The 57,671-nt window shown below is 61.9% G+C and carries 45 protein-coding genes (2 of these 45 cut by a window edge); 21 read left to right on the top strand and 24 right to left on the bottom strand.

Annotated elements, in window-relative coordinates; translation table 11 throughout:
• Nucleotides 1-2,457 carry the 3' portion of a dermonecrotic toxin domain-containing protein gene (locus tag J7E36_RS05640; protein ID WP_215000687.1) on the top strand. 2,145 nt of this gene lie to the left of the window's left edge, so 2,457 of the gene's 4,602 nt are visible here — the last part of the coding sequence; its start codon lies beyond the left edge, outside the window; it ends in the stop codon at nucleotides 2,455-2,457.
• A 164-nt stretch (nucleotides 2,458-2,621) separates the two neighbouring features.
• On the opposite strand, the gene J7E36_RS05635 is transcribed toward J7E36_RS05640, so the two are convergent.
• Nucleotides 2,622-4,247 carry a PLP-dependent aminotransferase family protein gene (locus J7E36_RS05635; protein ID WP_215000685.1) on the bottom strand — a complete coding sequence of 542 codons (1,626 nt, stop codon included), beginning with the start codon at nucleotides 4,245-4,247 and terminating at the stop codon, nucleotides 2,622-2,624.
• A 99-nt stretch (nucleotides 4,248-4,346) separates the two neighbouring features.
• Here J7E36_RS05635 and J7E36_RS05630 point away from each other — a divergent pair, with 99 nt between their 5' ends.
• From J7E36_RS05630 to J7E36_RS05620, 3 genes are read left to right on the top strand one after another with little or no spacing between them, the layout of a single operon-like run.
• Nucleotides 4,347-4,988, top strand: coding sequence for an FMN-binding negative transcriptional regulator (locus J7E36_RS05630; protein WP_215000683.1), 642 nt, complete (start codon nucleotides 4,347-4,349; stop codon nucleotides 4,986-4,988).
• Between the two features lie 2 nt (nucleotides 4,989-4,990).
• Nucleotides 4,991-5,437: a GNAT family N-acetyltransferase gene (locus J7E36_RS05625; RefSeq protein ID WP_215000681.1), complete on the top strand. Its 447-nt coding sequence runs from the start codon at nucleotides 4,991-4,993 to the stop codon at nucleotides 5,435-5,437.
• Nucleotides 5,438-5,447: 10 nt separating this feature from the next.
• Nucleotides 5,448-6,122, top strand: a complete 675-nt coding sequence (locus J7E36_RS05620) for a GNAT family N-acetyltransferase (protein ID WP_215000678.1) — start codon at nucleotides 5,448-5,450, stop codon at nucleotides 6,120-6,122.
• Nucleotides 6,123-6,180: 58 nt separating this feature from the next.
• On the opposite strand, the gene J7E36_RS25205 is transcribed toward J7E36_RS05620, so the two are convergent.
• On the bottom strand, nucleotides 6,181-11,133 hold the full coding sequence (locus J7E36_RS25205; protein ID WP_231286354.1) for an OTU domain-containing protein: 4,953 nt from the start codon (nucleotides 11,131-11,133) through the stop codon (nucleotides 6,181-6,183).
• Nucleotides 11,134-11,377: 244 nt separating this feature from the next.
• Complete coding sequence (locus J7E36_RS05610; protein WP_215000677.1) at nucleotides 11,378-12,277, bottom strand: homocysteine S-methyltransferase family protein; 900 nt, start codon at nucleotides 12,275-12,277, stop codon at nucleotides 11,378-11,380.
• A gap of 113 nt (nucleotides 12,278-12,390) precedes the next feature.
• Between J7E36_RS05610 and J7E36_RS05605 the strand changes: the two genes are divergently transcribed.
• The 3 genes from J7E36_RS05605 to J7E36_RS05595 all read left to right on the top strand — a co-directional run bounded on the left by J7E36_RS05605 (nucleotide 12,391) and on the right by J7E36_RS05595 (nucleotide 16,394).
• Nucleotides 12,391-13,212 carry an ABC transporter substrate-binding protein gene (locus tag J7E36_RS05605; RefSeq protein WP_215000675.1) on the top strand — a complete coding sequence of 274 codons (822 nt, stop codon included), beginning with the start codon at nucleotides 12,391-12,393 and terminating at the stop codon, nucleotides 13,210-13,212.
• Complete coding sequence (locus J7E36_RS05600; RefSeq protein ID WP_215000672.1) at nucleotides 13,209-14,045, top strand: amino acid ABC transporter permease; 837 nt, start codon at nucleotides 13,209-13,211, stop codon at nucleotides 14,043-14,045. The genes J7E36_RS05605 and J7E36_RS05600 overlap by 4 nt, the downstream gene beginning before the upstream one ends.
• A gap of 288 nt (nucleotides 14,046-14,333) precedes the next feature.
• Nucleotides 14,334-16,394, top strand: coding sequence for an autotransporter outer membrane beta-barrel domain-containing protein (locus J7E36_RS05595; protein WP_331275352.1), 2,061 nt, complete (start codon nucleotides 14,334-14,336; stop codon nucleotides 16,392-16,394).
• A 185-nt stretch (nucleotides 16,395-16,579) separates the two neighbouring features.
• On the opposite strand, the gene oadA is transcribed toward J7E36_RS05595, so the two are convergent.
• Entirely contained in the window at nucleotides 16,580-18,388 is a 1,809-nt protein-coding gene (oadA, locus tag J7E36_RS05590; RefSeq protein ID WP_215000668.1) for a sodium-extruding oxaloacetate decarboxylase subunit alpha, read from the bottom strand.
• A 102-nt stretch (nucleotides 18,389-18,490) separates the two neighbouring features.
• Complete coding sequence (locus tag J7E36_RS05585; protein WP_215000666.1) at nucleotides 18,491-19,906, bottom strand: acetyl-CoA carboxylase biotin carboxylase subunit; 1,416 nt, start codon at nucleotides 19,904-19,906, stop codon at nucleotides 18,491-18,493.
• Nucleotides 19,907-20,092: 186 nt separating this feature from the next.
• Here J7E36_RS05585 and J7E36_RS05580 point away from each other — a divergent pair, with 186 nt between their 5' ends.
• Nucleotides 20,093-21,055 carry a LysR family transcriptional regulator gene (locus tag J7E36_RS05580; protein ID WP_231286353.1) on the top strand — a complete coding sequence of 321 codons (963 nt, stop codon included), beginning with the start codon at nucleotides 20,093-20,095 and terminating at the stop codon, nucleotides 21,053-21,055.
• On the opposite strand, the gene J7E36_RS05575 is transcribed toward J7E36_RS05580, so the two are convergent.
• Together J7E36_RS05575 and hexR are read right to left on the bottom strand one after the other, a co-directional pair.
• The gene (locus J7E36_RS05575) at nucleotides 20,997-21,206 is read right to left on the bottom strand and encodes a PA3496 family putative envelope integrity protein (RefSeq protein ID WP_215000664.1); all 210 of its coding nucleotides are present in this window, start codon (nucleotides 21,204-21,206) and stop codon (nucleotides 20,997-20,999) included. The two genes, J7E36_RS05580 and J7E36_RS05575, sit on opposite strands and share 59 nt — an antisense overlap.
• A gap of 136 nt (nucleotides 21,207-21,342) precedes the next feature.
• Nucleotides 21,343-22,209, bottom strand: a complete 867-nt coding sequence (gene hexR, locus J7E36_RS05570; protein ID WP_003187110.1) for a transcriptional regulator HexR — start codon at nucleotides 22,207-22,209, stop codon at nucleotides 21,343-21,345.
• Nucleotides 22,210-22,591: 382 nt separating this feature from the next.
• On the opposite strand from hexR, the gene J7E36_RS05565 reads away from it, so the two are divergent.
• Entirely contained in the window at nucleotides 22,592-22,906 is a 315-nt protein-coding gene (locus J7E36_RS05565) for a hypothetical protein (RefSeq protein WP_215000662.1), read from the top strand.
• Between the two features lie 65 nt (nucleotides 22,907-22,971).
• On the opposite strand, the gene J7E36_RS05560 is transcribed toward J7E36_RS05565, so the two are convergent.
• Nucleotides 22,972-25,836: a putative bifunctional diguanylate cyclase/phosphodiesterase gene (locus J7E36_RS05560; protein ID WP_215000661.1), complete on the bottom strand. Its 2,865-nt coding sequence runs from the start codon at nucleotides 25,834-25,836 to the stop codon at nucleotides 22,972-22,974.
• A gap of 260 nt (nucleotides 25,837-26,096) precedes the next feature.
• Here J7E36_RS05560 and uvrD point away from each other — a divergent pair, with 260 nt between their 5' ends.
• The 4 genes from uvrD (at nucleotide 26,097) to J7E36_RS05540 (ending at nucleotide 30,703) form a co-directional block, all read left to right on the top strand.
• A complete protein-coding gene (gene uvrD / locus J7E36_RS05555; RefSeq protein ID WP_215000660.1) occupies nucleotides 26,097-28,280 on the top strand; it encodes a DNA helicase II in 2,184 nt (727 codons plus the stop codon).
• Nucleotides 28,281-28,586: 306 nt separating this feature from the next.
• Nucleotides 28,587-29,459, top strand: a complete 873-nt coding sequence (locus tag J7E36_RS05550) for a Tim44 domain-containing protein (protein WP_215000659.1) — start codon at nucleotides 28,587-28,589, stop codon at nucleotides 29,457-29,459.
• 139 nt (nucleotides 29,460-29,598) lie between these two features.
• A complete protein-coding gene (locus J7E36_RS05545; RefSeq protein ID WP_024616886.1) occupies nucleotides 29,599-30,006 on the top strand; it encodes an SMI1/KNR4 family protein in 408 nt (135 codons plus the stop codon).
• A gap of 211 nt (nucleotides 30,007-30,217) precedes the next feature.
• A complete protein-coding gene (locus tag J7E36_RS05540) occupies nucleotides 30,218-30,703 on the top strand; it encodes an acyl-CoA thioesterase (RefSeq protein ID WP_215000658.1) in 486 nt (161 codons plus the stop codon).
• Between the two features lie 134 nt (nucleotides 30,704-30,837).
• On the opposite strand, the gene pdxY is transcribed toward J7E36_RS05540, so the two are convergent.
• The gene (pdxY, locus tag J7E36_RS05535; protein ID WP_215000657.1) at nucleotides 30,838-31,710 is read right to left on the bottom strand and encodes a pyridoxal kinase PdxY; all 873 of its coding nucleotides are present in this window, start codon (nucleotides 31,708-31,710) and stop codon (nucleotides 30,838-30,840) included.
• 119 nt (nucleotides 31,711-31,829) lie between these two features.
• Here pdxY and J7E36_RS05530 point away from each other — a divergent pair, with 119 nt between their 5' ends.
• Nucleotides 31,830-32,252, top strand: coding sequence for a DUF3301 domain-containing protein (locus J7E36_RS05530; RefSeq protein ID WP_215000656.1), 423 nt, complete (start codon nucleotides 31,830-31,832; stop codon nucleotides 32,250-32,252).
• A gap of 12 nt (nucleotides 32,253-32,264) precedes the next feature.
• Here the strand turns inward: J7E36_RS05530 and J7E36_RS05525 are convergent, their stop codons facing one another.
• Nucleotides 32,265-33,230 carry a CobW family GTP-binding protein gene (locus tag J7E36_RS05525; protein ID WP_215000654.1) on the bottom strand — a complete coding sequence of 322 codons (966 nt, stop codon included), beginning with the start codon at nucleotides 33,228-33,230 and terminating at the stop codon, nucleotides 32,265-32,267.
• A gap of 26 nt (nucleotides 33,231-33,256) precedes the next feature.
• On the opposite strand from J7E36_RS05525, the gene J7E36_RS05520 reads away from it, so the two are divergent.
• Nucleotides 33,257-33,610 (top strand): NADH:ubiquinone oxidoreductase, encoded by a 354-nt coding sequence (locus tag J7E36_RS05520; RefSeq protein ID WP_215000652.1) that lies wholly within the window; start codon nucleotides 33,257-33,259, stop codon nucleotides 33,608-33,610.
• A 7-nt stretch (nucleotides 33,611-33,617) separates the two neighbouring features.
• On the opposite strand, the gene zigA is transcribed toward J7E36_RS05520, so the two are convergent.
• Nucleotides 33,618-34,826, bottom strand: a complete 1,209-nt coding sequence (zigA, locus tag J7E36_RS05515; protein WP_215000650.1) for a zinc metallochaperone GTPase ZigA — start codon at nucleotides 34,824-34,826, stop codon at nucleotides 33,618-33,620.
• 123 nt (nucleotides 34,827-34,949) lie between these two features.
• On the opposite strand from zigA, the gene J7E36_RS25200 reads away from it, so the two are divergent.
• The 5 genes from J7E36_RS25200 to J7E36_RS05495 all read left to right on the top strand — a co-directional run bounded on the left by J7E36_RS25200 (nucleotide 34,950) and on the right by J7E36_RS05495 (nucleotide 38,770).
• Nucleotides 34,950-35,342 carry a glutamine synthetase gene (locus J7E36_RS25200; protein ID WP_231286352.1) on the top strand — a complete coding sequence of 131 codons (393 nt, stop codon included), beginning with the start codon at nucleotides 34,950-34,952 and terminating at the stop codon, nucleotides 35,340-35,342.
• A 113-nt stretch (nucleotides 35,343-35,455) separates the two neighbouring features.
• A complete protein-coding gene (folE2, locus tag J7E36_RS05510; RefSeq protein WP_215000648.1) occupies nucleotides 35,456-36,352 on the top strand; it encodes a GTP cyclohydrolase FolE2 in 897 nt (298 codons plus the stop codon).
• The gene (locus J7E36_RS05505; protein WP_215000646.1) at nucleotides 36,349-37,017 is read left to right on the top strand and encodes a metal ABC transporter ATP-binding protein; all 669 of its coding nucleotides are present in this window, start codon (nucleotides 36,349-36,351) and stop codon (nucleotides 37,015-37,017) included. The genes folE2 and J7E36_RS05505 overlap by 4 nt, the downstream gene beginning before the upstream one ends.
• Nucleotides 37,017-37,883 (top strand): metal ABC transporter permease, encoded by an 867-nt coding sequence (locus J7E36_RS05500; RefSeq protein ID WP_215000644.1) that lies wholly within the window; start codon nucleotides 37,017-37,019, stop codon nucleotides 37,881-37,883. The genes J7E36_RS05505 and J7E36_RS05500 overlap by 1 nt, the downstream gene beginning before the upstream one ends.
• An 11-nt stretch (nucleotides 37,884-37,894) precedes the next feature.
• Complete coding sequence (locus tag J7E36_RS05495; RefSeq protein ID WP_215000642.1) at nucleotides 37,895-38,770, top strand: metal ABC transporter substrate-binding protein; 876 nt, start codon at nucleotides 37,895-37,897, stop codon at nucleotides 38,768-38,770.
• A 70-nt stretch (nucleotides 38,771-38,840) separates the two neighbouring features.
• Here J7E36_RS05495 and J7E36_RS05490 read toward each other — a convergent pair whose 3' ends face one another.
• Nucleotides 38,841-39,362 (bottom strand): DUF3617 domain-containing protein, encoded by a 522-nt coding sequence (locus J7E36_RS05490; RefSeq protein ID WP_215000640.1) that lies wholly within the window; start codon nucleotides 39,360-39,362, stop codon nucleotides 38,841-38,843.
• Nucleotides 39,363-39,503: 141 nt separating this feature from the next.
• Here J7E36_RS05490 and cls point away from each other — a divergent pair, with 141 nt between their 5' ends.
• On the top strand, nucleotides 39,504-40,943 hold the full coding sequence (gene cls / locus J7E36_RS05485; RefSeq protein WP_215000638.1) for a cardiolipin synthase: 1,440 nt from the start codon (nucleotides 39,504-39,506) through the stop codon (nucleotides 40,941-40,943).
• Here the strand turns inward: cls and cfaB are convergent.
• The 12 genes from cfaB to J7E36_RS05425 form a co-directional block, all read right to left on the bottom strand.
• On the bottom strand, nucleotides 40,940-42,127 hold the full coding sequence (gene cfaB, locus J7E36_RS05480) for a C17 cyclopropane fatty acid synthase CfaB (RefSeq protein WP_215000636.1): 1,188 nt from the start codon (nucleotides 42,125-42,127) through the stop codon (nucleotides 40,940-40,942). The genes cls and cfaB overlap by 4 nt on opposite strands.
• 185 nt (nucleotides 42,128-42,312) lie before the next feature.
• Nucleotides 42,313-44,220, bottom strand: a complete 1,908-nt coding sequence (locus J7E36_RS05475; RefSeq protein ID WP_215000634.1) for a cation-translocating P-type ATPase — start codon at nucleotides 44,218-44,220, stop codon at nucleotides 42,313-42,315.
• Complete coding sequence (hflK, locus tag J7E36_RS05470; protein WP_215000632.1) at nucleotides 44,217-45,269, bottom strand: protease modulator HflK; 1,053 nt, start codon at nucleotides 45,267-45,269, stop codon at nucleotides 44,217-44,219. The genes J7E36_RS05475 and hflK (J7E36_RS05470) overlap by 4 nt, the downstream gene beginning before the upstream one ends.
• Nucleotides 45,266-46,306, bottom strand: a complete 1,041-nt coding sequence (gene hflC, locus J7E36_RS05465; protein WP_215000630.1) for a protease modulator HflC — start codon at nucleotides 46,304-46,306, stop codon at nucleotides 45,266-45,268. The genes hflK (J7E36_RS05470) and hflC overlap by 4 nt, the downstream gene beginning before the upstream one ends.
• Nucleotides 46,303-48,264, bottom strand: a complete 1,962-nt coding sequence (hflK, locus tag J7E36_RS05460) for a protease modulator HflK (RefSeq protein WP_215000627.1) — start codon at nucleotides 48,262-48,264, stop codon at nucleotides 46,303-46,305. The genes hflC and hflK (J7E36_RS05460) overlap by 4 nt, the downstream gene beginning before the upstream one ends.
• A 302-nt stretch (nucleotides 48,265-48,566) precedes the next feature.
• The gene (locus J7E36_RS05455; protein ID WP_215000625.1) at nucleotides 48,567-50,717 is read right to left on the bottom strand and encodes a hypothetical protein; all 2,151 of its coding nucleotides are present in this window, start codon (nucleotides 50,715-50,717) and stop codon (nucleotides 48,567-48,569) included.
• Nucleotides 50,704-51,897, bottom strand: coding sequence for a DUF3142 domain-containing protein (locus tag J7E36_RS05450; RefSeq protein ID WP_215000624.1), 1,194 nt, complete (start codon nucleotides 51,895-51,897; stop codon nucleotides 50,704-50,706). Before J7E36_RS05450 ends, J7E36_RS05455 begins: the two co-directional genes overlap by 14 nt.
• An 87-nt stretch (nucleotides 51,898-51,984) precedes the next feature.
• A complete protein-coding gene (locus J7E36_RS05445; protein ID WP_215000622.1) occupies nucleotides 51,985-52,809 on the bottom strand; it encodes a class I SAM-dependent methyltransferase in 825 nt (274 codons plus the stop codon).
• Nucleotides 52,803-53,954: an acyltransferase family protein gene (locus J7E36_RS05440; RefSeq protein ID WP_215000620.1), complete on the bottom strand. Its 1,152-nt coding sequence runs from the start codon at nucleotides 53,952-53,954 to the stop codon at nucleotides 52,803-52,805. Before J7E36_RS05440 ends, J7E36_RS05445 begins: the two co-directional genes overlap by 7 nt.
• The gene (locus tag J7E36_RS05435; protein WP_215000618.1) at nucleotides 53,951-54,823 is read right to left on the bottom strand and encodes a class I SAM-dependent methyltransferase; all 873 of its coding nucleotides are present in this window, start codon (nucleotides 54,821-54,823) and stop codon (nucleotides 53,951-53,953) included. Before J7E36_RS05435 ends, J7E36_RS05440 begins: the two co-directional genes overlap by 4 nt.
• Nucleotides 54,820-56,112, bottom strand: coding sequence for a glycosyltransferase (locus J7E36_RS05430; RefSeq protein WP_215000616.1), 1,293 nt, complete (start codon nucleotides 56,110-56,112; stop codon nucleotides 54,820-54,822). Before J7E36_RS05430 ends, J7E36_RS05435 begins: the two co-directional genes overlap by 4 nt.
• Nucleotides 56,106-57,671: the 3' portion of a glycosyltransferase gene (locus J7E36_RS05425; protein ID WP_215000720.1), read on the bottom strand. Its footprint extends 66 nt past the window's final position; only the last 1,566 of its 1,632 coding nucleotides appear in the window; the start codon falls outside the window, past its right edge; its stop codon occupies nucleotides 56,106-56,108. Before J7E36_RS05425 ends, J7E36_RS05430 begins: the two co-directional genes overlap by 7 nt.

Genomic DNA, 57,671 nt, shown 5'->3' with positions numbered 1-57,671 from the left:
GCCGTGGGCACCGCAGCCTGGCTCTGGCAGATCCTCGACGACGTCGACAAACTCACGCAGGGCAAGGAAGAGGCCGACCGCCCGGCCAAGTGGGAGGCGTTCACCGACCTGCTGCTGAATGTGGCGCTGGCGCTCATCACCCACGCCATCGACCGCGCCAGAGCCGCAAGAAGTTCTCATCGGGCGCAGGCGCCAAAAGAGGTACGTGAGCTGGAGAGCCTGCCAAAACCCAGACATGAGCAGGTAATAGAGCGACTCGATCCGCTCCCGAGCGCATCACTGCCCACCGAACACTACGAGGCCATCCGATCCAGTGGGGCCTTGATGGGCAGGTCGAGGGACAGCGCACAGTTTCTGGACACCTTCAGCCTCGACGACCCCTCGGATCCGGGACAACTCCAGACCGAAGGCGCGCTCAAAGGGCTCTACGAACAGGGTGGGGACTGGCACGCGAAAATGGCGGGCAAGTGGTTCAAGGTGCGGGTCGAAGGCGAGCTGGTCTCCCTCGTCGACGCAAAGGACCCCACCCGCGAGGGCCCTCCCCTGATGAGTGACGCCCACGGCAAATGGCACGTCGACACCCGCCTGCGCATACGCGGCAGCGGGTCCATGGGCGTCAGGCAAAAAGTCATTGCCGGCGCGAAACGCCGCCGGATCGATCTGCTGTCGGCACTGAATCAGTTCGAAGCGCAGAAACCCCAGAATCAGAAGCTGCTGACGATGCAGGCCACGGACATGGATCAAGCGTCGGGCGCCGCCAGGGAAGTAAAGCGAGACACATATGTCGCCACGCTTAAAACCCAGCGGGAAAACTACGAGCAAGCCTTGCGAGTCCTGATGGAATGGCCGCTGTTCCAGTCAAGGCCCGACTACCCGCGCACCCGGCTCGGCTACTTGAACGCGCAAGTAAACTTCACCTTCGCCGAGATGGAAGCCCTTCAGGAACGATTCGTTCCGGCCATGAGCAAGGCCAAGGGCATGATCACTTCCGGGGTCAGGGTCTTGGAGCAACAGCACATTGATGCCGCCCAACGCATGGTCAGCGTCGGCGACGACATGATCGAACGCCTGGACTATATGGAAACGCGTTTCACCGAGCTGAAAAGCGTGGGCTATGAAGGCTTCGAATTTGTCCGACGACATCGCAAGCAGATGCCGCTCTACACGGGCGAAGACCTTCGCCTGATCAAGCTGGATATGTACCGTCATCTCTGCCTGACGCTGGAAAGCGTCGAGTCGATGCCCGAAGGCTGGGAAGCGATCAACCAGATCGTCGATAACGCCACGGTGGCGTTCCAAAGCCTGCGGGACGCGATCGACGAGCGTAGCGTGATCCGGCTGGATGAGCGCATCGACGCCTTCGGCAGCCTGGCCGAACAGTTCGCCGCCATCAACGAACACCTCCACTACCTGGGTGACGAATACAGCGGCAGCATGCACCCGCATCAGCTCGCTCGACTGCGCTCGGGGATCGACACGCTGGAGCAATGGACGTTGCGTCACCTTGCGTCCGCTCTCGATGAAAGAAGTGGACAGCGCTACGCTGGCACTCCTTATGAGCAACGCCCAAGACCGAGGAAAAGATTCATTCGAGCGCGCTTCTGGGGACTGGTCAGTGGCGAGCCGCGCCTGTCCCGACTGATGGAGGAAACCGATTGGGTCGATGTGAAGAACCCGTTCTCGGGGGAGATCATCGTCACGTTCCATCGCAAGGAAACCGGCGAATGGATCCCTCATGTGAAACCCGACGCCGCGCCTGCCGCCGTCCCGGCCCTGGGCATCAGCGTTGCCAAGGGCAACGCCCTGATCAACGGACTGGCGGCGTTCAAGGCGCAGATCGAAGCAGCCGTCAAACAGCCAGAAAAGACACCTGCCGGTATCGGGATGATCCTCAATGCCCATGCGGGCAGGATGGAGAAAATCGGTGCTGCCATCAAACAGGCGTTGGACCAGGCACAAGGCGTGGCGTCCAACGAAACCTTCGAACTCCCGCAAGCGCAACGGCGCTCGGCCGAAACCTTGCGCACGCAGCTTGAGAAGGAAGCAAGCGCACTTTATGTCCTGGGTTTCGACACCGTACTGAACGCCATCAAACAACGTCCGCCGACCATGAGTGGCATCATCTGGCTGAGAAGCCGCAACCAGATTTCCATCACCAGACAAAGGAATCGACAACGCATCAAGACCCCGCCCTACGGCTATCTCGACCGGTATGAGATCAGCGAACGGAAAACCGGCAAGACTCTCTGGTTGGCGGATTTCCATTATTCGACCAATTGGGTGCCCGCCTACGCGTTCCTTTCCGCCCGTTTGAAAACCGTCGAGCAGGCCAATCAGAAGCCGCCCATCACCGACGCCACCCAATCCCTCAGCCAGCGCCAACTGATCGATCATTACCGCAGCGAGATTGCTGTGGATCAGGCCAAGGAGGTGTTCTTTGTAAAACCGCGCTCATGAACCTGATGCCGTTCACTCAAGGAAACCACTGACCCCGTGGCGAGGGAGCTTGCTCCCGCTTGAGTGCGCAGCACTCACAAAGATGGGGCCCCTACGCAGCCCAGCGGGAGCAAGCTCCCTCGTCACGATTCAGGTGAGCGGCATTACGGTCATGAACCAAGGTTTCAGGGTTTCCAGGCCTTCACCAGGCGCGCCAGCGCGGTGGCAATCGCCGCTGGCGGGACGGCTGCGAACCCCAGCACCAGCCCGCCACGGATCGGCAATGGGGTGGTGGGCAACCAATAGCTGCTCAAGCCATTGACTTCGACCCCCGCGCCAACCGCCCGGGCGATCAGTTCGCGCTCACGCTCGACACTGTCCACCGGCACCGTCACGTGCAGCCCGGCCACCACGGTCGGCATGGCGCCGACACCTGCAACGCCCGTCGGCCAGCCCGCCAGCAGCGCATCGCGGCGGGCCAGCGCGGCTCGTCGCATGCGCCGGATGTGGCGCTGGAAATGCCCGGCGGCCATGAACTCGGCCATCACCGCCTGGGTGCTGACTTCGGAGTGGCGCACATCCACGGCGCGGCGCCGGGCAAAGGCGTCCACCAGGCCGGGCGGCAACACCAGGTAGCCCAGGCGCAAGGCCGGGAATGCGACTTTGCCGAACGTGCCCACATAGAGCACCCGGCCCTGGCGGTCGAGTGACGCCAACGGCGCCAGCGGTGCGCCGCTGTAGCGGTACTCACCGTCATAGTCGTCCTCGACGATCCAGCCGTCGTTGCGCTCGGCCCAGGCCAGCAGCTCCAGGCGCCGCGCCAGGCTCATGACGACCCCGGTCGGGTACTGGTGGGACGGTGTGACATACGCCAGCCGACAGTGGCTCAACGCACCCAGCGCCGTGCAGTCCAGACCATCGCCGTCCACCGGTACGCCCCTCACATCGGCACCGGCAACGGCGAAGGCATGCCCGGCGGCGCTGTAGCCCGGATTCTCCACCGCCACGAGGTCGCCAGGGTCCACCAGCAGCTGTGCACAAAGGCTAATACCTTGTTGTGCGCCACTGGTGATCACAATTTGCTCAGCGGTGCAGTGCAGGCCGCGTGAACTGCGCAGGTAAGCCGCGATCAGCCCGCGTAAACGCGCATCGCCCTGGGAATCGCCGTAGCACAACTGCTGCAGGTCCGGCTTGCGCCAGAAAGCCGCGTTCAGCTTGGCCCAGACGTCGAACGGGAACAGATCAAACGCCGGAACACCCACCCGAAACGCTCGCGGCGGACCGCTGGGAGGGGCAGCCAAATAGTGCTTTTCGACCCGTTCCAGCGCGTCACTGTGGATAACTTTACTGGATGGACCCACAGGTAAATCGAGCCAATCTGTGGATAAGGCTGTGGGTAAGCCTGTTGACAACCCTGTGGACACTTTTGTGGATATGTTTTCCTGTGACGCCCTCATCGCGAGCAGGCTCGCTCCCACATTGGAACGGGTATCCCTGTGGGAGCGAGCCTGCTCGCGATGAGGCCCGCCCAGCACCAGAGAGGACAGCTCGGCCACGTAAGTACCATCCCCCACCCGCCCCTCGATGAAACCCTCGGCGTAAAGCTGATCGTAAGCCCGCACCACGCTGTTGCGGGAAATCGACAACGCCGCCGCCAGGTCACGACTGGCCGGTAGCCGCGTGCCGCTGCCCAGTCGTCCGTCCAATACCCGCGCACGCAGCGCCTGGTAAAGCTGACGACTGAGGCCCTGGCGGCGATCCAGCTCGATGCCGGCGGGGTTGAAGGACAGTGGCGGCACGGCGTTGCTCATGACTACCCTCGCAATGGACCTATCGAATTGGTCTCAAGTGGCTCTTACAACAGACCAATAGCCTGCCTAGGATGCTCGCATTCGCCAAGGAAAATCGTCATGTACAACCCCAAAGCCTTTGCCGTCGAAGACCTGCCCCAAATGCACCGCATGATGGACGAGTGCCGCCTGGCCCTGCTGGTCACCCACGGCGAGCAGGGCTTGCAGGCAAGCCACCTGCCGCTGTTACTGGACACGCAACACGGCCCCAACGGCAGCCTCTACGGGCACATGGCCCGGGCCAACCCCCAATGGCGCGAACTCGAAGCCGGGGCGCAAGCGCTGGTGATCTTTGCCGGCGCCGATGCCTACGTCAGCCCGGCGTTCTATCCGGGCAAGCGCGAACACGGCAAGGTCGTACCGACCTGGAACTACCAGGCCGTGCACGCCTATGGCCGCGCCGAGGTATTCAGCGATGCCAACCGGCTGCGCAACCTGGTCAGCGCCCTCACCGACCGCCACGAAACCGGTCGCGCCCAGCCGTGGCACATCGACGACGCACCGGCCGAGTACATCGACAGCATGCTCAAGGCCATTGTCGGTTTCGCCCTGCCCATCCAGCGCCTGGAAGGCAAACGCAAGCTCAGCCAGAACCGCGCCCCCGCCGACGCCGCCGGTGTGCGCCAGGGGTTGGCGGCCAGCCCCGACCCTCAAGACCAGGCCATTGCACGCCTGATGTCCGACTTTTCGACCAAGGAGTGAACATGAGCCAGATTCAGATCCGCCCCGTCACCGCAGACGATCACGCCGCATGGCTGCCGCTGTGGCAGGCTTACCTGACGTTCTACAACACTGAACTGCCGGAGGCGGTCAGCCAAAGCACCTGGCAGCGCCTGCTCGACGATCGCGAGCCCACCCACGCTGCGCTGGCCTGGCAGGGCGACACGGCCATCGGCCTGGTGCATTTCATTTACCACCGCTCGAACTGGAGCATCGAAAACTCCTGCTACCTGCAAGACTTGCTGGTCACGCAGCAGAGCCGCGGTACCGGCGTCGGGCGCCAATTGATCGAGTTCGTCTACGCCACCGCCAAGGCCGATGGCTGCTGCAAAGTGCACTGGCTGACCCATGAAACCAACGCCACGGCGATCCAGCTCTACGAGCGCATCGCTGAACGTCCCGGTTTCATCCAATTTCGCAAAGCCTTGTAAGGAGCGCTGCATGTTGACTTCACTGGCCGATTGGAAAGGCGCTCCTGCGCCCTCCACACAGTTGATCGAAGGGCGCTTCATCCGCCTGGAAAAACTCGACCCGGCGCGCCACGGCGACGGCCTGTGGCGAGCGCTCGAAGGGCCCGGGGCCGATCCGAAACTCTGGGATTATCTGCCCTACGGTCCATTCGCCGAGCGCCAGGCGTTCGATGCCTGGCTGGATAACCACGCCGCGAACATCGATCCGTATTTCTTCACGGTGATCGACCGCGCCAATGGCGAGGTACAAGGGATTCTCAGCCTGATGTCCATCGTCCCGGCCCAGGGCCGCATCGAGATCGGTCACGTGACGTTCGGCGCCGCCATGCAGCGTTCGCCGAAAAGCACCGAGGCGGTGTACCTGTTGGCGAAAGAGGCTTTCGCCTTGGGTTATCGGCGCCTGGAATGGAAATGCAACAACGCCAACGCCCGCTCCCGATACGCGGCCGAGCGGCTGGGCTTCACGTTTGAAGGGGTGTTCCGCCAGCACATGGTGGTCAAGGGGCAGAACCGCGACACCGCGTGGTACTCGATGCTGGATTCGGAATGGCCGGCGATCGGTGCGGCGTTCGAGCAGTGGTTGAGTGAGGACAATCAACGCGCGGACGGCCAGGTGCGAAGCCTGGCGCAATGTCGCTCGGCGTGATGAGTGCGGGATGATCGCCATCGCGAACCTGTTCGCGATGGCGATCGATCAAGACGGGTTACTGGGACTCAGGCGGTTTCCTCGTGGCGAAAAATGGCTTGAGCACCTCGGGCGTCACCCCACTGCGTGCATACGGCCAGGCCCATTGCGGTATGGCTCCGTGGGCACTCACATAACTGGCGAAATCCAGCCGGCTATGCCCCGCAAGTCCTCCTGAAAAATCGAAATTGTAGAGAAAGTACTGGGCTTGCCTTTCGCTCATGGCATACGCCCCCAGGATCAGCTGGTGCGCCCGGGCCTCATCATTGACCAGACTGTCGATCAAGGCGCTCATGAACGCCGGCTCGGTGCTGAGCGAACCGGGACGGCCCAGGGCGAATCGGATGTTGTCGTCGCTGAACTGCGGCCCCGTCAGATCATGCCAGATGCTCCTGGCGCTTTCCCGCGAGGCCCCGCGCATGGATCGAATGGACGTCCACAGGTTCGGCCGATTGAACAGGATAGCCACCCGGCTGTTTGAAAGCGGCTGCCCGGGCACGGTGAATAACCTGGCGACAGCCGACAGGTCACTGTCCTCAAGGTATCGGACTTCCTGGAGAAAACCGAAGAAGTCCAGCAACGCCTGCCGATGCGTGAACAGGCTGTGGAGGTTCCAATCATCGAATGGTCGCATCCAGCTGATATCGACGCCGCCGTACCTCGTCAGCTCGTCATAACGACCATTGACATAATCGCCGATGAGCTGAAGTCGCGCGTTGGATAGGCTCGGGGTGCGTATCCATTGTGAAAGCAGGTTCACGGGGAACAGGCCACCCAGGTTGGAAGCGATCACCGGCGACTTGAGAAGAATAGCGGCCCGCGCCTGCAAGATCGGAAATCGCTCAAGCGCCACGGTGAGCAAATCGACGAGGTCATCGGCCCGGTCGTAGTAAATGTGTTGCTCCAACAGGTCCGTGTCGTCATCCATGACATTGCCGGTCTCCTGCTCGTACCGTCTCCTGGCCTTCTTCAAGTCATCGCGATCCACCAGGTAGGCACCATTGAGGGTCTCTTCGAGCTGCGCCTCGTCGAGGTGGCGATGCAGCGCCTCGTCGAAGCGCACATACGCCAGGCTGTTCCTGGGGTGATGATCGGTCAGCTCCCGGGCCCTGATCCCGTACTCAAGCATGATATGCACCACGTCCTGGGAGAACATGAGGTATTCATTGTTGAGCAATTCGGTAATTTCCGAACGGTCGATGGGCCCTAATAACGTGTCCTCGAAGAAAGTCCGCAGGGACTGATCGTTTTGCGTGTAGTACGGAACGCTGCTCAGTACTGGGCGACCCGGTGCCCGGGGAGACAGATAGCTGCCGATGTGGCGCAATACCTCCGGCGGCAAGTCCGCGTCCCAGGCTCTATTCAATGTTCGACGCGCCACGTCGTCGGCATACAGGCTCAAGAATTTCACCAGCGGTTGAAACAGGTTATGCGGGTTGCGCGTCCCGTAGACGATCTGGCTCAGGTCGAATACCGTGTCCTTGCCCAGCAGGTGCTCCAGCGAACGGGCGTTATCGGCGAGCGCTTGTTGCAAGCCGGTGGGCGGCGCCACCAGGTAGTGACTCATCTCCGGGTGCAGGTCGATATAAGCGGCGGTTTCATTGCGCAGTCCCTGCATCGAAAACGCTGGCTGCGCCTGGCCTTCGTTCAACCCTCGCGCGACGGCATTGAAAAAGCAATTGCCGTCGGCGGCGAACGTGACGTCGGTATTTCCAGCCAGCCTCAATGTGTAATGATTTTCACCCGTTCGGATCAGCACGAGGTCGGTGTCGGACCGCAGCGGATGCGTACCCGTTGGATAGCCACTTTCCACTTGCCCCGGGGTAAAGCGTATCGACCAGTCCTGGTGTCCACGCCGTTGATCAATGATCAACAGGCTGCGATGTTGAGGCCAACTTGGAAGACGGGTGATGAGTGACGGGACCAGGTCCATGATCTCGACGTCCCATTCGTTTGGCGTGCGGATCAGTTCGGACACCGCGCGAAGCGATGTCGCCGGTTGCTTGGGGTCTGATGGGCCCGGTCGGGGCGACCCCTCGGGTGACCGTTTGCCCCCGCCCAGGCCGAATCCCACGGCGCGCCACTCGCCATTGGGCGTCCGGGCCACCGTGCTGCGCATTACACCACTGGAGCGGATGTTCAGCCCGGTGGCAGGGTCGACAATGTTGGCCTCGGTGGCCTGGCGCGGCGTACGGTCATGAACCCGGAACACCGTCCCGTCGGGTTGCCGCACATACACGGGGCGCGTCACGCTGCCAGTGGCGCCATCCGTGATCGCCGGGCGATAGAAGCCTCGGGCATCGGCGGGCAACCCTCGGATCACCGTGGTATCGGCCACGGCATAGCGTTGATAAAGCGCCGCTTCGAGGGGCAAGCCAAACGGCGCATCCGTCTGGTTTTGGCGAGCGGTGACCGCCAGGAAAGACGAACGCCCTCGCACGTTGAAGGTCACGCCGCCAAGGCCGGCTGTCGTACGGGTGTTGGCCACCGCATGGACAAATGCCAGCGTCGTCGTGTTCGTTGGCACGGCACCGGTCTTGAGCACCAGCAAGCCGGTCCTGACGGCACGGGTCAGCATCTGGAAGCCGGGGATCAACAACAGGCCAGCCAGGTCCATGACGATTTCAACCACCATCATCACCAGCCGCGCCGTGGTTTGCACGCTGATGTCCCGGTTGCTGTTAGAGCGATGATCGGCGTAGGCGCTGTGGAAGTTGACGTGGGCGCGGTGAAAACTCTCAAGCCAATCACCGCGGATCAGCCAGCCACGGATCAGGGGCCGACCGCGGTGCTGCCCCAAGGCGCGCTTGATCTCCTCTTGATCAAGGGTGGAGATGCGCGAGCGGAAATACGTGCGCCATTCTTCCTGTTGCAACAGCCCGGTAATGCCGTCGCTCAAGTCGGCGAACTCATGCAGGTCATTGCCCTGGGGGCTGTCCGGCAGATACACGCCTACCGTGCCCTTGATGTCTGGCCCGATCTGGTCTGAAAAAATCAGCACCCCGTCGATGCTGAGCGCGTTGCGCGGCGTGCCACCTTGCCAGCCGACGCTGCCGCCCAGCAGAAGCCCATGGACATGAACCTGTCGCCCTTCCACCAGCACCCGCTTCGCGGCTGTGGATGAATGCAGAACCGCCTCCAGCCAACCGGCCAGCCGTTTTTTCGAAGGGAGAGCGTTGGAAACCGTATCGGATACCGTGGCCTGGAACACTTCCTCGCCCCTGAGCGCAGCCTCATAGCCCTTGAATTTCAGGTTGGCCAGGTACGCCGCCTGCCAGGCGGCCTTGTAGCGCGGCTCATTCATTTGCTTGCGCAGCAGGATTTCGTAATTGCCCCCGGCATCAATGCTCGCCGCCATCCTGGCCAGTTCGCCCCCGGTCACTGTGATCGAGAAACCGCTCGCCGGGTGGCGGATGCGCTGGCCATGTTCATCGACCAGATGGACCGCCAGCACTTCACGCATGGCGTTCGGGTATTGCTGCGCCCGCAGATTGTCCAGCATCAACTGGGTCAGGCTGCTGGTGCGGGACTGCCTCGGGTTGGCCCGGTCGCCATAGAACAGCCTGACCTGGGTCTGATCCGGGTCCACGTTGATTTGCGGGTGAATGGTTTGCTGGAGGTACTGCCTGATCTTCTGCCGCGTGAACTGCATCAGCGTCGGCACATCGCTTCCCAGGATGTAGACGGCGTCGAATACCTGGGTTTCGAGACGACGATAGCGGGCCCGCTCGGCCAATGTTGCCGTCTTGTAGAAGCCGGGGCGGCGGTTCTCCACCAGGGTTTCCTGGCGGGCCGCCAGTGGCCCGACCAGTGATAACAGCGGCAGGCCGAGGGCATCTTCGGTTTGCCGGGCAAAGTCGCTCACCGCAACCGTTGCGTTTGCGGGCGCATCGAGCACCTTTTCCAGCGCCGCGTCTTGCATCTGCAGCAGGTCTGCGGCCGCCCTCTCGAAGACATGCCCGGACAGTTCGGTGGAAATGTCCCGGATCACGCACTCCTGTCCACCCAGAAAGGGGCGTATCTGGCTGACCAGGTTCTCAAACGCATCGAAGCGTTGCAGCCCACCTTCCAGGGAATACAGGAACAGCGAGGGCCGGTCGGTAAATTTGATCACCATCGCCGCCGGCCATTGCTGCGGCTGCGTCGCGCCACTGTCGAGCATGACTGCGTAGACATGGGGCGCGGGCGCTCGCAACAAACGGCTTCTGTCGGCCTGGGACGGATGGGTGGTGATCAGGTCCAGCAGGCGGTCTTCATCGCTTTGCTGGATGCGCGCGCCATGGCTGAATTGAGCGACAGGAGCCCGATCGGCTTTGCTCAGGTCGAACAGATGCAGAAAACGTCGGGACAATAATTGTGCGAGGGCGGCTTGTGTGGTGGACGAGGTCGCCACGCCCAGGGACGCTGCCCAGTCTGTACGCTGGCGAAAGAGCGCCAGTTCGTCACGGAACTGGCGCTTCACTCGCGCGTTCGTGGGCGGGTGGGCGATCTGGAACATGGCCTCCAGGGCCCGCAGCGAAGGCTCATCCAGTGGGCCAGTGAAGACGCTGTCGGCGGCCTCGAGGGAATCCGGGCGGATGAAAAACCCGATGCCACCGTTCGCGAAATCAGGCGCCGTGTCGCTCAGCAGACTGCTGCGCAGGACCTGGGTAAAACTTTCGGATGAAGTCAGCGTGCGCGCGCCGTTCGGGCTCGTAGTGAAGCGGTTCACAAAACAGTGATCCGGATCGAGGTCCGGAAGCAGCGAGGAACGCCATTTTTGCGCGGGAAACCTGGCCTTGAGCGAGCTGACCAGCACGCTTCCAATGACCTTGTCGAAGGTGGGAACGGCGGCGAACAAACGGGTCAGCTGGACCTGATGAATGTCCAGCAAGTCCAACTGCCTGAGCTGATCCCTCGCTTGGGCGTCGGTCGTTTCCGAATGGAGGTTAGGCGCGCCAACGCCCGGTTCATCGTGGGGGAAAATCGACATCTGAAGGGTCCGGTTCTGGTTGAAGAGTTCGGACCCTATCGCGCCGTTCTAGCTGAACTGACGTACATATGTATGGCGGGCTGTAGCGCTGGGGGTGAACCGTAAACGGATATGACCTTTGCCGGAATAGCGGCGGCTGGGCAGCCGCTATCGCGAGCAGGCTCGCTCCCACAGAGGAACGCATTCCAAATGTGGGAGCGAGCCTGCTCGCGATGACAATTGATCAGTCGATGACTTATTGCTGCTAGCGCAACGCCTGCGCCAGCACCGCAATGTGCTCCGGCCCGATCCCGCAGCACCCACCCAGGTGACTGGCTCCACGCTTGCGCCAGTCCGCCGCCCATTGAAGGTAACCCGGTGGGTCGAGGTCGTCGCGTAGCGGATCCAGGCCGTCGTTGGCCGTCGCTTCCTTCGGTTGCGGCGGGAAGGCGTTGGCGTAGGCGCCGATGTGGATCTTCACGCCCAAGCGCTCGAAGGTGTCCCGCGCCGCGTCGATGGCCGCGCCGATCACTTCCGGCTGGCTGCAGTTGAACAGCAGCGTCTCGACACCCAGTTCAGCCGCGACCGCCGCAGCGTCCGCCACCGGTTCACCGGAACGCAGGCGCGGCACTTCGTCCGTGTCTTCATCTTTCAGGGTGAACGACAGCCAGAACGGCTTGCCATCCTTCGGCAGCCCGGCGTGAATCGCCCGGGCCTCGACCGTGGAACTCTGGGTTTCGGCCAGCCACACGTCGACATGGGACGCGAGGCCGGTCACCAACGGCGCCAACAGTTCGCTGGCGCGGGAGGCGTCGAACAGGTCGGGCCGGTAGGACCCGAACAGCGGAGGCAGCGAACCGGCCACCCGCACCGCTTTGCCTGACGCCTGCACCGCCCGTTGCGCCAGCTCCCCTGCCAGCGCGGCCAGCGCCTGGCCTTCGGCGGCAAAGCGCGCCTCGCCGATGTGAAACGGCACCACTGCGTAGCTGTTGCTGGTGATCACGTTGGCGCCGCTGGCGATGTAGGCCGCATGCACCGCCTCCACCGCCTGGGGCGCTTCGCTCAAGGCCAGCGCCGACCACTCGGGCTGGCGGAACGGCGCGCCCCGGCGTTGCAGTTCGCGGCCCATGCCGCCATCGAGAATGACTGTCGTTGCTGAGCCCATATGCGATTCACTCATAAGCTTATGAAAAATACTCACTACCGGAGTTGTTCTTATAACTATTTAATACGCAGCCATCGGCTGACCACAACTTATTTTTCAACCCGGGACCTCACATGAAACTTCAACCATTGCTGGCCCTGGGCCTGACGCTGTTGGCGGCCTCATCGCAAGCATTCGCCGGCGCCACGCTGGATCGCGTCGAACAGAAAAAAGAACTGGTCGGCGTGCTGATGGAAAGCTATCCGCCCTTCTCGTTCCTCAACGACCAGAACCAGCTCGACGGTTTTGACGTGGATGTCGCCAAGGCCGTGGCCGAGAAACTGGGTGTGAAGCTGCGTCTGGAAACACCGTCCTGGGACGTGATCGCCGCCGGGCACTGGAGCGGTCGCTATGACATCTGCATCTGCTCCATGACGCCGAGCAAGGCGCGCGCCGAAGTGTTCGATTTCCCGGTGCAGTATTACGCCTCGCCCGCGGTGATCGTGGTCAACGCCAAGGACGATAGCATCCACGGCGCCAAGGATCTGAGCGGCAAGAAAGTCGGCCTGACCAGCGCCTCCAGCTACGAGAGTTACCTGAACAAGAACCTGGTGATCGAAGGCGCCGAAGACACCCAGCTGAGCTATCCGTTCGAGGACGTGCAGATCGCCCCGTACGACACCGACAACGTGGCGTTCCAAGACCTCGGCCTGGGCGCCGGGGTGCGCCTGGACGCGGTGCTGACCAACCTGGTGACCGCGCAGCCGCGCCTGACCGAAGACAAGCGCTTCAAACTGGCCGGCGAGCCGCTGTATGCCGAACCGAACTCGGTGGCCATCGAAAAGGGCGACGCCCAATGGGACAACAAGGTGCGTGAAGTCTTCGCCCAGTTGAAACAGGACGGCACCTTGAGCAAACTCTCGCAGAAATGGATCGGCGCCGACATCACTCAATGACCTCTTTCCCGTCCCCTTCTCGGCCACCGCAACCGGTGGCTGAGTCGCGTCTGCAAAAAATCCTGGGTTTCCGCACGCGGCTGTACCTGACCTGGGCAGCCATGTTGGTGTTGTTCGCGAGTTTCTTCCTGAGCTTCGACCTGAAGTTTTCCATCATCCTGGACAAACTGCCGAACCTGTTGGGCGTGCACCTGGCGCCTAACGGCTTTTTGCAAGGCGCGGCGCTGACGCTTTTTTTGTGCCTGTGCTCGATCGTCGCGTCATCAGTGCTCGGCTTCGTCACCGCCCTGGCGCGGTTGTCCAGCAGCGCGGTGGCGTTCGGCATCGCCAGCTTTTACGCCTCGTTCTTTCGCGGCACGCCGCTGCTGATCCAGATCCTGCTGATCTACCTGGGCCTGCCACAACTGGGCGTGGTACCCGGCGCGATCGCCGCCGGGATCATCGCCCTGTCGCTGAACTATGGCGCCTACCTGAGCGAAATTTTCCGCGCCGGCATCCTCGGCGTCCCCCACGGCCAACGCGAAGCGTCGCTGGCGCTGGGCTTGAGCGAAACCGTGATCTTCTGGCGCGTCACCCTGCCCCAGGCGATGCGCACCATCATCCCGCCCACCACCAACCAGTTCATCTCGATGCTCAAGGACTCCTCCCTGATCTCGGTGATGGGCGTCTGGGAAGTGATGTTCCTGGCGCAGTCTTATGGGCGTTCCAGCTACCGCTATATCGAAATGCTGACCACGGCGGCGATCATCTACTGGTTGATGTCCATTGCGCTGGAGCTGATCCAGGCGCGGATGGAGCGGCATTATGGGAAGGCGTATCTCAAGCGCAGTTGATTGCACCGGATCAGTCAAACCGACAGATCTGAAGCGGCTGTAGGGAAAAGCGTCGAACCACGGAGGCTAATGCGCATATGCATTGATAGCTTCGTGAACGGCCTACAGATCTCATCCGGCGTGTCTTGCCCAAGACTCGGAGTTGGCTGGCATCACGCCTCGGGTTGAATTTTTAAAGTGTGGACTCCCAATCATGTGAGTCCACACTCAATGCCTATCCAACATTTATACCCTCCCCACTACCTTGCCCTGGCGATTGCCTTGACCCTTGGTTACGCCGACGTTTCGATGGCTCAGTCAGTTGCCGACGACGTTGTTGCCTCCCCCTTCAAAACCGCCGCCCAGATGCAGGCCCGCCTCAAGGCATTCGCCAGCGCGCTGGATACCAAGCGCGACAGGATCACCCAGGATGTCACGCTGAAAAAGGGGGACGACAACGATCTGGTGATTGTGAGCGGGGCCGGCAAACTTATCGGCCTGAGCGAGGGTGGAGGCGGCGCAAACGTTTTGCAACTGGATACCCGCTCGGGTGGCACATTGGGCGAAATACGAAACTTCCAGGACCTGCATGCCAGACAGGGGGAATGGACAAACACCGTAAGGTTCGACGGCAAAAGCCTGATCGAGTCGAAAGCCACCCTGATCAACACCGGACATATGGGCGGTGAGGTACAGGTGCTAGGCACGTTTGATAACCGGGGCACCGTGGATGGCCCCGTATTCGTGAAAGCCAAAGGCAGGTTCAGTGGCGCCGGAACGGTGGAATCGCTAAACGTAGCGGGTGAGTGGGCGGTCGGTCCGGAGAACGGAGCCCCTACGATTACAAAGAATCTGGAGCTGTCGAAAAGCGCAACGCTGCTCTACGGTGTCAATCCCGAGGGTGACCACGCCACGATCAAGGTCGGTCACACTGCGACACTGGGAAATGCGACCCTTAAAGTCGTCAGTGTACAAGGTGAATACATCGGGACCGGCAAACACACCGTGATCGACGCGAAGCAGGTCGTAGGACAGTTTGGAAAGGTAGACAGTGAACTGGTATTCATGGACGTAACCGCGGATTACTCCAATGAAACCCAAGTCAGCCTGACCTATGTCCGCAACGGTGTGCCGCTGACGCAGGCAACGAGTACCGATAACGGGCTGTCGGTTGTGGAGGCTATCGAAGACATGCAACAGGTCAAACCGCCGGCCCCGCTACCCTTCGAAGAGCCTACCGTGACTCATGCAACAGTAGTGGAACCGACTCTCGAAGTCCCGGTAACCCCAGCCATCGAACCGCCGCAAATCGTCAGCAGCGCCCAAGCACCCGTCATCCAGGCGGAAGCCGTCAAGTCCGAACCAAAACCCAACGCAGCCATCAACGCCCTGCTCGGCACCAACCTGATCACAGCCGCCGAGGCCATCGATCAATTAGGCGGCTATGACACGGCAGACCTGGGCAATGCCACCCTGAGCAGCATCGCTCCGATCAGCGCCGGCATGATCTCGGCCATGGGCCAGAGACCCCCAGGGAGCGGGCATGACGACGGCCAGGTCTGGGTCCAGGCCCTGGGCAATAGCGGCACGCTGGGGAAGCAATCGGACCGCCATGCCCTCAAGCATTCGACCCAAGGCCTGATGCTGGGAACCGATTGGGCCGTCAGCCCCGAATGGCGCCTGGGAATAATCGGCAGCAAGAGCCAGACCCGGTTGGACGGTTACCGATTCGACGGCGGGCTCGACAGTTGGCACGTCGGCGCCTACGCCTTGCGGCAGGACGGCCCGCTGGCGCTGCACTTCGGCGCCACGTTCGGCAGTCATGACGGCACTACCAGGCGTCACGTGACCTTCAACCGTTTCAGTGACCACCTCAAAGGTCATTACGAGGCCCGCACGCATCAGGCCTTCAGCCAAGTCGGCTACACCTTCGACGTCGCCAAGATTGAGGTCGAGCCCTATGTCCATCTGGGCTACCAACGCTACCAGCGCGACCGATATACCGAGAAAGGTGGCGACGCCGCGTTGCAGGTCAACCGCCAGGCCCAGGACGCCTATCACAGCAACCTGGGCCTGCGCCTCGCCCGGGGCTTTGCGTTCGATCAGGGCATGGGCCTGACACCTCGGCTGAATGTCGGCTGGAAACATCGCTACGGCGAAGTGCGAGGTCTCTCCCGCCAACGCCTGGCGAATGGCGGCAACACATACACCGTCGAGGGCATCGAACTGGACCGCGACAGCTTGCTCGTCGAAGCGGGGCTGGACCTGGCGGTTTCGCCACGGCATACCCTGGGGCTGAGCTATAACGGTGAGACCGGTCAGGACAACCGCAACAGCGCGTTACTGGGGCAATGGCGGATGATGTTCTGACCGCCATTCCTTGTGGGAGCGAGCCTGCTCGCGATGACAGCGGTACAGTCACCCTCCATATAGGCTGACCCACCGCTATCGCGAGCAGGCTCGCTCCCATAAAGGCGACAGCGGCAAGCAATGGGCGAAAAAAAAGGGGAGCACATGCTCCCCCGAGGTAAAAAGGTTGGATCGAGGCTGCTGACTCAGCCTTCGATCTCGATCAGGATCTCGCCCGGATTGACCCGGTCGCCCTTGGCCACATGAATGGAGGTGACCTTGCCGGCGATGGCCGCTTGCACTTCGGTCTCCATTTTCATGGCTTCGGTGATCAGTACGGCCTGGCCGGCCTTCACCACGTCGCCTTCCTTGACGAGCACATCGACGATGTTGCCCGGCATGGTGGTACTGACATGACCTGGCGCAGTGGCTTGCTTGCGCTTGCTGCTGCCGCCGCCGACAAACTCATTGAGCGGTTCGAAGACCACCTCTTCCGGCATGCCATCGATGGACAGGTAGAAGTGACGCTTGCCTTCGGCCTTGACGCCCACGCCGGTGATGTCGACGCGGTAGGTTTCGCCGTGAACGTCGATGACGAATTCGGTCGGCACGCCTTCGCCGCTGACGGAGCCAACACTGCCCGCCTCGGGGATTGGCAGCAGCACCTCTGGCGTCAGGCTCCCGGCCTCACGCTCTTCGAGGAACTTGCGGCCGATGTCCGGGAACATGGCGTAGGTCAGGACGTCTTCTTCTGACTTGGCCAGCGCACCGATTTCGCCACGCAACTTGGTCATCTCCGGCTTGAGCAGGTCAGCCGGACGCACGTCGATCACGTCTTCGCTGCCGATGGCCTGGCGACGCAGCTTCTCATTCACCGAGCCCGGCGCCTTGCCGTAGCCGCCCTGCAAATACAGTTTCACTTCGTTGGTGATGGTCTTGTAGCGCTCGCCGGCCAACACGTTGAAGAAGGCCTGGGTGCCGACGATCTGCGAGGTCGGGGTCACCAGCGGCGGGAAGCCGAGGTCTTCGCGCACCCGCGGGATTTCCGCCAGCACTTCGCCCATCCGGTTCAGCGCGCCCTGCTCTTTCAACTGGTTGGCGAGGTTGGAAATCATCCCGCCCGGTACCTGGTTGACCTGGACGCGGGTGTCCACGGCAGTGAACTCGCTTTCGAACTGGTGGTATTTCTTGCGCACGGCGTAGAAGTACAGCCCGATCTCCTGCAACAGCTCCAGGTCCAGGCCGGTGTCGAACTCGCTGCCTTTGAGGGCCGCGACCATCGACTCGGTGCCCGGGTGGCTGGTGCCCCAGGCGAAGCTGGAGATCGCGGTGTCGATATGATCGGCGCCGTTTTCCACCGCCTTGAGCTGGCACATCGCGGCCAGGCCGGCGGTGTCGTGGGAGTGGATGAACACCGGCAGCGACTGCTCGCTCTTCAGCGCCTTGACCAGTTCACCCGTGGCAAACGGGGTCAGCAGACCGGCCATGTCCTTGATCGCCACCGAGTCGCAACCCATGGCTTCCATCTGCTTGGCCTGGGCCACGAAGGCGTCGATGGTGTGTACCGGGCTGGTGGTGTAGGCGATGGTGCCCTGGGCGTGCTTGCCGGCAGCCTTCACCGCTTCGATGGCGACCCGCAGGTTACGCACGTCGTTCATCGCATCGAAAATCCGGAACACGTCGATGCCGTTGACCGCAGCCTTGGCCACGAACGCCCGGACCACGTCGTCACTGTAATGGCGGTAGCCCAGCAGGTTCTGGCCGCGCAGGAGCATTTGCAGGCGCGTGTTGGGCAGTGCCGCGCGCAATTGGCGCAAGCGTTCCCACGGGTCCTCCTTGAGGAAGCGCACGCAGGCGTCGAATGTCGCACCGCCCCAGACCTCCAGCGACCAATAGCCGACCTTGTCGAGCTTGTCGCAGATCGGCAGCATGTCTTCGGTGCGCATGCGAGTGGCGAGCAGCGATTGGTGGGCGTCGCGCAGGATTGTGTCGGTTACATGGATCTTCTTGGACATATTCGGAACTCCTCATAGCTGCAAGCTGCTAGCTACAAGCTGCAAGTAAAGGCAAATCGGCTTTTACTTGTAGCTTGCGGCTCGAGACCTACAGCTGCTTATTCATAGGCCTGCGTGGGCGGCAATGGCGGCGGCGATGGCCAGGGCCAGCTCTTCGGGTTTGCGCTTGATCGAGTAGTTGGTCAGTTCAGGGTGGCTTTCAACGAAGCTGGTATTGAACTGGCCGCTGCGGAATTCCGCGTTGCGCAGGATCTCCTGGTAATACGCGGCGGTGGTCTTGACCCCCTGCAGCCGCATGTCATCCAGGGCGCGCAGGCCTCGGTCCATTGCTTCTTCCCAGGTCAACGCCCAGACCACCAGTTTCAGGCACATCGAATCGTAGAACGGCGGAATGGTGTAGCCGGTGTAGATCGCCGTGTCGGTGCGCACGCCGGGGCCGCCGGGGGCGTAGTAACGGGTGATCTTGCCGAAGCTGGGCAGGAAGTTGTTCTTCGGGTCCTCGGCGTTGATCCGGAACTGCAGCGCAAAGCCCCGGTGCTGGATGTCTTCCTGCTTGACCGACAGCGGCAGCCCGGAGGCGATGCGGATCTGTTCGCGAACGATGTCGATACCGGTGATTTCTTCGGTGATGGTGTGTTCCACCTGTACCCGGGTGTTCATCTCCATGAAGTACACCTCGCCCTCGGCGAGCAGGAACTCCACGGTGCCGGCATTCTCGTAGCCCACGGCCTTGGCGGCACGCACCGACAGGTCACCGATATAGGCGCGCTGCTCGGGAGTCAGTTGCGGGCTGGGGGCGATTTCGATCAGCTTCTGGTTGCGGCGCTGGATCGAGCAATCACGCTCGAACAGATGCACCACATTGCCGAAACTGTCGCCGAGGATCTGCGCTTCAATGTGCTTGGGGTTGACGATGCATTTTTCCAGGAACACTTCCGCCGAACCGAACGCCTTGGTGGCTTCGGAGATAACCCGGGGGAAGGCCTGTTCGAGTTCCTCGCGGCTGTTGCAACGGCGGATGCCGCGACCGCCGCCACCAGACGTGGCCTTGAGCATCACCGGGTAGCCGATGCGGTCGCCTTCGGTCAATGCTTCTTCGATGCCCGCCACGTTGCCTTCGGTGCCCGGCGTGACCGGCACGCCGGCCTTGATCATGCTGCGGCGCGCTTCGGTCTTGTCGCCCATGCGGCGAATCACTTCCGCCGACGGGCCAATGAATTTGATTCCGCGTTCGGCGCAGATGTCTGCCAGCTCGGCGTTCTCAGAGAGAAACCCATAGCCCGGGTGCAACGCATCACAACCGGTCTCAACGGCCAGGTTCACCAGTTTTCGCGGGTTGAGGTAACCGGCCAGCGGATCGGCGCCAATGCTGTGGGCCTCGTCCGCACGCTTGACATGCAACGCATGCCGGTCTGCGTCGGAATAGACCGCGACCGAGCGGATGCCCATCTCGGCGCAAGCGCGCACGATTCGAACGGCAATCTCACCACGGTTGGCGATCAGGATCTTTTTTATCAATTGGAGGTTCCCTTGAGCCGGTGATCCCACGACCTGGGGTTCAGGCCGATGCGTGACCAGATGTAACAATTGGTCGCAGGTCCACACTAATCCTGGCGGTGGATTAACAAAAATGAATATTTATTGGGTCATGCATAAGCAAAACCTTATAGTTGCGTCACATGGGGCCGTTCTGGATGGGTAAAAATGCGTAAGTCATTGATGCGTATGACCTTGCGTCAACTGCAAATCTTCAATGAAGTGTGCGACCTGAGGTCCTACAGCCGCGCGGCTGACGAAATGTCTCTCACGCAACCGGCCGTCAGCCTACAGATCCGTTCGCTGGAGGAGCTGATCGGCCAGCCTTTATTCGACTACGTCGGCAAAAAACTCTACATGACCGAAGCCGCCGAAGCGCTGCAGCGTGCCAGCCGGGACATCTTCGGACGCCTGGAAAACCTCGACATGCAGCTCTCGGACATGCAGGGCTCGCTGCAAGGCCAGTTGAAACTGGCTGTCGAGTCCAGCGCCAAATACTTCGTGCCGCACCTGTTCGCCGCGTTCAAGCGCCAGCACCCGGAGGTCAACCTGAACCTCTCGGTAGTCAATCGCGGCCAGGTCATCCGCCGGCTCTCGGACAACCGCGACGACGTGGTGATCATGTCCATGGTGCCCCAGGACATGGGCCTGGAATTCCTGCCGTTCCTCAATAATCCGATCGTCGCCGTGGCGCCACCGGAGCATCCGCTGTGCCACATGGGCCCGCTGCGCTTGCAGGATCTGGAGCCGTATACGCTGTTGTCGCGCGAACCGGGGTCAGGTACACGGCTGGCGTGCGAGGAATACTTCAAGGAGAAACGGGTGCATTTCACCCAGACGCTGGAGGTGGCTTCGGCGGAGGCCCAACGCGAATGCGTGGTGGCCGGCCTGGGCGTGGCGCTGTTGACGCGCCACGCCGTGAGCCGCGAGCTGTCCTCCGGCGCACTCGTCGAGTTGCCGGTGGAGGAACTGCCGTTGTACCGCAGTTGGTGCCTGGTCCAGGCCAGGGCTAAACGCCTGTCACCGGTGGCCCACGCTTTCCTGGCGTTCGTGCGCGGTGAGCGCGCTCAAATCATCGGCCTGGTTGAGCGTTTCGACGGGAAGCCGCCGGCGTTGCCTGCCAGTAATTGAATTCAGTCGCGTCAGGGAATTCGCTGATCTCTGCCAGAAGCTGGCGCTGCTCGCAGCGGTCTTCGATCGCACGACGAAACGCCATGCGGCGCTGGTCTTCCTGTTGACGACGGGTTTTGACGGCGCTGCGCTCTTCGTAGGACTGGGTCATAGCGAGACTCCCAAGACGTATACGGGAGCTTTACGATGCAGGCGCGGGATGACGGTTTGGCGGCGCGTGGATGACAGAACGATGAATGTTAATGAGCTACAAGCCTCTTGCAGCTTGAGGCTTGTAGCTTGCCGCTTCAGTCATCCAACGCCTTCACCGACTTGGGTGACAACCGCAGGCTGCGCAAACTGCGCTTCACGCTCTTGAGGTGGTTGACCAGGCTCGGCCCGCGGGCCATGGCAACGCCCATCGCCAGCACGTCGATCACCACCAGGTGGGCGATGCGCGAGGTCAGCGGCGTGTAGATTTCGGTGTCTTCATGCACATCGATGGCCAGGTTGACCGTGGAAAGTTCGGCCAAAGGCGTCTGGCTCGGACACAAGGTGATCAGCGAGGCGCCGCTTTCGCGCACCAGGTTCGCGGTGATCAACAAGTCTTTGGAGCGCCCCGACTGGGAGATGCAGATCGCCACATCGGTGGGTTTCAACGTGACCGCCGACATCGCCTGCATGTGCGGATCGGAATAGGCCGCCGCCGTGAGCAGCAGCCGGAAGAACTTATGCTGGGCATCGGCCGCCACCGCACCCGATGCCCCAAAGCCGTAGAACTCGACACGCTGGGCCTGGGACATGGCCGTCACGGCTTTCTGCAAGGCCACCGGATCGAGCTTCTCGCGAACCTCCATCAGGGTATGCAGCGTGGTATCGAAGATTTTCAGGCTGTAGTCGGCGACCGAATCGTCCTCGTGGATTGCAAACTGGCCGAAGCTCGCACCGGCCGCGAGGCTCTGCGCCAGCTTCAGCTTGAGGTCCTGGAAGCCCGAGCAACCGATGGCCCGGCAGAAGCGCACGATGGTCGGTTCGCTGATGCCAACGCTGTGGGCAAGATCCGCCATTGAGCTGTGCATGACGGCCGCAGGATCAAGCAGTACGTGATCGGCAACTTTCAGCTCCGATTTGCGCAGCAGGTGGCGTGACTGGGCGATATGTTGCAACAGGTTCAAGGGACTGGACTCTTGTTATGGCAGGTGCCGGGATGTAGCAAGCTTGTAGTTATACTACAAGAATTGGCTTTTTGCCTGCCCTAAACGTAACTGAATCGCTGCGCGACGCCTTTGTTTTGGCCGATGAGCCCTGATGTAGCCTCCTGCGCGGGGCGCGGCGCGATCCGACCGGCGACTGTCCTTCCCTGCCCACCGTTACCGCCCCTTGCCTGTCCATTGAACGGGCACTTATCTACTTGCAAGTAACCCGGTTCAACGAGTTGTTTTTGAACCGCAGATTCGAACAGGCATAAATCAACTTACAAATGAACCCCACACAACGTTAATCGAATGGTTATATTCAGTCCGCAGGAAGCAAACACCACCAAACAGGAGTTAGACCATGAACATTAAAACCAAAGAGTGGATCGCCCACATCAATCGCATGCCCGGCGACGCTTTTTTCCGCACCGCTGGCACCGTTACCGTGCCTCACTCGGGCGTTACACCCAGGCTGGTACGCAGCCCAGTACAAGACAAATCCTTTGACCTTCGCCTGGAGTTGAAACTTGAAACTTCGGACGGCGTGTCGTTGCAGGTCATAACTGACAAACCGGTCGAATATAAAGTCAGCGGCAATTCCAATGTAACAGGTGTCAGTATTTTCCACGAAGGCGAACTACTCCACCATATTGATAACGTACTGATTACCGATTAACAAACAGTGCTTCCTGACTTCCCGCCGAACCCGACAAGGGCTCGGCGGGAAGTTCCCCCGCCGTATCAATGCTGATCTCTTAACAGGCGCCCAAGCCCTTGCGCCTCTATTGGCTGGCTGATCAGGTAGCCCTGCACTTCATCACAGTGTTCGCTCCTGAGGAACTCAAGCTGGTCCACTCGCTCCACACCTTCGGCCACTACCTTCAGCGACAAACCATGCGCCATGGCGATGATTGCCCGGGTAATCGCCGCGTCTTCGCTGCCCTCCCCCAGGCCACGAATGAATGTCTGATCAATCTTCACGTAATCCACGGGAATCCGCTTGAGGTAACTCAAGGAAGAATAGCCTGTGCCGAAATCGTCGATCGCCAGCGTCACGCCCAGATCACGCAGTTGCTGGAACGTCGCGATGATGTGCTCAACGCTGTCGAGCAATTGGCTTTCGGTCAGCTCCAACTCCAGGTACCGGGGCTCCAGCCCGGTTTCCTCCAGCACCTGTCGAACCAGACTGACCAGCTTGCCCTGGCGTAACTGATGCACCGACAGATTGACCGAGACCCTGATCGGCGCGAGCCCCTCGCGTTGCCATTCACATGCCTGCCAGCACGCCTGGCGCAACACGAATTCGCCAATCGGCCCGATCAACCCGGTCTCTTCGGCCAGGCCGATGAAATCTCCCGGTGGGACCCGCCCCATGGCCGGATGGTCCCAGCGCACCAGTGCCTCGGCAGCATTCAGGCGACCGGTCGCGAGGCACAACTTGGGTTGATAGAAGACCTTCAATTGCTGTTCTTCGAGGGCTTTGCGCAGTTGGTTCTCCAATTGCAGACGCTCCAGGGTACTGGCCTGGAGACTCTCGGTGTAGAACTGGAAATTATTACCGCCCAGATGCTTGGCGTGTTGCATGGCCATGTTCGCCTGGTTGACCAGCGTGGAAACCTCTCGCGCGTTGTCCGGCAACAGGCTGATGCCGATGGAGGCACTGACCACCAACTCATGGCCTTCAATGGTCAGCGGCAGGCGCAGCTTGGCAGACAGCCGCGTCGCGACCCGCGCCAGGCTGGAGAGGTTGCCATAGGCATCGAACAGCACCCCGAACTCATCGCCGGACAACCGGGCAATGGTGTCAGCCTCGGGCAGCGCATTGATCAGGCGTCGGGCCATTTTCTGCAACAGTTGGTCGGCAATGTCATGGCCGAGACTGTCGTTGAGCAATTTGAAACGATCCAGATCGATATGCAGCAGCGCGAGACTGCGCCGTCCGCCTTGACGCACGCGCTGCTGGGCCTCCTGCAAGCGTTCGCGAAACAGCGAGCGATTGGCCAAGCCGGTCAGTTCGTCGTAGTGGGTCAGGTAGCGCATTCGCTCTTCGGATTCGCGCCGAGCGGAAAGATCGGCAAAGAAGCCGACGATATGACTGACATTTCCCCGATCGTCACGGACAACGTTCAGCTGCAACCACTGCGGATACAGCTCGCCGTTGGCCCGGGCTTCCACCAGCTCGCCCTGCCAGGTGCCATGTTGCTTGAGCGACTGGCGTATGACCGGGTAGTGCCGGCGTGCATCGCGGCTGCACGGCAGATCGACCACGTTGCGTCCGAGCATGTCGTCGATACTGAAGCCGGTGACCCGCGTAAATGCCTGGTTCGCCGCAAGCAGCACGAAGCCCGGGTCGAAGATCACGATGCCTTCGCTGGCCGCCTCGAACACGGTGGCTGCCAGCTGCCGCTGCTGCTCCAGCTCTTTGGTGGCGCTGATGTTTCGCCGCGTACCCACCATGCGCAGCACCCGTCCGCCAGCGCTGCGCTCCACGGCCCGGCCGCGGTCTTCGATCCAGACCCAGTGACCGTCGCCGTGACGCACGCGGTATTCAATCTGGTAATCCTCGCTACGCCCCTTGAGGTGCTCGATAAGCGCCCGCTTAAGGGCCGGCAGGTCCTGGGGGTGCAGGCGCGGCGTTAGATGGCTGAGCATCGCCGTGATGTATTCAGGCTCCAGGCCGAACAATTCCTTGAGTTGGGTGTGGTGGACTTCGTCGGTCTGCAGGTTCCAGTCCCACAACCCCAGCTCACTGGCCTTGAGGGCCAGGGCCAGGCGCGCTTCGCTCTTGCTCAGGGCCTGGCTGGCCACGTCCAGCTCAAGGCTGCGTTGCGCAACCCGCGCTTCCAGGCCCACCTGGGCCGCTCGCAATTTGTCTTCGGCCAAACGCCGTTGCTCGACCTCCCGGGCCAGCGCATCGTTGAGCTGCGTGCCACGGGTCTGCGCCTGCTGCAGATGCTCGATCAGCGCCTGGTTCTGAAACCGTCGCAGCAGACCGTTCTGTATCAACCGATTGACCTGCCAGGCCACGATACTCAGCGAAACCAGCACCACCAGCCCCAGCCAGCCCCAGCCGTGCTGCTGCTCATCCCCATCCCAGAAGAGATAGCCGATGGCCGGCAACAGGCAGGGCAAGGCGAAGGACAGGAAGGCCGGGATGCTCACCGCGTAGGCGACGCTGGCCGAAAGGGTGGCGGCACCGATCAGGCCGAACACCCAGGCCTGCTGTTGAAAGCTGTCAGCCGGCACCAGGGCGATACCCGCCCCGGCCAAGGTCAGGCCGGTCATCGCCGAGCCCAGCAAAAACATGCGTAACCAGATCGGATGGGCCTGGCGGCTTGGCATCGCCGAATCGAAGGCGGCGACCTGGATGACTCGCAATGCCACCAGGGACAGCAGCCAGACAAGCCAGACGCTGACCAGGAAGTAGCGCCGAGGCTCCCACAACAGCGCGGCGCAGACCAGGCCGTTGATCAACATGAACAATGTGGGCAGTAGCGAGCCCTGATACAGCAATCGTGTACGCTCAACCGCCATCTCCGTGGCGTACTGCTTGCAGATGACCCGCGGTTCCACGCAGGGGCCCGCCAGATCGGAATTAAGGGTCATAGGCACTGTTCTTGTTCTTATTCAGGGGGCACGGAGAGCCCGGTATGAGCACCGAGCATACACAAGCCCGAGGCCATCCCACACTGCACCCGCGCATAAAAATACGGAAAAAACTTGCCAATTCATTGAATGACGAGCCCTTTGAGCGAACGCCGCCAGCGCTTGTAGCCCATGACCTACCGGTCATCTCCAAGTGGTCTTTTATCGGCTGAGGCAACGCTGGGTTTGCCCGGGGTGACGTCGCACCCTAGAATGGCCCGATGCGCGATGACCTCTCCCTTCTGCTGAACTCCCTCAACGATGCCCAACGCCAGGCCGTAGCCGCCTCCGTGGGTCGTCAGTTGGTCCTGGCCGGTGCCGGCTCCGGTAAAACCCGAGTGCTGGTGCACCGTATCGCCTGGTTGATCCAGGTCGAGAACGCCTCGCCCCATTCAATCCTGTCGGTGACGTTCACCAACAAGGCCGCGGCCGAGATGCGCCACCGCATCGAGCAGCTGATGGGCATCAACCCGGCCGGCATGTGGGTCGGTACGTTCCACGGCCTGGCGCACCGCTTGTTGCGGGCGCATTGGCAGGAGGCCGGCCTGAGCCAGACCTTCCAGATCCTGGACAGCGACGACCAGCAGCGCTTGGTAAAACGCGTGATCCGCGAGCTGGGCCTGGACGAACAGCGTTGGCCCGCCCGGCAGGCCCAGTGGTTCATCAATGGCCAGAAGGATGAAGGGCTGCGTCCGCAACACATCCAGGCCAGCGGCGACCTGTTCCTGGCGACCATGCGCAGCATCTACGAAGCCTACGAGGCGGCTTGCCAGCGCGCCGGGGTCATCGACTTTTCCGAGCTGCTGCTGCGGGCGCTGGACCTGTGGCGCGATCACCCCGGCCTGTTGGCGCACTATCAGAAGCGCTTCCGTCATGTGCTGGTGGACGAGTTCCAGGACACCAACGCCGTGCAATACGCCTGGTTGCGCCTGCTCGCCAAGGGCGGTGACAGCCTGATGGTCGTGGGAGACGACGATCAGTCGATCTACGGCTGGCGCGGCGCCAAGATCGAGAATATCCATCAGTATTCGGCAGACTTTCCTGACGCCGAAGTCATCCGCCTGGAACAGAATTACCGCTCCACCGCCGGTATCCTCAAGGCCGCCAACGCCCTGATCGCCAACAACACCGGGCGCCTGGGCAAGGAGTTGTGGACCGATGGCAGCGAAGGCGAGGCGATCAACCTCTATGCTGCCTTCAACGAGCACGATGAAGCCCGCTACGTGGTGGAAACTATCGAGAGCGCGCTGAAAACCGGGCTGGCCCGCAGCGACATCGCCATCCTTTACCGTTCCAACGCCCAATCGCGAGTCCTGGAAGAAGCCCTGCTGCGCGAACGTATTCCGTACCGCATCTACGGCGGCCAGCGCTTCTTCGAGCGGGCCGAAATCAAGAACGCGATGGCCTACCTGCGCCTGATCGAAGGCCGCGGCAACGACGCGGCCCTTGAGCGGGTGATCAATGTACCGACGCGGGGCATCGGCGAGAAAACCGTCGAAGCGATTCGCGATCACGCGCGCCACAGTCACGTGTCCATGTGGGAAGCCATGCACCAACTGGTGACCAACAAGGGCATGGCCGGTCGCGCTGCCGGCGCACTGAAGGCGTTCATGGACCTGATAGAGGACCTCGCTGCCAAGTGCACACAGATGCCGTTGCACCTGATGACCCAGACCGTCATCGAACAGTCCGGCCTGATCGCCTATCACGAGGCGGAAAAAGGCGAGAAAGGCCAGGCTCGGGTGGAAAACCTTGAGGAACTGGTCAGCGCGGCACGCAACTTCGAGAACACCGAGGAAGATGCAGACCTGTCGCCACTGGCGGCTTTTCTCGGGCACGCGTCCCTGGAGGCGGGCGACACCCAGGCCGACGAGCACGAAGACAGTATCCAGCTGATGACCCTGCACAGTGCCAAGGGCCTGGAGTTCCCCTACGTGTTCCTCGTGGGCATGGAAGAAGGCTTGTTCCCCCACAAGATGAGCCTGGAAGAACCGGGACGCCTGGAAGAGGAACGACGCCTTGCCTACGTCGGCATCACCCGGGCCATGCAGAACCTGGTACTCACCTACGCCGAAACCCGACGTTTGTATGGCAGCGAGACCTACAACAAAGTCTCGCGCTTCGTACGCGAAGTACCGAAAGGTCTGATCCAGGAAGTGCGCCTGTCCAACAGTGTCAGCCGTCCTTTCGGTGGCGGCCAGCAGCAAAGCACCAGCAGCCTGTTCGGCGGCAGCGACATTCCGGACACTGGCTTCAGCCTCGGCCAGGCCGTGCGCCATTCGGTATTCGGTGACGGCGTGATCCTCAATTTCGAAGGCGCTGGCGCCCAGGCCCGGGTGCAGGTGAACTTCAGCGAAGGCAGCAAGTGGCTGATGCTGGGGTATGCCAAGCTCGAGGCGATCTAGCGAGATCTCCTAGTGCTAATTGTGGGAGCGAGCCTGCTCGCGATGGCGGTGGATCAGACACACTGATGCTGACTGACACTCCGTCATCGCGAGCAGGCTCGCTCCCACAGGGATACGTTCGGCACCAAGCCACTTTCCGATAGAACTTGTTCCCCTTTCCTACAGCCCAAAGCGAACAAGCCCTCTTGCGTGCCGAAGCTGAACCTCACCTGTCGCGCAAAAGCCCGAAACACTCTGCCGCTAGCCAGCAACACTTCACCTGTGCAACATGGCGCGTGTGCTATTCACAAATGGGAATGCCTTTATATGAAACGTTTTCTTAGCATCGCCATGGCGCTGTGCATTGGCCTGACGATGGCCATTGATGCCAACGCTGCCAAGCGCTTCGGCGGTGGTAAAAGCTCCGGCGCCGCCCCGACTCACCAGACCAGCCAGATGGCGCCGTCCTCTGCTGCCGGCTCCACTGCAGCCACCGCAGGTGCTGCCGGTGCCGCAGGCGCGGCCACCAAGGCCAGCGGTGCATCGCGCTGGCTCGGCCCCCTGGCCGGCATCGCCGCCGGCGGCCTGCTCGCCTCCATGTTCATGGGCGATGGCTTCCAGGGCATGCAGATCTTCGACATCCTGATCATGGCCGTCATTGCCTTCCTGGTGTTCCGCTTCATCGCCGCCCGTCGTCGCAAGCAGCAGGAGCAATTCGCTCCTGCTGGCGCGCCGATGCAGCGTGAAGTGTTCAACCAGCAACCTGCCAGTGGTTCGATCTTTGGCGGTTCGGCAGCGCCCGTAGCGCCCCGCCCAGTCATCAATGCGCCGGCCTGGTTCAACGAGCAACGCTTCATCGAAGCCGCTCGCAGCCACTTCATGTCCTTGCAACAACATTGGGACGCGAACGAAATGGACAAGATCGCCGAGTTCGTGACCCCGCAATTGCTGGAGTTCCTCAAGCGCGAACGGGCTGACCTGGGTGAGGGCTTCCAGTCCACCTACATCGATAATCTGCAGGTGCAACTGGACGGAGTCGACGATCGTGCCGACAGGACCATCGCCACCCTGACCTTCAGCGGCGTGTCGAAGGACTCTCGTTTCGACAAGGGTGAAGCGTTCAGCGAAAGCTGGAACATGGAACGTGCCCAGGGCGACGACCAGCCCTGGCTGGTGGCCGGTATTCGTCAGAACGGTTGAACCTTTACCCAATTTGCATGTTGAAATAAAAGAACCCCGGCCCAGGCCGGGGTTTTCTATTTCGCGGTTGCATCTATAGCGAGCTACTGTATAAACCGCTCCATATAAACCGCGCCATCGAGAAAGAGGATCCCCGGACGTGGAAGAAATCATCGAACAATTGCGTGAAGCCAACGAACCCGTGCCGGTTCCGCTGGAGTTGCCCGACGAAGACCTGCTGGTAGAGATCGAAGAGCAGCTGTTCATCGACATCCCGTTCGTCTTCAGGGAGTTTTTGCTGACCGTCAGCGATGTCGTCTACGGCAGCCTGGAACCGGTCACCGTCACCGACCCACAATCCCACACCTACCTGCCGGACGTGGCTGCCAATGCGTGGGATGCCGGTGTCGACCGCAGCCTGATTCCGATCTGCCAGGACGGCGACGATTATTACTGCGTCGAAGAAGACGGGACCGTGGTGCTGTGGCAGGCCGAAGAAGAACTGGTCGCTGAAGAAACCTGGGAATCGGTCTGGCACTGGGCTCGGGACGTCTGGCTGGAAAGCTGATCGCGGGTACGCCGTCAGCGATCAGTGCCCGGAGGATTCCAATAGGCAAAAAGACGGTGCAAATAGGGAAACAGATCCTTGGGCGCGTGACGGCAAACACAGGCGCAGCGTCCCGATATCGGTGGTTGTGAAAACCTTGTCGGCTACAGACCACTCAGGAGCACCCGCAGAGGTGCCTTCCCACATTGCTGCCTTGAACCGTGAGTACGTTATGGAACCCGGAAACGCCCAGCTGTCGATGACGGTGTTGATGACCCCCGATATGGCCAACTTCTCTGGCAATGTCCATGGCGGCACCCTGCTCAAATACCTCGACGAAGTCGCTTACGCCTGCGCCTCCCGCTACGCCGGGCGCTACGTGGTGACCTTGTCGGTGGATCAGGTGATTTTCCGTGAGCCGATTCACGTCGGCGAGCTGGTGACGTTTCTCGCATCGGTGAACTACACCGGCAATACGTCGATGGAAGTGGGCATCAAAGTCGTGACCGAGAACATCCGTGAACGCTCGGTGCGCCACACCAACAGCTGCTTCTTCACCATGGTCGCGGTGGACGATCAGCGCAAGCCCGCCGCCGTCCCGCCATTACAACCGCACAACAGCGAAGAGAAGCGCCGTTACGAGCAAGCCAAACAGCGCCGGCAGATCCGCCAGGAACTGGAAAAGCGTTATCAGGAGATCAAGGCGGACGCGCCTTGACTGATCGACGAAATCAAATGTGGGAGCGAGCTTGCTCGCGATAGCGGCGGATCAGTCAATACCGATGCTGACTGACCAATCGCTATCGCGAGCAAGCTCGCTCCCACAGATAACTCATCAGTTTCATCGGTCGATCAAAAACTGATCGGTACCGCCTCGAACCGCACCCGCGGGTGGGCGATCCGATCCTGGGCACGCACCAGCTCAAGTTCGTAGCTGGCGCACGCCTGGGTTTCCAGCAGCACTTCATGCACCGCGGCGGCGGTGAATTCGAAGGCCGCCACCAGGCTGTCGCCCAACAGGATCCGCGCCAGGAACAGCCCTGACGTCAGGTCACCCATGCCCACCGGCTGGCGCGGGAATGCCAACAGCGGGCGACGCAGGTGCCAGCTGCCATCGGCGGTCACCAGCAGCATTTCGAAACTGTCGTCGGGCTTGCCGGGATAAGCCAGGTGTTTGACCAGCACCGCCTTCGGTCCGCGAACCAGTAGCGCCCGGGCCATGGCCAGACAGTCCAGCAGCGACTGCGCCTTGCGTCCCGCGAAACTGTCCAGCTCCAGTTGGTTCGGGCACATGAGGTCCGCTACGGCAGCGGCTTCTTCCAGCAGGAATTCGCTCACCTCGGGCGCCACGATGCAGCCCTTTTCCGGATGCCCCATAACCGGGTCGCACAGGTACAGCGCCTTCGGATTGGCGGCCTTGATCCGCGCCACACCCGTCAGTATCGCCCGCCCCTGGGCAGCGCTGCCCAGATACCCGGACAGCACCGCGTCGCATTGACCCAACTCGCCGATGGCCGCAATACCCTCTACCAGGGCCGGAATCTGCTGAGGCGCCAGCACCTCCCCAGCCCATTGGCCGTACTGGGTGTGATTGGAAAACTGCACGGTATTGAGCGGCCAGACATTTACCCCGACCCGCTGCATCGGAAAGACGGCAGCGCTGTTACCGGCGTGACCGAATACCACATGAGACTGGATGGCAAGCAGATGAGGTGTACGTTTCATGCGGGAGGTTTCCGTAAAACGATTGAAATTCAAGCCGCGCAGTATGCGACTAAACGCAGCCTGTACGACAGACCGGCGAGACAGTTAAGCTGACAGCAACTTGTTGGAGCACTTCGTTCATGCTGACCCTTGGAAATATTTTCGTGCTGATGCTGCTGGCTACCGGCGGCGCCTGGCTGTGGCACAACCATGGCTTGCGCGAACGGGCGCTGGCGAGGGTCATGCAGCATTGCGCCCATCTCAAGATCGAGCTGTTGGACGGCAACGTAGCGCTGAAAAGAATCGGTTTTGTGAAAGATGCCAACGGCCGACGGCGCTTGGCGCGCATCTATAATTTCGAGTTCACCGTCACCGGTGAAACCCGCCATTCGGGCACGATTACCCAATTCGGGGCCCACAGCGCCCACATCGAACTGGCGCCCTACCCGATGCCGTTTGAAGAAGTGCCACCGGCGCCGATTGAATCCGTCCAGACCAGGCCCCGGGCTGAAGTCATCGAATTGAGCCAATGGCGCCAGGAACATAACAAGTGGAAGCCTTGAAACCGGATTGATTCAGAGCCGCCGGCAATTTGTCAGGGCCGCTTGCAGGGCAGCCACGTCTTGCGGCTCATCGAAAATCAGTTCGAGCCTTGAATCCTGCCGCCACTCGCTCGCCTGCCAGCTCAGTGCCGCCCCTTCCAGCGCATTGGCCGAACGCCAACCGTCGACACCGTGGATAACCAGCTTCGCCCGTTTCCAGGGGCGATCTTGCAACCAAAGAGCCAGCGCAGCTGTATCGAACCGTTGGCTGGGATGCCAGCGCCATCCGATGCTCCAGCTCCCCTCCTGCTGCTGGTAAAGGCAGATCGGCAGGGCTGGATCGCTCCAGATGGCCGGCATCTCGCCCACGCTGTTCGGCAGTTTCAAATTATCCGCCGCTACGCGCCCCTGAGCGGCAAGCCCCGGCAATCGATCAAGCGGCAGCGCAGCCTGTTGCGTCCAGTACAGCGTCCGTCCAGGCAACTGCTCGACAATACGTTCACGATCGGTCTGCGTCAGGGTCTCGGACTTGTTGAGCACCAGCAGGCCTGCCTCGGCCAGGGTTTGCCGCTGGGCATCGGGCAATGGCTTGCCGTCCGCCATCGCTTGGCCATCCAGTACCAGCACGCAGGGTTGTACCGCCAGCACGCCGTGCCATGGCGCCTCGTTCAACTGCCGCATTAATTGCACTGGATGGCCAAGGCCAGAGGGCTCGATGAACAATCGGTCCGGCCGGGCCTTGCGCAGCAACCGACCGAGACCGATCTGAAACGGCACGCCATTGACGCAACACAAACAGCCCCCGGCCACCTCGCCCAGTGCGATACCATCGGCGGCCTGGGTCAGCAACGCGGCATCCAGGCCGATCTGGCCGAACTCGTTGATCAGCACCGCCCAGCGTTCGTTGGCCGGACGCTGGGCCAGTAGATGCTTGATCAGGCTGGTCTTGCCGGCGCCCAAGGGGCCGGCGATGACGTGGGTAGGTATGTGCTGCAACATAATCGGCGGTTTCGATAGAGGTGAAGATGCGGATGATCGGCTGGTTACTGCTGGCACTGACCTCAAGCCAGGCACTGGCCCAGGCTTGCGTGGTCCACAGCCAGGCGGAACGGCTGGATGTGAAAGTGTGCCAGGAGAACCGGAATATTCCGCAGAAGCTGTTCGCTGACGGCTTCTGCCAGCCAAGCCTTGCCGGCCAGAAAGTCGACGTGCAATACGTCGATCACTGCCCTGGCGGCGCTTTCGGTATCTGTAGCAACGCCCAGGTCGCCAATATGCCTTATCACCAGGATATTCACTATTACGGCGTGGCCACCGACGCCGCTTATCTCAAACCCTTTTGCGAAGGGCAGAGCCAAGGCACCTGGCTCAAGCCCTGAGCCAACATCACGCCGCGACCTCGTCGTGCCACGGACCGAACGGGTCCGGCAACAGGCGCCACGCTGCAACGCCGAGTGCCATTTCTGCGTCAGTGAGCAGGCACGCGTCCAGCTCGGCGCTGAGTCGGGCGAAATCGATTCCCTGGCCAATGAACACCAGTTCCTGACGGCAATCGCCCGTGACTGCAAGCCAGTTGTTCATGATGGCCACGGTGCTTTCCTGGTCCTGCGGCCATTGGTCTTTTGGTACAAACCGCCACCAGCGCCCGGCGAAACCATGGCGCATCAAGCCGCCAGCCTGGGACCAACTGCCCGCGTCCTCAGGTTTGCTGGCCAGCCAGAAGAAACCCTTCGAGCGCAGGAGTTTGCCCTGGGTCCATGGACGGTCGATAAAGTTGTAGAACCGCTGGGGATGAAACGGTCGGCGCGCCCGGTAAGCTGTCGAGGCGATGCCGTACTCCTCGGTTTCCGGCACATGCTCGCCACGCAGTTCCCGGAGCCAGCCGGGCGATTGGGCGGCGCGATCAAAATCGAAGAGGCCGGTGTCGAGGATCCTTCCCAGGGGCACTTGTCCCATCGTCATCGGAATGACCTGTGCCCGAGCATTGAGCCGTTGCAGAATCGCGACCAACTCCTCCCGTTCATGACGACTGATCAAGTCAATTTTGCTGATCAGGATCACGTCGGCAAACTCGATCTGCTCAATCAGCAGGTCGGTGATTGAGCGCTCATCATCCTCACCCAAGGTTTCGCCTCGCGACGCGAGGCTTTCTGCGGCTTGATAATCCAGCAGGAAATTCACTCCATCGACCACCGTCACCATGGTATCGAGTCGCGCAACATCGGCCAGGCTTCGGCCCTGCTCATCACGAAAGGTGAACGTTTCTGCCACCGGCAACGGTTCGGAAATGCCGGTGGATTCGATCAACAGATAATCGAAGCGCCCTTCCCTGGCGAGCTTGCCGACCTCCTCCAGCAAGTCTTCCCGCAGCGTGCAGCAAATGCAGCCGTTGCTCATCTCCACGAGCTTTTCTTCGGCGCGGTTCAGGGTCACATCTCGCTGGACCTCGCTGCCGTCGATGTTGATCTCGCTCATGTCGTTGACGATCACGGCGACCCGCAGGTCGTCGCGGTTACGCAGGACATAGTTGAGCAAGGTGCTTTTACCGGCACCGAGAAATCCGGAGAGCACGGTTACGGGAAGGCGATTGGGCATCGGGTACATCCTCATCGGAAGGGCGTTACGGCTGCGTTGCGGCTCGGTAATGTCAGGTGCATTTTTATGTTATGGTATAACAATACTCACAAGCCAGCCCTCTGGTGTTTTAGAGACCGATCAATGCGCAATTACCTGAGACTCATCTCTTTGAGTGCGTTGCTGCTATGGACGCTGAGCGCCTCAGCGCAAAGCCCGCTCAGGGCGGAGTGCACGCGAAGCGCCAATCTGCTGGCTTGCGTGGATCGGCAAAGCAATGCGTACAGCGTCATGACCGCTGGAGGTACTGTTTATCTGAGGGGCTTTGAAGCGGCGAGTCGGCGTTTCTGGGTGCAGACGAGCAGTCGCTATGGACAGCTCACGTTCTTTACAGGGGTGGCATCCGATGGAGAGAGCTGGGTTGGATACAGCCAACGGGTGGGCTGGACCACGATCAACCGATTCGCCAGCTCGGGTGGCAGCACTGGATCATTTGTCTGCGGCCGTCTCAACGGTTGCCAGAACTCCATGCGCTGATGTTTCACGTGGAACCTATGAAAGCCAAGTGAAACTCCGTTCATGAACACGTTCTATAAAAATATTATGCAACAATATAACATCTACTTCTGTTTCCATGACGGAGCCCCAACATGAATGCGTTAACGCTGCCAGACATTGCTGCGCAGGTTCCACACGAACGCCTGCCCCTCGATTGGGTGGGAATGTGCGGCATCGCGACGCCGGTGTTGATAGACGGGCAGCGGTTAAGCGCAATGATTGATGCAGGTGTCAGCCTCGACGACGGCGAAGCCCGGGGCATACACATGTCGCGTTTGTATCTGGCATTGGAAATACTCGAAGAAGTGCCGCTGTCTCCGGCGATGTTGCGCAAGCTCCTGCAGCAATTTCTTGATAGCCACGAAGGCCTGTCGCGAGCCGCGTCCCTCAGCATACGAACCCACTTGCTGCTCAAACGACCGGCACTGGTCAGCCCTTTGGCCGGCTGGAAGCGTTATCCGCTGAGCGTTGAGGCCCATTTGAAAAACTCGATGTTCCACGTGGAACTGAATATTCAGATCCCTTACTCCTCGACTTGCCCTTGTTCAGCAGCCCTCGCCCGGCAGTTGATCCAACAGCAATTCGTGGACGACTTCGCCAACAAAAAAATTGAACACACCGAGATCCTCGCCTGGCTAGGTTCGTCGAATGGCATCGTTGCCACCCCGCATAGCCAACGCAGCACAGCCACCTTGATACTGCGGTTGCACGCTGACTGCAGCGACTTGCCGTTGCAATCGTTCATCGACGAAGCCGAGGCAGCGCTCGGTACCGCCGTGCAAACCGCAGTCAAACGCGCCGATGAACAGGCCTTCGCACTCGCCAATGGCCAGAACCTGATGTTCTGCGAAGACGCCGCTCGACGATTGAGCGCTGCCTTGAGCCGATCACCCGGGATCGTTGCCGGACAGGTTCGCGTCGTTCACGCCGAAAGCCTGCATGCCCACGATGCTGTAGCCCTGAGCCGCTGGACCAGGGAGGCCTCATGATTCGTTGCCAGAACTTATGTTGGGGCGCTCCCGGCCAGTCCCTCACTCCACCGCTGGATATGGAGCGACCGACGGGCAGCCTGACGGCCATCATCGGAGCCAATGGCTCGGGAAAAAGCAGTTTGCTGAAGGTGATCGCCGGACTGCAAAAACCGCTGTCTGGAGAAGTCCTGCTGGATGTTCCACGACATGGCGGCGTCTCGTTCCTGCCGCAGCAGCAGCATCTGGACCGGCAATTCCCCATTAGTCTGCAAGAGTTGGTGGCGGCTGGGGCCTGGGGGAATCGGCATACGCCGCTCCTGCGCAAGCGACTGTTGCACGATGCCTTGGAGGACTGGGCGCTGACTGGCCTTGAGCAGCGTCCACTCATGGCATTGTCCGGCGGCGAATTGCAACGCGCCCTGCTCGCCCGTTTGAGCTTGGCCGAAGCACCCTTGCTCTTGTTAGACGAGCCCCATGCGGCCCTCGATGAACAGGGCCAGTTGTTGCTGTGGAAACACATCCATGACTGGCATGCCGAAGGTAGAACCGTGGTGGTGGTGTGTCATGACCTGGCGGCCGTTCGCCAACATATTCCGCAGACGCTGCTGATCAAAAGCGCCGGCTGCGTGCTGGGTCGGAGTGTCGAGCTGATTGCCCAACAACCTTGCGCGTGGGTGGCCTGATGCTCGCCGCCGCCCATCTCTGGCAACCGTTCCAGGAGTTCGTCTTCATGCGCCGGGCATTGCTCGGCGGCTTGGTGCTGGCGTGTAGCACGGCGCCGTTGGGCGTGTTCCTGATCCTTCGCCGCATGAGCCTGATCGGTGACGCCGTGGCCCACGGCATCCTGCCCGGCGCTGCCTTGGGTTTCTGGTTGGCTGGACTGAGCTTGCCCGCGCTGACGATCGGTGGCCTGGGCGCGGGATTGAGCATGGCGGGCCTCGCCGCCTGGATCACCCGTCGTACTGGGCTGCGGGAAGACGCCAGCCTTGCAGCGATTTATCCGATTTCCCTGGCGGCAGGCGTGTTGATTCTAGGCATCGCCGGCAAGCGTCTGGACCTGCTCCACCTGCTGTTCGGCTCCGCGCTGGCGGTAGATGGCCCGACCCTGACCGGCATGCTCTGGGTTTCCGGGATCAGCCTTATCGCGATGGCGCTGATCTATCGGCCGTTATTGCTCGACACCCTGGATCCGCTGTTCCTGCAAACCGTCAGCCGTCTCGGCCCGCTGGCCCATGGCGTGTTCCTGACGCTGGTGGTGTTGAACCTGGTGATCGGATTCCAGGCCATCGGCGCATTGATGGTGGTCGGCCTGATGATGCTGCCGGCGGCCGCCTCGCGCTTCTGGAGCCGCCGCCTGCCGATGCTGATGATGGTCGCCGCCTCGCTCGGCTGCCTCTCGGTGTGGCTTGGCCTGCTGTTGTCGTTCTATTTCTCACTGCCCAGCGGTCCGTCCATCGTGCTGGTGGCGGGCATGTTGTATTTGCTCTCTGTGGTATTCGGTCCGGTGCACGGCCTGCTGCGCCGTCCGCCTTTGCTCACATCCCAATGAGGTGTTTCCTGATGCGCGTTCTACTCGTGCTGTTCAGCCTGATGCTGTCCATGTCTTTATCCGCCACCGAGAAACTCCAGGTGGTGACCAGCTTCAGTATCCTCGCCGACATGACTCAACAAGTCGGCGGTGACCACGTCCAGGTCACCAACATGGTCGGGCCGGACGCCGATGCGCACACCTACGAACCCACGCCGGACGATGCCAAGGCGCTGCTCCGGGCGAAACTGATCATCAAGAATGGTTTGGGTTTCGAGCCGTGGCTGGATCGCCTGGTCACCAGCACCGAAACCACCGCGCCGGTGATCAGTGCCAGTCACGGCGTGATTCCACGCTCATTGGATGAGGACGGTGAGACCGTCCCTGACCCACATGCCTGGCACAACCTGGCGAATGCCGAGTTGTATGTCAGTAATATCACCAAGGCGCTGGAAGCCGCGGACCCGGCCAACAAAGCTGACTACGAACGCAACAGCCAGGCCTACCTGAAGAAGATCTATGCGTTGCTCGCCGAAGCCAAGGCCAAGCTCGGCGCATTGCCAGCGGGCAATCGCAAGATCGTGACATCCCACGATGCCTTCGGTTACCTGGGCCAGGCCTACGGCATCGACTTCATGGCACCCCAGGGTCTCTCTACCGAGCGTGAACCTTCGGCGGCCGAAGTCGCGGCGCTGATTACCCAGATCCGTCAGGCGAAAGTCAAAGCGGTGTTTATGGAAAACATCAAGGATGCGCGCCTGCTCAAGCAGATCGCTGACGAGAGCGGCGCGCACATCGGCGGTACGTTGTACTCCGATGCACTCGCCGCCAGCGGACCGGCCAGCACGTTCACTGGCCTGTTTGAATACAACCTCAACACACTGTTTGACGCTTTAAGTAAGCCGTGATCGGGCTGACGGGCTGCCGCGCAATTCAGCGCCAGCAAGCCCCTCACCACGGCGGCCGCCGTGAAGAAGGTCAGGCCCTTGGCTTGACCGTCCCGCAATCCTGTCCCAACCAGACAGCACGGGTGTCGAGGCTGCCGTTCTGCTGGATACCGGTGGCATTGAACGTGCCGTTCACCTTGGTGGTGAATTCCCGATCGCTCTGGAACGTCGCGACACCATTACCCTGGGCCTTCGGGCAACTGAAGCGGAACTTCCACTGATTACCGGTACGATCGGTGATCTGCTGCTTGCAACCCGATTGCGGGTCTTGCAACGGAATATCGTTGGTTTGCACCTGCGCGGGTGTCAGGCAGACACGAATGCCTTTACCCCCCATGGTGATGCCCTGCTTTTCCAGCATTGCCCGTTGCTCCGGCGTCATCTGGCTTTGCACCTGGCCGAGGAGCAATTGCAGGTCCGGCAGATTCTGGTTATCGACTTTCATGTTGCTGGTGGTCAACTCCCACAGCCCCGGCTGAAGCATCTGCGCCTGAGCCGCCAGAGGAATCGACAAACCCATTGCCAAGGCCAAACCCAGCAGACGAACTTTCATTGCAAAATACTCCAGAGGACAAGTGGCCGTTAGACGCCACCCACGGGTTTCGGTTCAGGCCCACAGCGGTGAATTAAATAGCGACATTCGCCCTGGAACATGGTCTGTTAGGCAATGAAACTCAGGAGCAAGGCTGCCCCCATGGATTTTTTCGGCCCGCATATTTTCGGTTACCTGATCGCGCTGCTGCACACCCTCGGCTCCATCGCCGCTGTCCATGCGGTGCTGACGGTGCGAACCGCCCAAGGCTCGATCGCCTGGGCCCTGTCGCTGGTGTTCATCCCTTACCTGACATTGATTCCCTATCTGGTTTTTGGGCGCAGCACCTTCGATGGCTACATCAAGGCGCGTCGCCAAGCCAATGAGGAGATGCGCAAGGCGATCTCCGAGCTGAACTGGCGGCCGTGGGTCGAAGAAGCCCTCGCTGCCCGCGCTTCACAGGCCTATGCCTCGTTGCGGGCCATGCCCAAACTAGGCCGCGCGCCGTGCCTGGCAAATAACCAAGTGCGTTTGCTCGTTAATGGCCATGCCACGTTCGAGGCGATTTTCCACGCCATCGATAGCGCGCGCGAGGCCGTGCTGATTCAGTTTTTCATCATCCATGACGATCGCCTCGGCCAACGCTTGCACGCGCTGCTCTTGAAGAAGGCCGCCGAAGGCGTGGCGGTGTATTTGCTCTACGACCGCATTGGCAGCCACTCCCTGCCCCACCAATATGTCCAGGCGTTGCGCGACGGTGGAGTCCACGTAAAAGCGTTCGCCACCCGCAGTGGCTGGCTCAACCGTTTCCAGGTCAACTTTCGCAACCATCGCAAGATTGTGGCGGTGGACGGCGTGCTCGGGTTCGTCGGCGGGCACAACGTCGGCGACGAGTACATGGGCGAAATGCCGCCGCTGGCGCCATGGCGCGACACCCATGTCGAAGTCCGCGGCCCGGTGGTGGCGAGCATGCAAGAGTCGTTTGCCGAGGACTGGTTCTGGGCCGCCCGCTCATTGCCGCCGCTGATCCTGCCCGACACTTACCCGGACGGCGGCGTGCTTTGCCAACTGCTTGCCAGCGGTCCGGCCGACGCCTATGAAACCTGTTCGCTGTTTTTCGTCGAGGCCATCCACGCGGCCAGCGAGCGAGTATGGATCACCACGCCCTACTTCATTCCTGACGAAGCGGTGTTCGCGGCGTTACGCCTGGCCGTGTTGCGTGGAGTGGACGTGCGCATCCTGCTGCCGTCACGGCCGGATCACAAGGTGGTCTACGCCGCGTCCAGCCTGTACGCGTTCGAAGCGGTGCGCGCCGGGGTAAGGGTGTTCCGTTACGAACCGGGCTTCCTTCATCAGAAAGTGGTGTTGATCGACCGGGAGATCAGCGCCATTGGCAGTGCGAACCTGGACAACCGTTCGTTCCGGCTGAATTTCGAAGTGATGCTGCTGACCGTCGACATTCCGTTCGCCACCGAGGTCGAGCAGATGCTTGAACAAGACTTCGCCCAAGCCCAGGAAATCGACAAACAGGAAAGCCGGGAGACTCACCGCGTTCAGAAGGTCGGCATGCGGATCGCCCGGCTTATTTCCCCGATCCTTTAAGGGGTATAGAGATCGTCACGGGTCCAAGGCAAATCGTGGCCACCGTCGGCGTGGGCTTTTACCGCCAGGATCTGGTGCAGGTTGATCCAGCCCTTGGCGAATGCGTAGGCGCAGCCGGCCAGGTACAGGCGCCAGATCCGCAATGCCTGCTCCGGTACTTCCTTCGCCGCCGTCGCCAGGTTGTCCTCCAGCCGCTCGCTCCAGTGATCGAGGGTGCGTGCGTAGTGCAGGCGCAGGCTTTCGACGTCGACGATTTCCAGCCCCGCTTCACTGATATGCGCGGCGATCATCGACAAGTGCGGCAGCTCACCGTTGGGAAATACGTACTTCTCGATGAACTCACCGGCACCGCGACCCACCGGACGACCGTCGGTGTGCTTGGCGGTGATACCGTGGTTCATCACCAGCCCGCCCTCGCGCACCGCGCCAAACAGGGTCTTGCAGTATTGCTCGAGATTGGCGTGGCCGACGTGCTCGAACATGCCCACGCTGACCACTTTATCGAAGCGTCCGTCCTGAGGCAGATCCCGGTAGTCCAGCAACCGCAGTTCCACCTGACCCTCCAAGCCCTCCGCCCTGACCCGCTCCCGGGCCAGGTCCAACTGCGCCTGGCTCAAGGTAATGCCGAAGACCCTGGCGCCAAATTCCCGCGCTGCGTAACGCGCCAAGCCACCCCATCCACAGCCTACATCCAGCAGGTAGTCGCCTGGTTGCAGGCGCAGCTTGCGGCATAAATGGCGGAATTTGGCTTGCTGGGCCTGTTCGAGGGTTTCACTGCCCGTCTCGAAATAGGCGCAGGAATAGGCCATGTCGCTGTCGAGCCACAGCTGATAGAACGCGTTGGAAAGGTCGTAGTGATAGGAAATTGCCTTGGCGTCGGTCTCCTTGTCGTGGGCCAAACGCACCGGCTGGTCACCGGAGTCTTCCTCCACCAGCGCCTGGCTCCATTCATCGCAGACGCGAATGACCTCGTGAATCGAACCCTCGAGTTCTAGTTTGCCTTCGACGAACGCCGCTCCCAGCGCGTCCAGGCTGGGATGGGTTAACTGCCCGACCATTTGTGGGTCCTTGACCACGATCGTCACGCTGGGATCGGCGCCCAGCGTGAATTCATGGCCGTCCCAGAGCCGCAGCCGAAGCGGCAGATGAAGATTCTGTAGGGCTGGTGGAAGCTGCGCGAGCATAAGATATCCCCCCTGATTTCAGAACATCTGAACTGAGGGTAGACCATGGTAGAAAAATAGCCGGCTATCGAATTTATAGCCTTTCTCTATCGCTGCCCCAAACTCAATTCCTGAGACGGGTACTGCCGGCGGTGGTGCGCCCTCTTCAATAGCAGACTGCCAGGGCGCCTCACAGTTCGCTAAAGTCAGTCTTCCTGAATTTTCAGCAACGGCTCCTGGAACCGCAGTAAGCGCCCGGCGTTGCCTAACACCAGCAAGGTGCTGAGGTTGTGCAACAACGCAGCGACCATCGCTCCCGCCGCGCCAAGCCACCCAAACGCGGCAAAGGCAACGATTGCCAGCGTCCAGCCCAGGCCGATGATCACATTGACCTGCAGCGTGCGCCGGCATTGGCGACCGAGCCGTACGCAGGTGCCAAGGCGGCGCAGATCACTGCCGATCAACACGATGTCCGACGATGCCAGGGCGATGTCCGCGCCACCCGCCCCCATCGCCACCCCCACTACGCCGGCCTTGAGCGCCAGGGAATCGTTGATGCCGTCCCCCACCACCATGGGGCGGAAGCCATGGTCGATTTCGGCCATGACGCGGTTGAGCTTATCTTCCGGCAGGGCCTGGGCTTGTACGTCGCGGATGCCGACATCCTGCGCCAAGGTGTTGGCCACGCTTTGCCGGTCGCCCGTCAGCAATAGCTGACGACCCAGCCCAAGCTCGCGCAACTCAGCCATGGCCGCTCGTGCTTCCGGCTTGACGCTATCGGCCAGCAGCAGCCAGGCGAGAAACTGTCCATCCAACGCCAATCCGGCGATCGGGCCATCGTGGTCAGGAATCACTGACGTCACAATACCCAACTGCGCGAACAGCTCCGGCCGGCCAAGCGCCGCTTCGCCGTGCCCAGTCATCGCGACCACACCGAGCCCCTGGCGCTCATGGATCTCCGTCAGCGGCAGGCAGTTTTCTGGTTCCACCAAACCGGCCAACGCGCGGCTGACCGGATGGCTGCTGGCTGAACCCAGGCTGGCAGCCAATGGCAGTACCCAGGTTACGTGGTCGTCATGGGCACTTTCGATGGATTGCAGACGCAGGGCGCCATAGGTCAGGGTACCGGTCTTGTCGACCACCAGCGACGTCAGGTCGGCCAGCTCTTCCAGGAAAGCCGAACTGCGAATCAGGATTCCATGACGCGCCGCCACGGCAATGCCGGCAATGGCGGTCGCGGGTGCCGACAGTACCAACGCGCAAGGGCACGCGGCCACCAGCACCGCCAGCATTGCCTGGGCGTCGTTGGTCACGAACCAGGTCACCGCCGCCAGCAACAACACCAGCACCAGGTAGCTGCCAGCGTAGCGTTCCAGCAAGCGGGTAATTGGTGGCTTCGAGCGCTCGGCGTTCTGCATCAGGGCGATGACCTTGCCCAGGGTTGACTCGTCGCCAGTGCGGGTCACTTCGAGGCGCAGCAGGCCATCCAGATTGATCGCGCCACCGAAGACTTCGGTACCGACCGTGGCCTCCAGTGGGACTGATTCGCCGGTGATGGGCGCGGTATCGAGGCTGGCCTGGCCGGACAGCACGCGGCCATCCGCCGGCACCCGATCACCGGCGCGTACTTCCACAATGTCACCGGGTCGCAACGTACCGTTGTCGACGTCAACAATCGAACCGTCGGCCAGCACTTTTCGGCCCTGGCTGCGGGTCAGTTGGCCCAGGGCATGGATCGCCTCCTGGGAGCCGATGACGCTGCGCTCTTCCAGTACATGACCGAAGATCATGATGATTGGCAGCAACGCCGCCGTCAGCAGATCGCCGGTGGCCCAGGCGCCAAGCATCGCCAGAGCGATCAGCTGGTCGGTGATCCCGTGCAGACTTGGATAGCGCAGGCTGTACCAGGCCGAACGCATCACCGGTACCGCCACCAGCAGCGAGGCAAAACCCAGTAGCAATTGGCTGACACCCATCTGCTCCGGCAGCCAACCGCGCCACACCAGGCCCAACGCCAGAAGGCCGAGCGCGAGCATCGCCAGGGTCAGCTGCCGCGCGGCGGTGCGTTGTTCGGCCGAAGACAACATCGGCTTGGCTGGGGTTTGGGCAGTCATTGTTCGGCTCCCTGGATGATCAGGCGGGAATCGTCTTTCGGATCGACCGTGGTCACTGAACCGGCCTGGCGAAGAATCGCAGGCATTCGCTCGCGATAGAGGCGCAGCAGCATCTGCGGATCGGTGCCCTGGGTTTTCGCCAGCCCCAATACCGTCGCCGTGTCGGCCGATGCCCTGGCGAGTCGTTCGCTGGCCTGGGCGTGTGCAACCAGTAGGGCGCGGTCAGCGTCCTGGCGCGCCGTCTGGGTGAGTTTTTCGGCTTCGGTGCGGGCGTTGGCCACCGCTTTGTCCGCCTGCTGGCTGGCGGTCAGCACCGCATTGAAGGCACTGACCGCCGGACCCGGCAGGCTCGATTGAACATCGACCCGTACCACTTCGATGCCCAGCCCCTGCCCTGTCGCTGCCAAGTCAGCCAGGCGCCGGTTGATACCTTGCACCAGATCCCCACGCAAGCGTTCGCGGCGCTCGGCGGCCTGACTGTCGCTGCCGATCAATTCGGGGCGCGCGACCAGAATCGTGTCCAGATCCCGCGCCGCCGTCAGCGCCAAGGCGCTACGGGTCGCCAGCCGATCCAGCGCCGGCAACACGTGTTCGCCCTGAAGTACGAAGGCGTACGGTTCGGTCACTTTGTAAAACACCCGCACGTCGAGTTGCACCACGCCTGCATCACCGGTCAATAAATAACCAGAGCCGGCCAGTGCATCGCTGACCGGCGTAGCGAAGCTGGCAACCCGGTCAGCTTGCAATGCTGCGTCCGAGCGCAGCAGATTCTCAACGCGCCGTTCGAGCACCCGATCCGCTGCCGGCAGCAGGATCACTTGTTCCACGGGACGTGGCCATGCCAACAGGAGGCCGGCATTCTGGATGCGATCCAAAGCGCCAAAGTGCAGCACCACGGCGCGGTTTTGCGGATCGATCTGCCGGACATTGGAGACAGCCCAGGCCAACGCTGCCAATACCGTGACTGCGTAAAGTCCAAGAAAAGCCAGGCGGCCCGCCTGAATCCACGGGCTGGATAACTCATTTGTTCCACGTGGAACCACACTCATGGTTGTGTTCCACCTTTGGGTTCCACAGCGGGCGGGCCGTCGACCAGGACGCGAAACGGTGCAGCGTCGGTGCGCAGGATCAGCTTGGTACTCGGGCTGACGAGGGTGCCCAACGTGTCCAGCGACCGCAGCAGGTTATAGAGCTGCGGCGAGCCGGCGTACGCTTTGCCATAAATCCGGGCGGCTTCTACCCGGGCTTGCGCCTCGATATCGGCGGCTTTCACCGTGGCATCGGCTTGCATGACCCGCGCATCGCGCTCGGCGGCAGAACGTATCTGCGCCGCTTCGCGCTTGCCGACGGCCGTGCGTTCGGTGGCAATGGTTTCGCGCTCGGCCCGCATGCGGTCCACCGTGGCGGTTAGCGTCACCGAGGGCAAGGTCAGGCGCTCGACGCCGACCTGCAACACGCGCACGCCATAGGTGGCGAGCAATTGCTGGTCGATCTGCTGGCGCAGTTGGGCTTCGAAATCGGCGATGTGCACCTGGCTCGCATCGGTGTTGACCAGGTTCGCCAGATCAAAACTGGCCGCAGTGGTTTCCAGTGCCGAGCCGACAAAAGTACGGATCTGCCGCGCCGCTTCGTCCGGCTGGTTCTGCACCGCCCGCATGAACCGCTGCACGTTGTCCGGGTCGCCCTGCACCTGCCACGCCACGTAGGCCTGGACGATGATCCGCAGGCCATCGCGCGTGCCGACATCCTGCAGACCGCTGGAGGTGGTGCGCAGTCGCAGGTCCACCGGGATCGCCGCCTCGAACGGTGCCGGCCAGCGCCAGCCCAGGCCAGGCTGCAGCAACACCCGCGCCGGGTTGCCGAAACGGGTGATCACCGTGGCTTCCCCCGAGCGCACCTGCACCAGGCTGGCGGCCGCTACGGCGAACGCAACCAGCAGCGCCGCCCAGCCCATCCGCCGCCAGGGAAATGGGCCGGCTTCCTGTGGATCGCCGTGATGGTGGTGATGATGCCCGTGGTGATGACCGGCATGGCCGTGATCGTGACCGGCATGGTTAGGGTGATCGTGTGAAGAGGACTGGCTCAATGGGCAGCTCCTGGCGAGACAGGGTTACGCGGCGACGCAGGGTCTGCCGGCAGCGTGAAGGTACGCAGGTCGATGGTCGGCGCGTTGCCGCTACCGCCCAGGCGATGATCGAGAATCAACAGCTTGGCATTGCCAAGGCCCTGGCTCAGTTGGCCCAGGTAGCGCTCCAGCACGAACGCGTGGCCGGCCGATGCATAGGCGTTGCGATCCGCGTTGAACCGCAGGTCGGCAGCCTGGGCGGTCGCATTGATCTCCCGTGCGCTGGCTTCGGCCTGGTCATGGGCGGTGCTGGCCTGCAGTTGCGCCTGGTTGGTTTGCTCCGCCGCCGCGCCGCGCTCCCGTGAAATCAGTGCCTGGGCACCGATCTGCGCCGCTTGGACGCCGTGGTAGGCATTGGCTGCACCGGCCGGCGGGTGAATCGCCTCCACCACCGTCGCGAGGATTTCCACGCCGCTGTCGAGCGATTGCAAATCCGCCTGTACCGCACGACCGATCTCATCGGCCAGGCTGACACGATCCGCACCCAGCAAACCGTCCAGCGTGCGCGTAGCAAACTCATGCACCAGGATGCGACTGGCGGTGCTGCGGATCAGCGTCGGCACATCGGCACTGTTGTAGGTCGCCGCCAACGCCGCGGCATCCGTCAGGCCAATGCGATAGACGAAGCGCACGTCCATGTTGACGATCTGGAAGCTTTGCTGGTCCGCACGACGGCTGGCAATGACCTGGGACTTGTCGTTTACATGGCTGGCGTCCCAGAGACGATTGGCAATGGCTGGCGCCGGCCCCTCCGCCGGCTCGGTTTCTACGGGTGCCCGGGTGTCGGCCCCGCTGGTCGCCAGTTCATGCACCACCCCATTCTCGACATTGAGCACCCTGCCCCACGGCCAAGGCAATCCAGCGTGCAGGCCCGGGCCGAACACTTCCACGGGTTTGCCGAAGCGCTCATAGATACCGCGCCCCTGCAACGGCACCTCGTGCACGCCGGTCAGCAACCAGCCCACCAAGGCGACCAACGCCAACACCGGCAGGAAGGCGCGGCGCATGTAACTGAATGCCCAGATCTGACGCAGGTCGATGCCGAAGCGGTTGTGCAATTCGTGCTGCAAGGCCAGCAACGGTTGCGGCGGCCAGCGCAGCAGATCGGCAATGACACTGCGGCCCAGCAGCGTCGGCTCCAAGGTATCCCGGCGCGGGCTGAACAGCGACAGCACGGCGCGCAGCAGCAGCTCCACCGCCACCCCTCCCGGCAACACGCCCATCAGCACAGCCAGACGCACCGGCCAGACAGAGGCTTCGCCTGCAAACAGCAGGCACAACGCGCCGAGCACCAGCACGATGATTGTCACCCGCGTCAGTTGCGCCAGCGGTTGCGCTTCCGGCCACTCGATCGCAGGTTGCTGGGCCAACTGGCGCTCGAACACCAAGAGCCCGAACGCCAACAACAACGACAGCACCGCCCCCACGCTGGCCGACGCTCCCAGGGCGGCAGCGGGCAACGACAGGTTCCACGCTTGCTCAAGGCTCAGCAAGATCACCGTTGCCCAACCGGCGAGCCATAACGTCGGCGCACCGATTTGCCTTAACAGGCCGATCCAGCGCGCACCGAGTCGTTCGAGCAGGCGCTCATACCATCCCACGCTATCAGCAGGCTGGCTTTGCGAGATGAGGAGGTCCGCGACCGGCAGCAATGCCTTGCTGCGCCATTGGGTGATCCACCAGGCTGATTGCAGACCCGCCACCAGCACCAGCAGGCCTGCTCCCTGGCTGACCAGCAAGGCCGGCCACAACGACAGCGGTGAAAACAGCCCGATGAAAAACCCCAGTACGAGTGCCAAACCCGCCGCGCCGCCCAGCGCGAAGGCCATTCGCCTCACCCGCTGCCCTTGAAACAACGCCTGCTGAAAGCGCGGCCATTCGGCGACTTGCGCCGCCTCGACATCAAGATCGACTTGCATACCACCCCAACGCTTGTGGCGAACAGAATCCGGGGCCGTGGACAGAGGCCACCGCCGCTCCGTTATATGGCGTTACCTTATAACGATAGCTGTGAAATTTCCGTTTGGAATTCTTCATGCCAGAAGCGGTGTTGCTTCTTGACTTGGGTCCTGACCGAAATCAGGGAGAGAACGGCTAGACAGGTCGGGGGGCACATGTGGGAGCGAGCCGGCTCGCGAGGCGAACACTGCGGTTTTACAGGCATACCGCGTTATCGTTCTTCGCGAGCAGGCTCGCTCCCACAGGGGGATTGGATTTCGGCTCAGGCTTCGGACTTGCGGGCGTTACGCCGGCGCCGGCTGATCCATCCCAATGCCACCGCGACCACCAGCACCACACCGCCGGCTTGCAGCCAAACCTTGTAAGGCCTCAGCGTTGCGCGAATCGGGTCCAGGGCCTGGGTGACGTAGCGCTTGTCCGCCTGACGGAAATCCGGCTCCTGACATTGATGACCGAAATCTCCGGCCCACGTCACGTAGGGGCCTTCCTTCACATACCGTTGGTACAACGCGCTCTGCTCTTCAAGGCTTGAGTTATAGCCGACCGCTTTGCACAGCACCGCCGCAAACGCCTGGCTGGTATGGGGCAGATGGTCGGCCGCCTGGCTTGCCAGCGCCGTGGCGACGAATCGATAGTGGTAGCGCACGTCCGGCTGCGCGGCGCTGGCCTGCTGGCGTTGTACTTCACCTTCGGCGACCAGGGGACCGACCTTCAATTCAACCGGCTCCAGGCTGTAAGTGCCGCCGAGGCTGGCGTAATCCGGCGCCATCTCATAACCGAGCAACTCCATACCCCACTTACGCGCCATCCAGGAGGCATTGAAATAGGCCTCGGCCTGCCGGGTTGGCCACCATTTGGATTCCGCGTCCTGAAGCAACTGCCCGTAGAACCTGGCCTTGTTCTGCAGGTCGGCGTTGTCAAAGTAGGCCGGTGCTTCGTCGTAGCGCCCTTCCCTGAGCAAACGGCGCCCCAGCAGGTTGCGCAGGCTCGCAGCCACCGGCAATGGTACGTAGTTGTCGCGATCCTGTTGGCTCAACGCCGGTGGCGCGGGGACTTGCGCATCGACGTACTGCTTGAGTTCGTCCACCGTCAGCACACGCTCAGCGACCGCGGCGGCGTCATACCAATAATTGCCTTGCCCGCGATAGAGCTGATCGAAGGCTTGCAGGTAGTCGCCTCGTTGCAAGGCGAGGATCGCGCTTTCACCCTCCACCCGGCACTTGGGCTGCACCGATTCGTAGTCCCAATCCGGCGTACGGCGGTTACCCCAGGATTCGTCCTTCGAAAACGCCTGGGCCGCTTTCGCATAGGCCGCCGCTGCGGCCACCTTGTCCCCGTCACGCAGCGCCAGTTTGGCCCGCACCCACCACGCCAACCCAGTGTCGGCGGCCTTATCCACAAAGGCTTTGGCGCTGGCGTAATCAGCGTGCTGGTAGCTCACCGCCGCCAGACGGTCGGCATCCTCCAGGTTGTCCTGGGCGTTGGCTTGCAGCAGCTTGAGCAGCCGCTTCTCACCCGAAGGTTCCTCACCGTCCCACCAGCCGACGCGGCTGAGCAGGTACGCAACCGCCAAGCGCTGCACCGCGCGGGTCTTGAGCAACTCAGCCAAGTGTTCATCCGGCTGGACGTACAAATCGCCCGCCAGTTGCAGCAACGAGCTGTAGCCGACCGGAGAACCTTGCAGGGACTGGCTCGCATAGAGTCCGATGGCACTGTCCCAGTCGTCAGCGGTGTAGGCCACCCGGGCTTCTTCGCCAAGGCTGGCGACACCCAGCTCCAGCGGATCGCTGAAACCGGCCGCGCTCATCTCCCGGGCCTGGCGGAACGCTGTCCGGGCCTGATTCTGCAAGGCCGCCGGTTCGCCGCTGCCGGCCTCGGCGCTCATGGCAAATAACGCGCGCCCCAGGGAATACGCCGCCCAGGTGCTGCGCAACGGGCGCTGGTCCGCCGGCAACGCCAGCAATTGCTGGAACGCTTCGGCGGCACGCTGATGTTCACCGGCATTGAAGGCCGCCGCACCAAGGGCGTACAAGCGCAGCTCGGCCGGCAGGTTTGCCGCCTCGGTGGCAATCTGTTCGGCATCGCTCAGGGCCCGCAGGCGCTCCACCACCGCCTGTTGCGGTGGGGTCAGGCCAATCCGCTCGGCCTGATTACGCTGCTCAATGTAAGCAGACTCGCCGTCGTAGCTATAGTCCGGGTTGCGCGTCGCCTCGGTAGCCGGCTTGAGCCCGGCAATCGCCTGGCCGAGGCGGCTGACCTCGAAACGAAAGCTGCCTTCGGGCAATTCGGCCAGTGACTGGGCGCGGTTATCCAGCAGGCGCATCGGGAAGTCCGGCCCGCACGCCAACGCGTGGCCCAGCGGCAAGCTGAGGCTCAGACACAGCAGGCGACGAGGCCACTTACGGGTAAACATTGGAAGCTCCTTGATCAATTTTTGTACAGCGTGCCCAGCCGATCGCGCGTTGGGTACCGGCGGCCAAGCGGCCTTCCTGAATGCGGGTGAAGGTAAGCAGTCCGGGAGTTTGTTGCAACGTGTAACCGGCCAAGGCATCGACGCCGTCACACCCACCGACGGCCAGCGTCAGGCGCTGGGGCCAGGGGCTGTCGAGATTGCCCGGGTTAACCAGATAAATGTCGTACACACCGCCCTTCTCCTCCAGGTGCACGGCCAGGCGGCTGTCCAGGCGATCACCGCGGGTAACCGCCCCGAGGGTGGTCAGGCTCCAGGCCCGACGGTCGCCCGCCAGCGGCAGGCGAAACCAGATCAGCCCGGCCAGGTGTTTTGGCGGCTCGGCGCGCAAGTCTGCCGCGAGGCCGGCCACTTGCTGCGGATCAGCCAGCAACTCGCGCCGCTCACCGCCGCGATCGATCGGCACCTCGCTTTCCACCACCGGCACGCCGCTTTCCTGGGTCAGCAGCGCCACGCCATAGGCCGGCAGCGCCAGGTAAAACGGGTGCGGGGTGACCACGCTCCAGCGTTCAGCCCAGCGCCGGGCCTGGTTCGGATCGAACAGTCCCTGGCGAGGATCGCTCACCGCGTGAACCTGCAGCACGCTGCTGTCCACCACTTCCAGCAAGCCTGGAAGTGCAGGACTGTCGAGCCAGGCTGGCAGCGCCGTGATACTCAAGCGCAAGCTGGCTGGCAAGCTGTGTCGCAATCGACCGAGGAATTCTCCATAGGCCGGCAACCGTGCGTTGCCGGCGTCGTGGTCGATCTCCACCCCCACCGGGGACAGGCCTTGGGCTTGCCAGTCACTGAGGAGCTGCTGGACCTGCGCAATGACATCGTCCTGATCCAGGGTTTTAAGCTGGCCGTCCAGCCGAATCACCGCGATCAACGGACGGCCGTCAGCCTTGAGCAGTGCCGGGTCGATGTGCGCACGGCTCCAACCCGCTCCGGGAAAGGCTTGCAGCGCCAGCACCCGCAGGCTGGAGAAATCGCCACGGCTTTGCTGCAACGCCGACGCGTGGGCCGGCGTCCATTGGCGTTGCCAGATGTAGAGTTGTTGGTCCAGAGGCTGGGCCGGGGGTTGTTCGCAGCCGCTCAAAAGCAGCGCGGCAAAGGCCAGCGACAGCCGGAAAATAACACGCATGAAGCCTCACCACCCCAAAGAAAAGGCCGATAGATTAACGCTACCGGCTCCCTTGCCACGCTACAAAAGCCCTTGCGACACAAGAGCCTATGGAAGCGCCCCAGGCTTACGCGCAATGATCACCTGACTCTTGGCCACCACCGCGTCCAGGGCCTGCTTGATCTGCGCGCCTCGCGGCGAGTCCAGCACGGCTTGCCAGGTATCGGCCCAATGGTTGAGCAACGGGTGGTCGGCATTGCTGAAATCAACCTTGGCTTCCCAGAACAACAGCATCCACATGGACCAGTAGAAACCGTACTGGCTGTGGCTCAACACCTCCAGCCCGGCCTCGCTGACCATCGCCTTGAACTGCTCCTCGCTGATGATGCGAATGTGATTGGGCTTCTGGAAGTACTCCGGGGCGGCGATGTCCTTTTGCAGCTCTTCGGAACTGGGGTGCGGCACGCTCAGCAGGTACAGCGCACCGGGCTGGCCGACCCGCACCAGTTCGGCGAGAAATTGCGCCGGGTCGTCGACGTGCTCGATGACCTCGGTGGAGACCACGCGGGTGGCCGTGGCGTCGGCGATGGGCAACGGGTTGCAGTCGGTCACATGGCACTCGACACCGCGCGCCGGGGTGTCGCTCAAGCGTTGCCGGGTGGCCTCGACCTTGGCCGCGTCGATGTCGGCGATGATGATCTTCGCCCCGCGCATTGCGCAAAAATGCACGTTGCCGCCATCACCACAGCCCACATCCAGCAGCGTGTCTTGCGCGGTCACCGGGAAACCACTGAACAGCTCACCCGTCTGCTGGTTGAACCAGCCACTGAGCATCGCATCGTGCAGCCCGAGCATATACGGGTCGACCTTCTCGGCTGCAGGCGTCGCGGGCGCAGGCGTGCCCGCCGTGAGTTTCTTCAAAAGGCTCAGCATGAAGGGGCTCCAGTAACGGGAAGGACAGTGCGGGCGGTGGACAGGCGTTCAACCAACCGGGCGCCCCGGTTGCGCATGGGCATTTCGACCAGCCGATAGTTGAGTTCACTCAATAGCCCGATCAGCAACACGGCACAGGCCAGGGCCAGCCACGGGTGGCTGGCCGGGTCCGACGAGCCCAACGGGGCAAAGCGGAACCACAGCTCGCGCAGCAGGAAGAACACCGGGACGTGGATCAGATAGATCCCGTAGGAGCGACTGCCCACCCAGGTCAGTGCGGTTTTCAGCCGACTGCGAGGCAACAGGTAATCGCGGTCATAAGAGGCCACCCAGACCAGCACGGCGCTGCACAACGCAATGACCCCGAGGCGATAGAACGACAGATTGAAGTGCTCGGTCGCGACCCAGGCCATCACACCGCCCAGGGCCACGATCAGCAGTACACCCAACCCGGGCCAGCGCAACCCCTTGGGCTCGAAGCGCCAATAGCTCGGTTGCAGGCTCCAGATCGACAACAACACGCCCAGCGCGAGGGCATCGGTGCGGATCACCGACAACCACAGCGCCCGCCAGGTGAAAAACTGCACCAGCACCACCGCCAGCAATACCCAGACCAGGTACCGACGCGAAACAAACACCAGCAGCGGCAGGACCAGGTAGAACTGCTCCTCCAGCGAGAGCGTCCAGTACACGAAACTGGCGCCGTACTCATAACGCATGAATGCATCGGCAAAGCGCAGGTTGGCAAACTGCAGCAAACCGGCCAGGGTGGCTTGCAGGTTGGCTTGTACGCTGCCGAACGCGCCGGAGCGATTGAAAAAGAACACCGCGCACAGCACCAGCAGCAGCCAGAGCCAGGCTGACGGCAGCAGGCGAAACGCCCGGCGAATCCAGAACCCGCGGGCGACCGCCCAGAACTGCCCCGGGCCGCCGCAGCGACGCAGTTGCGGAATCAGGCTGCGCCCGATGACAAACCCAGAGATGGCAAAAAACAGATCCACCCCCCACCACAGTTGAAAGCTATCGGCCAGGGCCGTCAGGCGCGGCCATCCGCCGGGAAACATGCCTTGTACGTGGTGGAACAACACGCCCGCCACCGCAACGGCCCTCAGCAACTCGATGTCCATGATTCGCTTGCTGCTCATGCGGTACTCCCCGACAGAACATCAGGCTTGCGGGCGATGATGACCTGGCTCTTGGGCATGAACCGGTCCAGCACTTGCTTGATCGCCAGGCCATCGGGTTGCGTCAGCAAGTCCTGCCAGACACCCGCCCAGCGCTCCATCAGCGCGGGATACGGTGCCTGGATACGGTCGCGCACGGCACCTTCGATATTGCGCCCGGCCGCTTGTTCGCTGGCCCAGAAGAAAATCATGCCCATGACCCAGAAAAATCCGCTGGCCTGGCGATGCTCGATCACCAGGCCTGCGTCTTCCACCAGGGCGGCAAAGCGTTCGGCACTGAAAATCTGCACATGGTTGGGCGCCTGGAAGTAGCTCGCCGGTGCGATGCCTCGCTGCAGATGTTCACCCACTGGCGCCGGGACGCTGAGCAGGTACTGCGCGCCAGGCTGGCCCATGCGCACCAACTCGGCCATGAACGGCTCCGGTTTGTCGATATGTTCGAGTACTTCCATGCAGACGATTTTGTTCGCACACCCGTCGGCCAAGGGCAACGGCAAGCTGTTGCTGACCAGCCCCAGGAATGGCGCCGTTGTCTGGGCCTCGACCTGCCGCGCAAGGTCGCGCACCTTGTCCTGTTCGCTGTCGGTAAAGATCACCGCCGCGCCCTGGCGCACCGCGAACAGTGTCGCCACGCCTTCGCCGCACCCCACGTCCAACAGCGTATCGTTGGCGCCAACGGCGAAACCTTTAAGCAACTCGCCGGTTTCATTGCTAAACCACCCGTCGAGCATCGCGTCGTAGAGGCCGGCATCACGGGGCGAGACGGCGCCTGTCGGTGGCGGCGCGGAGTCGACCGGCGGCCTGAGCCAGGCAAGCAGGCGCTGGATCATGACTGCTGCGCGTTCCGGCGACGCTCCGATGTCTGTTCGAAAAACGCCGCCAGGCGCTGCTCGGCATTGGCCTGGCTGCAGAACCTCTCCAGGCTGCGCACGGCGTGGGCCGACAGGCGGCGATAGCGCTCGGGGTCGTTCCTGGCCACGTCATAGCTGGCGCGAAAGGCTGAACACAATGAGTCCCAGTCGGTGACGTAGCGCAGGGTCCGATACGCCGCGCGTGGGTCGTGGGGCCAGGCGGTCAGTTCCTCGGTGGAGTCGACGATGAAGGCATTGTCGTGATCGATGTAGTCGGCCATCGCCGTGTTCAGCGGGGCAATCGCGGGGCGGCCACAGGACATGAACTCCATCAGCGGCAGGCACTGCCCTTCCCCATAGGAGCAGTTGACCACGTATCGGGTGGCTTCCACCAGCCGCTCATAGTCCACGTCCGCCAGGTAACCGTGAATCAGCACGATGCGACACCGGTACGACTGGTTCTTGTAGACGTGGTGCAGCATGTCGGTGAGCGCAGCGCTGACATCGTGATGGGTCAGCTTGAGCACCAGCGTCGCATCGGGAACGTCGCGGAACGTCGCGCAAAATGCGCTGATCATGTCCTTCCAGTTCTTGCGCCCATCATAAGGGTTGAACACCGAGGTGTAGATCACCCCGTCCAGCAGCAACTCGCAGTCCTCGGCCGGGCCGTCAAGCACCAGCGGGGTTCCGGCCTGATGGGCCGGCGGGCCATAGGGTCGCAGGTCGGTGGTGCGGCTATCGATTAACAAGCCACGCAGTTGCAGGCGCATGTGCTCGACCGTCGGTCGCTGGGCCAATACCGCGCCACGTGCGGCAAAACGGTCCCACACCGGCGCGGCGATGGCGACGACCGGGAAATCCGCGCCCATCGCCTCGCGCACGGTACTGACGGTGAAGCTGGAATGGGTGATTGCCATGCCCGTCGCGCCAAGCACCACCCGCCAATCGTGCCGGGGTTCACCCTGCCAGCTTTCGGTGGGCAGGGTGCTGAATTCCCAGGCGAATACCGGCACCGTCGGACAAGCGTAGTGGGCAGCGGTGCGATGGGGCGGTGAAAACGACAGGAACACGCAGTCTTCGCCACGGCGCAGGCAATCGGCATACAACAGGTCGACTTCGTCGTCCGGCCGGGTCACTTCAATCACCCGCCCCAGCCGCTCCAGCACCGGCCGGAACTCCTTGAGCACGAAGTAATAGCTGTACTCGGGCTTGCCGAGGTTCTCCAGGATGTTGCTCTGGTTGGTTTCCGAATAAATGATGATCAACATGACGCGCTCCCCGCCCGGATCGCCAGCGACAGCGTTTCATCATCCTCTGCAACCGCCAGGAAATTCGCCAGCCGTTGCTGCACCGGGGCGAAACCGCAATAGCGGCGCATGCGCTCGTTGGCCGCAGCGGCCATGGCCTGGTAGGCCTGCGGCTGATGCCGCGCCATCGCGTAGCTCTGCTGGTACGCGAGCTTCAGTGACCCCCAGTCGGGACGATGCCGCAAGGTGCGATACAAGATGCGCGAGTCCTCTGGCCAGATCGTCGGTTCGCGGCTGGATTCGACGATGAAGGCCACCTCGGTATCGATGTAATCGCGCATCGCCGTATGGTCCGGCGCAATCGCCGGCCGGGCGCAGGACATGAACTCCATCAATGGCAGGCACAGGCCTTCGCAGCGTGAAGCGTTGACGTAGAAACTGGCCGCGCCATACAAGCTGGCGAACTGTTCGTCTTCCAGGTAACCGTGCAGCACCAGCACGCGGCAACTGAACGGCGAGAGCTGGGACAACAGCGTCAACAGCTCGACGTAGTAGGTCGACAGGTCGTTCTGGGTCATCTTCAGCACCAGCGTCGCGTCCTCGACGTCCCGCAGGGCCCAACAGAATGCAGTGACCAGGTGATGCCAGTTCTTGCGCCCGTCATCGGGGTTGAACACGCTGACATACACCACGCCACTGACCTCGGTCGTGACTGTCTGGGTGGTATCGGGCAGCACGGCCTGGGGGTGTTCCGGCAGTGACTCGGGCACCGGCTCGACAACCGCTGGAGCCGTCGGCACTGGCGGCCCCCTCAGTATCCGATTGACCGAAACGCGGACAGGCACCGGAATCAGGTCGCGGACCGCCTCGCGATACCAACAAAGCAGGTTGTGCTTGAGCAGCCAGACCGGACCTTGCTCGGTCCTGCCGGCGACAGCGCGGATGACTTCGCGCAGGTAGTGACGAGAGATGAATGCACGGCGCCGCCACGTCAGGGGCGGCGGTTCGACCACAGGGTCCGGTAGCGGCGCGTCTTCCACGGGCGGCTCGGACAACGTCAACGCTTCTTCGCAGATTGGCGCGATCAAGCCATCGGCCGACAGCCCGAGGACGCGGCTGTCGATGATGCAGCCCTTGATCTGCAAGGTCGTGCCAGGGTTCATCGGAGTACTCGGGTACTGCTCACGAACCGTTGCGAAACGCTCCCATAGCGGTGTCGGCAGGACCAACACCGGAAAATCCTCGCCCAAGGTCCGCCGAATGGCTTCGGCCGTGTGGCTGGACAGGGTGATGACCCGGCCATGGCGCGCCAGCGTGCGACTCCAGTCATGCCGAAGATCGTCATCCCAATGCTCGGCCGGGATCGAATCGAACTCCCAGGCCACCACGCAGACCATCGGACACAGCAGGTCGACGGGCGTTTTGTGAGGGGGGGAAAACGAAAGGAACAGGCAATCCTGCCCAGCCTGTTGCAATGTCAGGTACAGCGGATCGACCTCGGCGACGGATGCCACCACATGCACCGTCCCCAGGCTTTCAAGCACCGGACGATAGGCCTTGAGCACGAAGTAATAGCTGTA

It is taken from the genome of Pseudomonas fluorescens (assembly GCF_018614775.1).
Lineage (GTDB): Bacteria > Pseudomonadota > Gammaproteobacteria > Pseudomonadales > Pseudomonadaceae > Aquipseudomonas > Aquipseudomonas fluorescens_BY.
The sequence above is the reverse complement of the archived record's forward strand: the minus strand, read 5'-3'. Positions and strand labels throughout refer to the sequence as shown.

Bases quoted from the DNA above. Each gene is read 5' to 3' on its own strand.
- J7E36_RS05635 (WP_215000685.1), bottom strand. From the start codon at position 4,247: ATGAGCAACGCCGTGCCGCCACTGTCCTTCAACCCCGCCGGCATCGAG.
- J7E36_RS05630 (WP_215000683.1), top strand. From the start codon at position 4,347: ATGTACAACCCCAAAGCCTTTGCCGTCGAAGACCTGCCCCAAATGCAC.
- J7E36_RS05625 (WP_215000681.1), top strand. From the start codon at position 4,991: ATGAGCCAGATTCAGATCCGCCCCGTCACCGCAGACGATCACGCCGCA.
- J7E36_RS05620 (WP_215000678.1), top strand. From the start codon at position 5,448: ATGTTGACTTCACTGGCCGATTGGAAAGGCGCTCCTGCGCCCTCCACA.
- J7E36_RS25205 (WP_231286354.1), bottom strand. From the start codon at position 11,133: ATGTCGATTTTCCCCCACGATGAACCGGGCGTTGGCGCGCCTAACCTC.
- J7E36_RS05610 (WP_215000677.1), bottom strand. From the start codon at position 12,277: ATGGGCTCAGCAACGACAGTCATTCTCGATGGCGGCATGGGCCGCGAA.
- J7E36_RS05605 (WP_215000675.1), top strand. From the start codon at position 12,391: ATGAAACTTCAACCATTGCTGGCCCTGGGCCTGACGCTGTTGGCGGCC.
- J7E36_RS05600 (WP_215000672.1), top strand. From the start codon at position 13,209: ATGACCTCTTTCCCGTCCCCTTCTCGGCCACCGCAACCGGTGGCTGAG.
- J7E36_RS05595 (WP_331275352.1), top strand. From the start codon at position 14,334: ATGGCTCAGTCAGTTGCCGACGACGTTGTTGCCTCCCCCTTCAAAACC.
- oadA (WP_215000668.1), bottom strand. From the start codon at position 18,388: ATGTCCAAGAAGATCCATGTAACCGACACAATCCTGCGCGACGCCCAC.
- J7E36_RS05580 (WP_231286353.1), top strand. From the start codon at position 20,093: ATGCGTAAGTCATTGATGCGTATGACCTTGCGTCAACTGCAAATCTTC.
- J7E36_RS05575 (WP_215000664.1), bottom strand. From the start codon at position 21,206: ATGACCCAGTCCTACGAAGAGCGCAGCGCCGTCAAAACCCGTCGTCAA.
- J7E36_RS05565 (WP_215000662.1), top strand. From the start codon at position 22,592: ATGAACATTAAAACCAAAGAGTGGATCGCCCACATCAATCGCATGCCC.
- J7E36_RS05560 (WP_215000661.1), bottom strand. From the start codon at position 25,836: ATGACCCTTAATTCCGATCTGGCGGGCCCCTGCGTGGAACCGCGGGTC.
- uvrD (WP_215000660.1), top strand. From the start codon at position 26,097: ATGCGCGATGACCTCTCCCTTCTGCTGAACTCCCTCAACGATGCCCAA.
- J7E36_RS05550 (WP_215000659.1), top strand. From the start codon at position 28,587: ATGAAACGTTTTCTTAGCATCGCCATGGCGCTGTGCATTGGCCTGACG.
- J7E36_RS05540 (WP_215000658.1), top strand. From the start codon at position 30,218: ATGGAACCCGGAAACGCCCAGCTGTCGATGACGGTGTTGATGACCCCC.
- pdxY (WP_215000657.1), bottom strand. From the start codon at position 31,710: ATGAAACGTACACCTCATCTGCTTGCCATCCAGTCTCATGTGGTATTC.
- J7E36_RS05530 (WP_215000656.1), top strand. From the start codon at position 31,830: ATGCTGACCCTTGGAAATATTTTCGTGCTGATGCTGCTGGCTACCGGC.
- J7E36_RS05525 (WP_215000654.1), bottom strand. From the start codon at position 33,230: ATGTTGCAGCACATACCTACCCACGTCATCGCCGGCCCCTTGGGCGCC.
- J7E36_RS05520 (WP_215000652.1), top strand. From the start codon at position 33,257: ATGCGGATGATCGGCTGGTTACTGCTGGCACTGACCTCAAGCCAGGCA.
- zigA (WP_215000650.1), bottom strand. From the start codon at position 34,826: ATGCCCAATCGCCTTCCCGTAACCGTGCTCTCCGGATTTCTCGGTGCC.
- J7E36_RS25200 (WP_231286352.1), top strand. From the start codon at position 34,950: ATGCGCAATTACCTGAGACTCATCTCTTTGAGTGCGTTGCTGCTATGG.
- folE2 (WP_215000648.1), top strand. From the start codon at position 35,456: ATGAATGCGTTAACGCTGCCAGACATTGCTGCGCAGGTTCCACACGAA.
- J7E36_RS05505 (WP_215000646.1), top strand. From the start codon at position 36,349: ATGATTCGTTGCCAGAACTTATGTTGGGGCGCTCCCGGCCAGTCCCTC.
- J7E36_RS05500 (WP_215000644.1), top strand. From the start codon at position 37,017: ATGCTCGCCGCCGCCCATCTCTGGCAACCGTTCCAGGAGTTCGTCTTC.
- J7E36_RS05495 (WP_215000642.1), top strand. From the start codon at position 37,895: ATGCGCGTTCTACTCGTGCTGTTCAGCCTGATGCTGTCCATGTCTTTA.
- J7E36_RS05490 (WP_215000640.1), bottom strand. From the start codon at position 39,362: ATGAAAGTTCGTCTGCTGGGTTTGGCCTTGGCAATGGGTTTGTCGATT.
- cls (WP_215000638.1), top strand. From the start codon at position 39,504: ATGGATTTTTTCGGCCCGCATATTTTCGGTTACCTGATCGCGCTGCTG.
- cfaB (WP_215000636.1), bottom strand. From the start codon at position 42,127: ATGCTCGCGCAGCTTCCACCAGCCCTACAGAATCTTCATCTGCCGCTT.
- J7E36_RS05475 (WP_215000634.1), bottom strand. From the start codon at position 44,220: ATGACTGCCCAAACCCCAGCCAAGCCGATGTTGTCTTCGGCCGAACAA.
- hflK (WP_215000632.1), bottom strand. From the start codon at position 45,269: ATGAGTGTGGTTCCACGTGGAACAAATGAGTTATCCAGCCCGTGGATT.
- hflK (WP_215000627.1), bottom strand. From the start codon at position 48,264: ATGCAAGTCGATCTTGATGTCGAGGCGGCGCAAGTCGCCGAATGGCCG.
- J7E36_RS05455 (WP_215000625.1), bottom strand. From the start codon at position 50,717: ATGTTTACCCGTAAGTGGCCTCGTCGCCTGCTGTGTCTGAGCCTCAGC.
- J7E36_RS05450 (WP_215000624.1), bottom strand. From the start codon at position 51,897: ATGCGTGTTATTTTCCGGCTGTCGCTGGCCTTTGCCGCGCTGCTTTTG.
- J7E36_RS05445 (WP_215000622.1), bottom strand. From the start codon at position 52,809: ATGCTGAGCCTTTTGAAGAAACTCACGGCGGGCACGCCTGCGCCCGCG.
- J7E36_RS05440 (WP_215000620.1), bottom strand. From the start codon at position 53,954: ATGAGCAGCAAGCGAATCATGGACATCGAGTTGCTGAGGGCCGTTGCG.
- J7E36_RS05435 (WP_215000618.1), bottom strand. From the start codon at position 54,823: ATGATCCAGCGCCTGCTTGCCTGGCTCAGGCCGCCGGTCGACTCCGCG.
- J7E36_RS05430 (WP_215000616.1), bottom strand. From the start codon at position 56,112: ATGTTGATCATCATTTATTCGGAAACCAACCAGAGCAACATCCTGGAG.